The organism is Streptomyces collinus (assembly GCF_031348265.1).
In the GTDB taxonomy this organism is placed as follows: Bacteria; Actinomycetota; Actinomycetes; order Streptomycetales; family Streptomycetaceae; genus Streptomyces; species Streptomyces collinus.
This window is the reverse complement of record NZ_CP133771.1, coordinates 1,037,676-1,095,346: the sequence shown is the minus strand read 5'-3', so window position 1 is coordinate 1,095,346 and position 57,671 is coordinate 1,037,676. Positions and strand designations below refer to the sequence as shown.

Annotated in this window: 44 protein-coding genes and 1 pseudogene (2 of these 45 cut by a window edge); 31 read left to right on the top strand and 14 right to left on the bottom strand. The window is 71.6% G+C overall.

Annotation, left to right across the window (positions count from 1 at the left end; genetic code table 11):
* From RFN52_RS04850 to RFN52_RS04810, 9 genes are all read left to right on the top strand, one after another.
* Positions 1-1,658, top strand: the 3' portion of a protein-coding gene (locus RFN52_RS04850) for an amino acid adenylation domain-containing protein (protein ID WP_184842816.1). Its footprint begins 1,573 nt before the window's first position; 1,658 of the gene's 3,231 nt are visible here — the last part of the coding sequence; the start codon falls outside the window, past its left edge; the stop codon is at positions 1,656-1,658.
* Positions 1,659-1,687: 29 nt separating this feature from the next.
* Positions 1,688-2,443, top strand: a complete 756-nt coding sequence (locus RFN52_RS04845; protein WP_311240893.1) for a leucyl/phenylalanyl-tRNA--protein transferase — start codon at positions 1,688-1,690, stop codon at positions 2,441-2,443.
* Between the two features lie 170 nt (positions 2,444-2,613).
* Positions 2,614-3,018 (top strand): response regulator, encoded by a 405-nt coding sequence (locus tag RFN52_RS04840; RefSeq protein ID WP_184842810.1) that lies wholly within the window; start codon positions 2,614-2,616, stop codon positions 3,016-3,018.
* The gene (locus tag RFN52_RS04835; protein WP_102909533.1) at positions 3,018-3,392 is read left to right on the top strand and encodes a response regulator transcription factor; all 375 of its coding nucleotides are present in this window, start codon (positions 3,018-3,020) and stop codon (positions 3,390-3,392) included. Before RFN52_RS04840 ends, RFN52_RS04835 begins: the two co-directional genes overlap by 1 nt.
* A complete protein-coding gene (locus tag RFN52_RS04830) occupies positions 3,389-4,489 on the top strand; it encodes a HEAT repeat domain-containing protein (RefSeq protein ID WP_184842807.1) in 1,101 nt (366 codons plus the stop codon). The genes RFN52_RS04835 and RFN52_RS04830 overlap by 4 nt, the downstream gene beginning before the upstream one ends.
* A complete protein-coding gene (locus tag RFN52_RS04825) occupies positions 4,486-5,973 on the top strand; it encodes a glycosyltransferase family 2 protein (protein WP_229856861.1) in 1,488 nt (495 codons plus the stop codon). The genes RFN52_RS04830 and RFN52_RS04825 overlap by 4 nt, the downstream gene beginning before the upstream one ends.
* Positions 5,970-8,069, top strand: coding sequence for an ATP-binding protein (locus tag RFN52_RS04820; protein ID WP_184842804.1), 2,100 nt, complete (start codon positions 5,970-5,972; stop codon positions 8,067-8,069). Before RFN52_RS04825 ends, RFN52_RS04820 begins: the two co-directional genes overlap by 4 nt.
* 425 nt (positions 8,070-8,494) lie before the next feature.
* On the top strand, positions 8,495-11,305 hold the full coding sequence (locus tag RFN52_RS04815) for a response regulator (RefSeq protein ID WP_184842800.1): 2,811 nt from the start codon (positions 8,495-8,497) through the stop codon (positions 11,303-11,305).
* 67 nt (positions 11,306-11,372) lie between these two features.
* Positions 11,373-12,905, top strand: a complete 1,533-nt coding sequence (locus RFN52_RS04810; RefSeq protein WP_311241210.1) for a diguanylate cyclase domain-containing protein — start codon at positions 11,373-11,375, stop codon at positions 12,903-12,905.
* A gap of 231 nt (positions 12,906-13,136) precedes the next feature.
* Here the strand turns inward: RFN52_RS04810 and RFN52_RS04805 are convergent, their stop codons facing one another.
* The 5 genes and pseudogenes from RFN52_RS04805 to RFN52_RS04785 all read right to left on the bottom strand — a co-directional run bounded on the left by RFN52_RS04805 (position 13,137) and on the right by RFN52_RS04785 (position 18,097).
* Positions 13,137-13,580 (bottom strand): hypothetical protein, encoded by a 444-nt coding sequence (locus RFN52_RS04805; protein ID WP_229856864.1) that lies wholly within the window; start codon positions 13,578-13,580, stop codon positions 13,137-13,139.
* Positions 13,581-13,846: 266 nt separating this feature from the next.
* The gene (locus tag RFN52_RS04800; RefSeq protein WP_184842791.1) at positions 13,847-14,344 is read right to left on the bottom strand and encodes a lactococcin 972 family bacteriocin; all 498 of its coding nucleotides are present in this window, start codon (positions 14,342-14,344) and stop codon (positions 13,847-13,849) included.
* Positions 14,345-14,791: 447 nt separating this feature from the next.
* Positions 14,792-15,207: pseudogene (locus tag RFN52_RS04795) on the bottom strand (transposase); the annotation flags it as partial.
* Between the two features lie 49 nt (positions 15,208-15,256).
* Positions 15,257-16,774, bottom strand: a complete 1,518-nt coding sequence (gene adh, locus RFN52_RS04790; RefSeq protein WP_184842788.1) for an aldehyde dehydrogenase — start codon at positions 16,772-16,774, stop codon at positions 15,257-15,259.
* A 99-nt stretch (positions 16,775-16,873) separates the two neighbouring features.
* Positions 16,874-18,097 (bottom strand): sigma-54-dependent transcriptional regulator family protein, encoded by a 1,224-nt coding sequence (locus tag RFN52_RS04785; RefSeq protein WP_184842785.1) that lies wholly within the window; start codon positions 18,095-18,097, stop codon positions 16,874-16,876.
* Positions 18,098-18,327: 230 nt separating this feature from the next.
* Here RFN52_RS04785 and RFN52_RS04780 point away from each other — a divergent pair, with 230 nt between their 5' ends.
* Positions 18,328-18,729, top strand: coding sequence for a hypothetical protein (locus tag RFN52_RS04780; RefSeq protein ID WP_184842782.1), 402 nt, complete (start codon positions 18,328-18,330; stop codon positions 18,727-18,729).
* On the opposite strand, the gene RFN52_RS04775 is transcribed toward RFN52_RS04780, so the two are convergent.
* Positions 18,695-19,183: a hypothetical protein gene (locus tag RFN52_RS04775; protein WP_062925428.1), complete on the bottom strand. Its 489-nt coding sequence runs from the start codon at positions 19,181-19,183 to the stop codon at positions 18,695-18,697. The genes RFN52_RS04780 and RFN52_RS04775 overlap by 35 nt on opposite strands.
* Before the next feature lie 686 nt (positions 19,184-19,869).
* Between RFN52_RS04775 and RFN52_RS04770 the strand changes: the two genes are divergently transcribed.
* From RFN52_RS04770 to RFN52_RS04675, 20 genes are all read left to right on the top strand, one after another.
* Positions 19,870-21,735, top strand: a complete 1,866-nt coding sequence (locus RFN52_RS04770; protein ID WP_184842777.1) for a phage tail sheath subtilisin-like domain-containing protein — start codon at positions 19,870-19,872, stop codon at positions 21,733-21,735.
* 33 nt (positions 21,736-21,768) lie between these two features.
* On the top strand, positions 21,769-22,293 hold the full coding sequence (locus RFN52_RS04765; protein ID WP_004003113.1) for a phage tail protein: 525 nt from the start codon (positions 21,769-21,771) through the stop codon (positions 22,291-22,293).
* A gap of 105 nt (positions 22,294-22,398) precedes the next feature.
* Complete coding sequence (locus tag RFN52_RS04760; RefSeq protein WP_184842774.1) at positions 22,399-23,133, top strand: T4 family baseplate hub assembly chaperone; 735 nt, start codon at positions 22,399-22,401, stop codon at positions 23,131-23,133.
* Positions 23,126-23,872, top strand: a complete 747-nt coding sequence (locus tag RFN52_RS04755; protein WP_184842771.1) for a hypothetical protein — start codon at positions 23,126-23,128, stop codon at positions 23,870-23,872. The genes RFN52_RS04760 and RFN52_RS04755 overlap by 8 nt, the downstream gene beginning before the upstream one ends.
* 69 nt (positions 23,873-23,941) lie before the next feature.
* On the top strand, positions 23,942-24,802 hold the full coding sequence (locus RFN52_RS04750; RefSeq protein ID WP_184842768.1) for a Pvc16 family protein: 861 nt from the start codon (positions 23,942-23,944) through the stop codon (positions 24,800-24,802).
* 32 nt (positions 24,803-24,834) lie between these two features.
* Entirely contained in the window at positions 24,835-26,808 is a 1,974-nt protein-coding gene (locus RFN52_RS04745; RefSeq protein WP_184842765.1) for an ATP-binding protein, read from the top strand.
* Positions 26,809-26,843: 35 nt separating this feature from the next.
* Complete coding sequence (locus tag RFN52_RS04740; RefSeq protein ID WP_311240891.1) at positions 26,844-27,107, top strand: hypothetical protein; 264 nt, start codon at positions 26,844-26,846, stop codon at positions 27,105-27,107.
* A complete protein-coding gene (locus RFN52_RS04735; protein ID WP_184842758.1) occupies positions 27,104-33,982 on the top strand; it encodes an eCIS core domain-containing protein in 6,879 nt (2,292 codons plus the stop codon). Before RFN52_RS04740 ends, RFN52_RS04735 begins: the two co-directional genes overlap by 4 nt.
* 12 nt (positions 33,983-33,994) lie before the next feature.
* Entirely contained in the window at positions 33,995-34,687 is a 693-nt protein-coding gene (locus RFN52_RS04730) for a hypothetical protein (protein WP_184842756.1), read from the top strand.
* Entirely contained in the window at positions 34,684-35,385 is a 702-nt protein-coding gene (locus RFN52_RS04725; RefSeq protein WP_184842754.1) for a hypothetical protein, read from the top strand. Before RFN52_RS04730 ends, RFN52_RS04725 begins: the two co-directional genes overlap by 4 nt.
* An 8-nt stretch (positions 35,386-35,393) precedes the next feature.
* Positions 35,394-35,765, top strand: coding sequence for a LysM peptidoglycan-binding domain-containing protein (locus RFN52_RS04720; RefSeq protein WP_184842751.1), 372 nt, complete (start codon positions 35,394-35,396; stop codon positions 35,763-35,765).
* Positions 35,758-36,897, top strand: a complete 1,140-nt coding sequence (locus tag RFN52_RS04715) for a hypothetical protein (RefSeq protein WP_184842748.1) — start codon at positions 35,758-35,760, stop codon at positions 36,895-36,897. The genes RFN52_RS04720 and RFN52_RS04715 overlap by 8 nt, the downstream gene beginning before the upstream one ends.
* Before the next feature lie 31 nt (positions 36,898-36,928).
* Positions 36,929-37,465 (top strand): phage baseplate assembly protein V, encoded by a 537-nt coding sequence (locus RFN52_RS04710; RefSeq protein ID WP_184842745.1) that lies wholly within the window; start codon positions 36,929-36,931, stop codon positions 37,463-37,465.
* A 15-nt stretch (positions 37,466-37,480) separates the two neighbouring features.
* Positions 37,481-37,816: a hypothetical protein gene (locus tag RFN52_RS04705; protein ID WP_184842742.1), complete on the top strand. Its 336-nt coding sequence runs from the start codon at positions 37,481-37,483 to the stop codon at positions 37,814-37,816.
* On the top strand, positions 37,813-38,208 hold the full coding sequence (locus RFN52_RS04700; RefSeq protein WP_184842739.1) for a GPW/gp25 family protein: 396 nt from the start codon (positions 37,813-37,815) through the stop codon (positions 38,206-38,208). Before RFN52_RS04705 ends, RFN52_RS04700 begins: the two co-directional genes overlap by 4 nt.
* A complete protein-coding gene (locus RFN52_RS04695; RefSeq protein WP_184842736.1) occupies positions 38,205-41,315 on the top strand; it encodes a putative baseplate assembly protein in 3,111 nt (1,036 codons plus the stop codon). The genes RFN52_RS04700 and RFN52_RS04695 overlap by 4 nt, the downstream gene beginning before the upstream one ends.
* Entirely contained in the window at positions 41,312-45,136 is a 3,825-nt protein-coding gene (locus tag RFN52_RS04690) for a putative baseplate assembly protein (RefSeq protein WP_184842733.1), read from the top strand. Before RFN52_RS04695 ends, RFN52_RS04690 begins: the two co-directional genes overlap by 4 nt.
* Positions 45,136-47,283 carry a hypothetical protein gene (locus tag RFN52_RS04685; RefSeq protein ID WP_184842729.1) on the top strand — a complete coding sequence of 716 codons (2,148 nt, stop codon included), beginning with the start codon at positions 45,136-45,138 and terminating at the stop codon, positions 47,281-47,283. The genes RFN52_RS04690 and RFN52_RS04685 overlap by 1 nt, the downstream gene beginning before the upstream one ends.
* A gap of 107 nt (positions 47,284-47,390) precedes the next feature.
* Positions 47,391-48,938 carry a DUF6519 domain-containing protein gene (locus RFN52_RS04680; protein WP_184842726.1) on the top strand — a complete coding sequence of 516 codons (1,548 nt, stop codon included), beginning with the start codon at positions 47,391-47,393 and terminating at the stop codon, positions 48,936-48,938.
* On the top strand, positions 48,938-49,828 hold the full coding sequence (locus tag RFN52_RS04675; RefSeq protein WP_184842723.1) for a peptidoglycan-binding protein: 891 nt from the start codon (positions 48,938-48,940) through the stop codon (positions 49,826-49,828). Before RFN52_RS04680 ends, RFN52_RS04675 begins: the two co-directional genes overlap by 1 nt.
* Before the next feature lie 47 nt (positions 49,829-49,875).
* Here the strand turns inward: RFN52_RS04675 and RFN52_RS04670 are convergent, their stop codons facing one another.
* From RFN52_RS04670 to RFN52_RS04645, 6 genes are all read right to left on the bottom strand, one after another.
* Positions 49,876-51,126 carry a glucarate dehydratase family protein gene (locus RFN52_RS04670; RefSeq protein WP_184842720.1) on the bottom strand — a complete coding sequence of 417 codons (1,251 nt, stop codon included), beginning with the start codon at positions 51,124-51,126 and terminating at the stop codon, positions 49,876-49,878.
* Positions 51,123-52,031, bottom strand: a complete 909-nt coding sequence (locus tag RFN52_RS04665; protein WP_184842717.1) for a 5-dehydro-4-deoxyglucarate dehydratase — start codon at positions 52,029-52,031, stop codon at positions 51,123-51,125. Before RFN52_RS04665 ends, RFN52_RS04670 begins: the two co-directional genes overlap by 4 nt.
* 24 nt (positions 52,032-52,055) lie before the next feature.
* On the bottom strand, positions 52,056-53,000 hold the full coding sequence (locus RFN52_RS04660) for a carbohydrate ABC transporter permease (RefSeq protein ID WP_184842714.1): 945 nt from the start codon (positions 52,998-53,000) through the stop codon (positions 52,056-52,058).
* The gene (locus tag RFN52_RS04655) at positions 52,997-53,908 is read right to left on the bottom strand and encodes a carbohydrate ABC transporter permease (protein WP_184842711.1); all 912 of its coding nucleotides are present in this window, start codon (positions 53,906-53,908) and stop codon (positions 52,997-52,999) included. The genes RFN52_RS04660 and RFN52_RS04655 overlap by 4 nt, the downstream gene beginning before the upstream one ends.
* Positions 53,905-55,257: an ABC transporter substrate-binding protein gene (locus RFN52_RS04650; RefSeq protein ID WP_311240890.1), complete on the bottom strand. Its 1,353-nt coding sequence runs from the start codon at positions 55,255-55,257 to the stop codon at positions 53,905-53,907. The genes RFN52_RS04655 and RFN52_RS04650 overlap by 4 nt, the downstream gene beginning before the upstream one ends.
* 200 nt (positions 55,258-55,457) lie before the next feature.
* A complete protein-coding gene (locus tag RFN52_RS04645; RefSeq protein ID WP_229856869.1) occupies positions 55,458-55,841 on the bottom strand; it encodes a DUF5997 family protein in 384 nt (127 codons plus the stop codon).
* A gap of 58 nt (positions 55,842-55,899) precedes the next feature.
* On the opposite strand from RFN52_RS04645, the gene RFN52_RS04640 reads away from it, so the two are divergent.
* The gene (locus tag RFN52_RS04640; protein WP_184842707.1) at positions 55,900-56,682 is read left to right on the top strand and encodes a LysR family transcriptional regulator substrate-binding protein; all 783 of its coding nucleotides are present in this window, start codon (positions 55,900-55,902) and stop codon (positions 56,680-56,682) included.
* A gap of 49 nt (positions 56,683-56,731) precedes the next feature.
* Here RFN52_RS04640 and RFN52_RS04635 read toward each other — a convergent pair whose 3' ends face one another.
* Both RFN52_RS04635 and RFN52_RS04630 read right to left on the bottom strand, forming a co-directional pair.
* Positions 56,732-57,496, bottom strand: coding sequence for a DUF4142 domain-containing protein (locus tag RFN52_RS04635; protein WP_184842704.1), 765 nt, complete (start codon positions 57,494-57,496; stop codon positions 56,732-56,734).
* 137 nt (positions 57,497-57,633) lie between these two features.
* Positions 57,634-57,671: the 3' portion of a beta-L-arabinofuranosidase domain-containing protein gene (locus tag RFN52_RS04630; protein WP_184842701.1), read on the bottom strand. The gene runs 2,785 nt beyond the window's last position; the window shows 38 of its 2,823 coding nt (coding positions 2,786-2,823); the start codon falls outside the window, past its right edge; it ends in the stop codon at positions 57,634-57,636.

Sequence of the window (57,671 nt, the reverse complement as noted above, 5' to 3'; positions counted from 1 at the left end):
AGCCCGTACGGCTGCGGTCGGCACTCAGCGAGGTCCTGCCGGGCTACATGATCCCGGCGGCCTTCCACGCGGTGGAACGGCTGCCCGTCGCGCCCAGCGGAAAGCTCGACCGCAAGGCCGTACCGGAATCCGGGGCCGCACCGCCGACGGCCGACGCCGACGACCGTCCGGTGGTGCAGGGGATGGCACAGCTGTGGGGCCAGATCCTGGGTGTGGACTACGTCCGTCCGCACGACGACTTCTTCGAACTGGGCGGCAATTCGCTGCTGGCCATGGAGATGCTCGCCCGGACCCGCGTCATATTCGGCATCGGCGTCACACAGATCCGCGACCTGACCCGTTCACTGCTGCGTCAGCCGATGCTCGCCGCGTTCGCCGAGTCCGTGCGCCAGGCACGTGCCGGCACATTGACCCGCCCGGGCGGTTTGAGTGTCGACTTCGCCTCGGAGACCGCTCGGCGCGTTCCGGAGGTGGGCCGGGACGGGCCGGCTCCGGATCACCACCGCTCCGGCGACGTCCTGCTCACCGGGGCGACGGGATTCTGCGGCGCCCACATGATCGACGAGTTGCTGCGCAGCACGACGGGCCGGATTCTCTGCCTGGTCAGAGCCTCGGACGAGCAGCACGGCATGGAGATGATCCGCGCGAGCCACCAGCGGTACGTCCTCAAGGATCTGTCCAGCACGCGCGTCCAGCCGGTCGTCGGCGACCTGGGCAAGGCCGGACTGAGTCTGGCTCCCGGCCGGTTCGAGGAACTGGCATCGACCATCGACGCGGTCTACCACTTCGGCGCCCAGGTCAACTTCATCTACCCGTATCACGAGTTGCGCTCGGTCAACGTCGACGGAACATACGAGATCATCCGCCTCGCCGCCGGCAGGGCCGTCCCCGTCCACTTCGCCTCCAGCATGGCGGTGCTCGCCGGATTCGGGCCGGCCGGGGTGCGCGAGGTGACCGAGAGTACGCCGCTGGGCTTCCCGGAACATCTGTCGGTGGGATACGTGGAGACCAAGTGGGTCGCCGAGGCGCTGCTGAAGAAGGCATCCGACGCGGGATTGCCGGTCGCCGTCTACCGTCTGATGGACATCGCGGGCAGCACTGGAACCGGCGTGATGAACACCAACAGCGAGATGGCCGCCCTCTTCGGCTTCATCGCGCGGACCGGTCTGTGCCCGGACATCCGGCTGCCGCTGGACTTCCTGCCGGCCGATCACCTCGTCCGCGCGATCGGACACATCTCCACCCGCCGTCGCCCGCGCGGCGAGGTCTATCACCTCACCAACCCCCGTCCCGCACTGCTCGGTTCGCTGGCCGAGCGCATGCGCCAACGGGGGTATCCGGTCCAGGAGATCCCGTACGCGGAGTGGATCGCCGCTCTGGTGAAGTATGCGGCCGGGCACCCCACCGACGCGATAACACCGTTCGTGCCGCTGTTCGTCGACCTGTGCCACGGCGCCGACATCACCGTGAGCGAGATGTACTTCCAGGGCGTCTTCCCGGAGTTCACCCGCGACAACGCGGAGCGGGCACTGGTGGACGCCGGGATCGGCATTCCGCCTGTGGACGCGCAGATGATGGACCGCTTCATCGACTTCCTGCAACAGGCCGAGCACGCAGGGCCGGTGGTGAACCGGGGGCAGGGAGCGCCACGGTGGTGAGCCGATGCCCTCGATGGGAGGCGCTGGACGTGCTGAAAGCGGCGCCCGACGGTCCGGTGGCCTTCTCCGCCGACCTCAGTCCCGCCTCCCTCCTGGCGGCGTACCACGCCGGGGTCTATCCGTTCCCGGCATCCGACGAGTACACCCGTGCCCTCAACGAGGTGGTCTTCGCCGATCAGGTCCAGGAGGGCCGCATCCCGCTCGTGGGGGAGGAGCCGGCCGATCCCTTCACCGTCTCCTGGTGGTCTCCCGACCCCAGGCCGGTGCTGCCCGTCTCGGCCGCGCATCTCAGCCGCAGCCTCGCCCGGCGGCTGCGCAACGGGCTGTCGTGGTCGACCAGCCTGAACCAGGAGTTCGAGCGGGTCGTCCGCGAATGCCGCGGTGACCGTGTCCCGCTGTGGCTCACCGAGGAGCTGATCGCAACCCTGGTCCACCTGCACGAGCTGGGTCATGCTCACAGCGTCGAGGTGTGGGAGGACGGCAATCTGGTCGGCGGCGTCTTCGGCCTCCGGATCGGATCGGTCTTCAGCATGGACTCGATGTTCTTTCAGCGACCCGGCGCCTCGAAGGTGGCGGTGAGCGATCTCGCCGCGCGTTTCGCACAGGCCGGCGGCGAGTTGCTCGACGCGCAGCGGGACAGCCCGCACGTCCGCGACCTCGGCGGTACCCCCATGCCGCGGGAGCAGTACGTGCGATGCCTCCGCCGCACCGCGCGTGACAGCCTCCCGATGCCCACCGCCACCTTGCCCGCCCGACGCCTCGCCGAGCCCACGGGATCGCGCTGACCGTGTCCGTCGCGCTGCCGCCCGGCACCCCGGGGGGCTGCTCATCCGCGGCCCTCTGCTGGAGCTTCCCGTCACAGTCTGTGATGATCTAGATGCCGCGATGGGGCTTATGGTGCATATGTGGTGAAAGTTCACCAACAGTTCTAATGTGTGACTGACAGTCCGACTTCGTGGACAGGACGGTGATGTTCCCACCGCGCGTACTCGTGATCGAGGACGACCAGGATGTGAGCGCCCTGCTGGAGCGTCACTTCCGCGAGCGAGGATGCCCCGTGGCCGTCGCGCACTCGGGGGAGGAGGGGCTCGGCTTCGCCTTTGCCGACCCGCCGGACATCGCGGTCGTCGACGTGATGCTGCCGGGCATCGACGGACGGGAGGTCGTCCGCAGGCTGCGGGCGGACGACCGTACGAGGAAATGCCGTCTCGTCGTCACCTCGGTGCTCGACCCGGATGATCTGATCGGCCTCGCGGACGAGGTGCTGGCCAAGCCGTTCCGCCAGTCGGCCGTGGCGCGGCTCGTTGACTCCTACCGGAGCTCTGTGGCCCAGGAGTCCCAGGAGTCTCAGGAGGAGTAATGGCTCATGTCCTGATCGCTGACGACGACGCGGACATCCGGGATCTGGTGGCGTTCAAGCTGACCCAGAGCGGTCACCAGGTCACGGCCGTGGAAGACGGCATGGCGGCGCTCCGGGCAGCGCGTGAGAACACCGTGGACCTGGCACTGCTCGACATCCGGATGCCGGGCATGTCGGGTCTGGACGTGTGCCGGGAACTGCGCGCCACGGCCCAGACCGCGACACTCCCCGTCATCATGATCACCGCCCGGTCCCAGGAAGCGGACGTCGAGGTCGGCTTCGCGGCAGGAGCCGACGACTACATCATCAAGCCGTTCAGCCCGCGAGAGCTCTCCAGCAGGGTCACGGCGGTGCTCAACCGGGTGGAACGGTGATTTCCCCCGGCATCGTCCGTGGCGCGCTGCTGGGCCTGCTGGCCGTCGTCCTGGCTCTGAGCCTGCTCATCGTCGCCAACCGTTTCGTCCGCAGGCACCGAGAGCGCAGACGCGAGCGGATCTCGGCACCGGTGCGCGGCTCCCTGATGGAGCTTCTGTGCGCGGAGGGGGATGAGCAGACCGAGTTGCTGAACCGGCTCGCGGAGATCGACAGAAGGACCTGGACCGCCCTGGAGCCGACTCTTACCGCGCTGCTGGGCAAGGTCGCCGGTGGGGCCGGCGCGGCGCTGGTGCGCCTGTACGAGCTGCGCGGGGCCGCCGTGGACGCCGTCGCCGACCTGTCGAGCCGCAGCGCGGTCCGGCGGGGGCGCGCCGCGCAGGTGCTCGGTCAGCTCAGCCACCGTCCCGCCGCCCCGTCACTGTGCCGTCTGCTGGCCGATCGCGACCCCGAGGTACGCCTGGCCGCCACACGGGCGCTGGGCCGGTGCGGGGGACCGGAAATCGTGCCGTACCTGCTGGAGTCCCTCAACGGACCGCGGGCCGTGCCACCCGCCGCGGTCATCAGGGCGCTGGTCTCCCTGGGGCCGCAGGCACAGCGGAGTGTGGCCGCGGGGCTGGAACACCCGCAACCTCTCGCCAGAGCCGTGGCCATCGAGGTCCTCGGCGCGACCGGTGTGGTCTCCCATACATCAGAGATCGCTCGTGCACTGCGCGAGGATCCCCAGATCGAAGTCCGCGTCAAAGCGGCACGCGCGCTGGGCAGACTGGGCATGCCCGAGGGCCTGGAGCCGCTGCTGGCGGCCGTCCGGCCCGGTCGGCCGGTCGCCCTGCGCATGGTGGGCGCCGGAGCCCTCGGCACTCTGGGAGCCGTCGCCGCGACGGGCCCGCTGGCGGAGCTGCTCGGCGACCCCGACCGGCATGTGGCAGCCGCCGCAGCCCGCGCGCTGTTGCAACTCGGCCCGGAAGGACGGGCCGAGCTGCACGCGGCGGCCGACGACATCTCCCGCGGACCGGCCGCCGCCCAGGCCAGAGCCGTGCTCGCCGAATCGGCGGTCGGCGCCGCCCGCCACGACGTTCGCGCCGAGGTGGCACTGTGAGCGTGGCAACCGGCGAACCGTGGGCGTCGCTGCTGGGTGCGCTGCACACGCTGATCACCGTGTGCGACAGCGTGGTGATCGTGTACTTCCTGGCCATCAACACCAGTTATCTGGTGCTGATCCTCATCGCCCTCGGGGAGTTCGTCAGAACGCTGCGCAGGGCTCCCTTCGCGGGCCATGACGAGGCCGCCACCAGTCCTCTCACCCCACCCGTCTCCGTGATCATGCCCGCGCACAACGAAGCGGCCGGCATCGCCGAAGCGGTACGGGCCATGTTGCTGCTGCGCTACCCGGAGTTCGAGGTCGTCGTCGTCGACGACGGCTCCACCGACGGCACGCTGGACGCCCTGCGGGAAGCCTTCGACCTGGCCGAGGTGGAGTACGTGGTGCCCGACGACATCCCCGTACGCGGCAGGGTCACCTCAGTCCATCTGCCCAGAGGCGGCCCGGTACGCCTTGTGGTGGCCCGCAAGGACAACGGCGGCAAGGCCGACGCGCTCAACGTCGGAATCAACCTGGCCCGCTACCCGCTGGTGTGCATGGTGGACGCCGACTCGATCCTCGACTCCGAGGCGCTGCTCGCGGTGGCCAAACCGTTCTGTGACGATCCGCAGCGGGTGGTCGCCTCCGGCGGCGTGGTCGGCCTCGCCAACGGCTGCACCGTCGTGGCGGGACGCGTGGTCGAGGCGCGTGTGCCCCCGGACCTGCTCGGACGCGTTCAGGTCGTCGAGTATCTGCGCGCCTTCCTGCTCGGCCGCACCGGATGGTCCAAGCTCGGCAGCCTGCTCATCATCGCCGGGGCCTTCGGTCTCTTCCGCAAGGACGCGGTCGTGGCGGTCGGCGGGATGGACCCGGACTGCATCGGCGAGGATGCCGAACTGGTCATCCGCCTGCACAAGCACATGCGCGAGCAGGGCCGCGACTACCGCATCGTCTTCGTCTCCGAGCCGATCTCCTGGAGCGAGGCGCCCTCCAAGCTGAAGGTCCTGGCCCACCAACGGCGGCGCTGGCACCGCGGCCTGACGGAGATCCTGCTCAAGCACCGCCGCATGGTCGGTAATCCCCGCTACGGCCGGATCGGCCTGGTGGCACTGCCCTTCTACGTCGTCTTCGAACTGCTGGCCCCGCTGGTGGAGCTCGCGGGGCTGATTCTCGTGCCCCTGGGCGTCCTGATGGGCGCGGTGAACGCGGACTTCCTGTGGCGCTTCCTGGTCGTCGCCTACGTCTACGCCGTCGTCGTCGGCATGGTGTCGGTCGCGGTGGAGGAGTACGCCTTCCACCGGTTCACGCGGTGGCGGGACGTATGGGGAGGCCTCGTCGGGGTGGTGGCCGAGAACATCGGATACCGCCAGCTGACAGCGTGGTGGCGGCTGCGCGGCATGTGGGACGGGTTGCGCAAGTCCCCCCAGGTGTGGGGTGCCATGACCCGGGCCGGATTCGAATCTCCCGGCCAGGTGACGGAGAAGGGAGGTGATCGTGTATGAGCCGTGCCTTCAGGCAGGGCGGCGGCCGGGTGGCGCACCGACTCGGCCTCGCATTCGGGCTGTTGACCCTCCTGATCGCGCTGTGCGGGGCCAGCACACTGATCGGCGCGCTGGTGCTGGAAGGCCACCGCGACCGGATCACCGGCCACGTGCACCCTGCCCAGGACGACAACGTTCGCCTGCTCAACGCGGGTATCAGCGCGCAGCGTTCGATGCGAGGCTACCTGGTCACGGGCGACCGGAGTGAGCTCGCTGCCTTCCGTGCGGCCCGGGAGAGCATTGCGTCGATCAGCGGCGACATCCGTGCGCACGAGGTCGCGGACGAAGGCGATGTCGCGACGCAGCAACGGCAGATCGAGGCGTATCTGCGCGTAGCCGACGACCAGGCGAACACCACTCCGGGAAGCGAGCGGGCCGTCGAGCTCACCCGTGAGGCCACCCGGCGGTTCAACGCGTTCGAGGTGACCAACGCCCGCCTGAACGACCAGATGAGCCAAGAAGAGCAGCGTCTGGAGGACCGCGCCGATACGGCGATCCGGGCGGGCTTCGCCGGGTTCGGCGCCGCACTGGTCGCTGCCCTCGCCCTGGCCGTGTACACGTCGGTGCACACCACGCGCGCCCTGACCGGGCCGTTGCGGAGAACCGAGCGGACACTCGGACGGCTCACCGCCGGAGACCATGCGGCCCGGGCCGAGGTGACGGGGCCGGAGGAGATCCGGGCGGTGGCGCGGTCCGTCAACCTGCTCGCGGACGAGAGGGACCGGCTGCGCGCGGTCGAGCAGGAACGGCAGCGCCTGTCGACGGCCGCGAAGGAGACCGGCATCCGGATCAGGGACCGCCTCGAGGTCGGCTATGTCCTCGACGTGGCGTGCAACGGCATCGGCGAGGTCCTGGCCGCCGACTACGTCTTCATCCTGCTCGCCGAGGACGACGGTTCCGGGTTTCCCGTGGCCCGGGTGTGGTCCGCGGAGCGGGGCCTGTTGTCCGACGAGGAGCGAAGGCGCATACCGACGTTCCCGGCCGAGGTGGTCCGCGACCACTACCGGCGGGGAACGCCCTGGCTGGTCACCGACCTGCCCCGGTACGTGCCCGACGCCACACCCATGCCAGGTGCCCCCGGCTCCTTCGGGAAGACCGGTATGCCGGCCGAGAACCGCGCCGCCGCGGCGGCGCTGGGCCTGGACTCGGCGGTGATCATCCCCATAGGGGTGGGGGAGGAACCGATCGGTGCCGTGTCCGTGGCCCGTACCAGCGCCGACCACCCCTGGCGTCCGGTGGACATCGAAATCGCCGAGTCCATGGCCGGCGGCGTCGGCCGGGCGCTGCACACCGCACTTCTGTACGAGAAGGAGTCGAGCCTGGTGCACAAGCTGCGCGCCCTGGACCAGGCCAAGAGCGACTTCCTGTCCACCGTCTCGCATGAGCTGCGCACCCCGTTGACCAGCATCGTGGGATACATCGAGCTGCTGAAGGACGAGGACACCGGTCCGCTCTCCCCGCCCCAGGTGCGCATGCTGGACGTCGTCGACCGCAACGCCAACCGGCTGCGGGCATTGATCGAGGACCTGCTCACGCTCTCCAGGATCGAGTCGGGAGCGTTCACCTCCTACAAGACACCGATCGACCTGCGACAGCTGGTGACTTCGGCGGCCGACGCGATGAGACCGGCCGCCGAGGCCGCCTCGGTCGGACTGGAGACGTACTGCCCCGAGCAGCCGCTGGTGCTGGAGGCGGACGGCGAACAACTCGACCGGGTTCTGATGAACCTGCTGTCCAACGCGGTGAAGTTCACCCGCGGCGGCGGGACGGTCAGCGTACGGGCCGACGCGCAGGACGGGGAGGCGGTCCTGAGCGTGAGCGACACCGGCATCGGCATCCCCGCGGCCGAACAGGAGAAGCTCTTCCAGCGGTTCTTCCGCGCCTCGAACGCCACCGAGCAGGCCATCCCGGGAACCGGTCTGGGGCTGACCATCGTGCACACGATCGTGGCGAACCACGGCGGCCGGACGCAGGTGCGCTCCGAAGAGGGCCGGGGTACCACGATCACCACCTGGCTGCCGCTCAGCGGTACGAACGGTGCGGCGGACTCCGCCTGAACGGCGCTGTCGCAGCCTGAGTGTTCGGCGGTGTCGTCCTGGAGGTGGTACGCCTTCCGGTCCGGGCACGTCTGAAGCGGCCGCGGGCGGCGTGTGCCGCGGGGGAGTCACGGCGGTGGTGACGGTCCGTTGTCACGACTTGGCGTCGTATTCGAAGGTTGAAGGGCAGTCAGAGGGCTGTCACCAAAGCCATGAAATGCGGGTGCCCGGCAACCGGGCTCCCCGAACGCCGCAGCCCGGTCGCAACCCGTTCAACCTCCGCTTCCTCGATTTGCGATCTTCAGTGGTTCATTCTTTGCTTGATGTGTCCGACGAGCGGATCGCTTGATCGCCGTCATCGCACGCCGCACCCAAACCGTCGCGACCGGTCTGTTCGGTGGTCCCGGCCGCGCCTCGTGGTCGCGCCCGAAATGTGGAGGCGGACGATGGAACCGGAATCGACACCCACACCCAGGCAGTACGCGGCCGACGACGAGGAGCGGTTTCGGCTGCTGCTCAAGAATTCCCCGGACATGGTCTTCCGCCGGACGTTGGAGGGAAATTACCGGGAGGTGTCCTCCGCAGGGCAGGAATTGCTGGGCCGTCCGGCCGAGGACATCGTGGGGACTTCGGTGAAGTCCTGGGTCCATCCGGCCGATGTGGAGGAATTCGAGTGGGCCGAGCGCGATCTGCTCCGCGACGGCCGGGTGGCGGTGTGTCTGCGTCTGCGGCATGCCGACAGGCACTCGATGTGGACGGAGATGACGTGCTGGGTGGTGCGGGACCCCGCAGGCGAGCCGCTCGAAGTGCGCGGGTTCATCCGTGAGGCGGAGGGGCAGCGGCGCAGGGAGGAAGCGCTGCGGCTGTTGCAGGATCAGGCACGTTCGGTCATCGAGACCGCCCGGGACGCCTTCGTCTCCATCGACGAGGACGGCCTGGTCATCGACTGGAACCTGAGCGCTGAGAAGCTGTTCGGATTCAGCCACCACGAGGCGATGGGCCGTCCGCTGACGGAGACGATCATTCCTGAGCGGTACCACGCCGCGCACAAGGCCGGTCTGCAACGGGTGCTGGCCGGCGGAGAGTCTCATGTGCTGGGCGGTCAGGTCGAGCTCACCGCCCGTCATCACGACGGTCATGAGATCCCGGTCGAACTGGCGGTGTGGCGGCTGAAGTCGGCGAAGGCCCGCTGCTTCAACGCCTTCATCCGGGACATCAGCGAGCGCAAGCAGGCCGAAGCCGCTCTGGCGGAGGCGCGTGACCAGGCGATCGCCGCGTCCCAGGCGAAGTCGCAGTTCGTCGCCTCGATGAGCCACGAGATCCGCACCCCCATGAACGGCGTCATCGGACTGAGCGAGCTGCTGCTGGGCACCGAACAGGATGCCGAGCAGCGGCGTTACGCCGAGGGCATTCATGCCGCCGGCACGGCACTGCTGACGCTGATCAACGACATCCTCGACTTCTCCAAGCTGGAGGCGGGCAAGCTCGAACTGGACGAGGTCGCCTTCAGCCCGCAGGTGCTGGTGGAGGAGGTCGTCTCGCTGGTGGCGCAGACCGCGCAGGCCGAGGGCCTCGAACTGCTCAGCGACTGCCATCCCGACCTGCCCGCGATGGTGCTCGGGGACTCCGGCCGGCTACGGCAGATCCTGCTCAATCTGGCGTCCAACGCTGTGAAGTTCACCGAAGCGGGCGAGGTCGTGCTCCGTGCCCGCCCGGCCCCGGCCCGGCCCCCCGCGGAGCAGGCGCCATGGCTGCGGTTCGAGGTGGCCGACACCGGCATCGGCATCGCCACGGCCGATCAGGAGCGGATGTTCGACGCCTTCTCCCAGGCCGATGCCTCCACCACCCGCCGCTACGGAGGCACCGGTCTGGGTCTGGCGATCTGCCGCAGGATCACCGAGGCCATGGGAGGCTCCATCGGCGTCACCAGCCGGCCCGGCCAGGGCAGCACCTTCTCCTTCTGCGTACCGGTGCGCGCCCCCGACGCCCCCGAACAGCCCCCGGGCCCACCGCACCCCGACATCCTTCGTGGGACGCGGGTCCTGGTCGTCGACGACAACGACACCAACCGGCTGATCCTCGACGCGCAGCTGCGCAGGTGGCACATCGGGCCGACCATGGTCGCCGGCGGCCCCCAGGCCCTGGTGGCCCTGCACGAGGCGGAGGCGGCGGGCCGTCCCTTCACCCTGGCCATTGTCGACATGTATATGCCCGACATGGACGGCCTGGAACTCGCCCGCCGGATCACCACCGACCAGAACCTCGCCCGGGTACAGCTGCTGCTTCTCACCTCCGGCACTCAGCCGCCCGCCGCCGAGCTGCACGCTGCCGGCATCGCTCGCAGCCTGTCCAAGCCCGTCCACCAGTCCCAGCTCCTGGACGCCCTGGTCGAACTCGCCACCCGGACATCGCCGGTGGCCGCGTCGGCTCCGGCAGCGCCGGCTCCCACCGCGCCCGACCCAGCCCACCGGGGCCATCTCCTGCTGGTCGAGGACAACGAGATCAACCAGATGGTCGCCCAGGGCTTGCTCACCCGGCTCGGCTACAGCACGGACATCGCCGCCGACGGCGCCCAAGCCCTGCTCATGACCCAGGAGCACAGTTATCAGGCTGTGCTCATGGACTGCCAGATGCCCCAGATGGACGGCTACACCGCCACCCGTGAACTGCGCCGCCGGGAAGGCGACCACGGCCACCTGCCGGTGATCGCCATGACCGCCGGTGCCCTCGCCGAGGACCGGGAAAAGTGCTTGGCCGCGGGCATGGACGACTACATCTCCAAACCTGTCAGCGCCGACGAGCTGGAACAAGCCCTCGCGCGCTGGGTCCACACCGCCCCACCACAGGCAGGCAATGCCGCCCCACCACAGGCGGGCAACGAGGACCTGCGCGTCTCCATCGAGCAGCGGCTGGACGAACTGCGCGGCGCCGGCTCCCCGGCCGAGCACGAACTGGTGGACCGGCTGGTGGACCACTTCCTCGTCCGGGCCCCCGAGATGACCAGCGCGCTCTTCCACGCGCTCGACCGCCACGACTCGCAGGAGATCGCAGACCAGGCACACAGCCTCAGAGGCGCTGCCGGGAACATCGGCGCCGTGAGCCTCGCCGCCCGTTGCCAGGAGCTGGAAGAGCACGCGAGGGCCGGAGAGCCGACCTCACTGGCCGAGGCCGCTCCCCGCCTCCAGGACGAACTCGACCGGACCTGTCGCACCCTCGAGACGGTCCGCTCTCACCCTCCAGGCCGCGACCCCGGCTGACGAGCCGCCCGGATATCGCCTCCTGGGCGCGCGTACTGGCCGGAGGGAAGGAGAGCCTGTGGGCAAGATGCAAGTCTTGTTGCCCGCCCGCCGTGATGCGACGGCCTGGGTGTATGCCGCAGCAGGGGCCATGATGATCGTCATCTATCTGGTCACCGCCTCCGCGGCGCGTTACATGCTGCCCGTACTGATAGCCGCCTCGGTCGTCTTCGCTATCGCGGGCGGAGTGATCAGGAACAGGCCGCCCTCGTTCCTTCCGTGGCTCCTCTTCGCGGCGGCAATGGCACCGTACACGGTGGCGGACGCCATCTGGGGCCTGTACCAGGTCCGCGACGCAGAGGTCCCGTTCCCGGGTGCGGCCGACATCCTCTACGTGGGTAGTTACCTGCTGTTCGCCGCGGGGCTGGTGACGTTGGCCCGGCAGCATTCAGGCCGCCTGCACTGGGCGGGGTGGCTGGACGCTGGAATCGTCACGCTGGGGTTCGGCATCCTGTCGTGGGCGTTCATCATCGCCCCCTACCTGCGCAGCGAGCTGTCCGCGTGGCCGCTCGCGGTGTCCATCGCCTACCCCGTCGCCGACCTGGTGCTGTTGTCCGTAGCCGCCCGTTTGCTGCTCACCACCGGCAAGCGCACCCCCTCGATTCTTCTGTGCAGCGGATGGCTGCTGGTCCTTCTCACCGCCGACGGCCTCTACTACGGAACGATGGCCACGACCGGGACCGCGATCGCGGAGGATGTGTCCGAAGTGGGGTGGATGGTCTCGTCCCTCCTTCTGGGGGCCGCGGCGCTGCACCCGTCCGTCGGCTGGCCGACACAACTGTCGGACGGCAAGGAGAGGATGCCCCGGAAGCGACTGTCGATCCTGATCGCCCTCATCATGGTGGGGCCGTTGATCGTGCTGGCCAATGTCGGGGGCATCCGGGGCCAGCCCGTGAACATCACGGTGATCGTCGGCATGCTGGCGGCTCTTTCGCTGCTGCTGGTGCTGCGCATCGCGTTCCTCGCCCAGTACGCCCAGAGCAGGGCCATCGAAGCGCGGACAAAGGCGCGCTACCTCGCGGCATCACTGCGAGAGCAAGAAGAGCTCCAGAAGCAGCTGAGCCATCAGGCGACCCACGACCCGTTGACGGGGCTGGCCAACAGAGCGCTGTTGGACCAGCGCCTGGAGTCTGCTCTCAGCCGGTGCTCCGCCTCTTTCCCCGCCGCGCTGCTGATGCTCGATCTCGACGGCTTCAAGGAAGTCAACGACACCCTGGGCCACCCGTCCGGCGACGAACTGCTCGTCGACGTCGCCCGGCGGCTGACGTCCAGGGTCCGCGAGCAGGACATGGTGGCCAGGCTCGGCGGGGACGAGTTCGCACTCCTCGCGGAAGGCGTGGACGCCGGCACACTCTTCGACTACACCAGGCGGATCCTCGACTCCTTCATGGACAGCTTCATCCTCGACCGTGGCCATGCGGTCCACGTGACAACGAGCATCGGAGCACGGAGCATCACCAGGCCGACCACGCCGGCAGAAGCGCTGCGGGACGCCGACATCGCCCTGTACCGAGCCAAAACCGCGGGCAAGAACCAGGCCGTGTTCTTCGAAACCCCGTGACGGTCGCAGCGATGCGCGCCGCGACCACGCCAAGTTCCTCGCCCAGGACGTGCCGCGAAGGGCGCCCGGGGTGTCTGCCCGGTCAGGCGCCCTTCCCCGTGATGTCTAGAAGAAGCCCGGCTTCTTCGGCGAGTACGACACCAGCAGGTTCTTCGTCTGCTTGTGGTACGGACTCGGCACCCCGCTCCTCCGCCTCACCACATAGAACACGGTCTCAGGGGCGGTTGGACGCTAGCCGACGCCCACCCCGGCGGAGCGAATTCGGCGAGACCTCCACCAACCCCAGACCGTGTGGCTCACCATCGCGATCGCAACGGCAACAGCCGTGAACCGAACGGTGGTCCAGGTGCCCAGAACAACCTGACTCGGCCCGCGCGCCTCTGTCTCCAGACGCATGGAAGTCTCATAAAAGGCCACCAGGGGAACAAGCAGCCGGAAGAACAGGCCCCCGATGCCCGGCGCCTGTGCGAGGTTCCCCAGGAGCCCAAGGGGTGCTCCGAGGAAGAAGGCCAGCACACCCCAGAGCGCAATTCCGGATGAATTCGCGCCTGAGGAATCCAGTCCGCCCAGGGAGGTCAGGATTTCCTTAGTCAGGTAGTAGGCCACGACACCGATAGCCAGCCCTAGAGACGCGAGGACAACTGATTCGATTTTGGACCGACGGTAATAACCCACCAGGAATGCGTAACAGGCCCACGGCCACCCGCCTGTGAAAACGGCGCCCACGGCCGTACCTGGACGACCACCCCAATGCTCAGCGACAGGCCCTGTCAGACCAAGCAACAGGCCAAGCCCGAGTGGCACCGCAAAGGACGCGACCCGAGCACCCGAAAAGTTCACTCTCTCCTCGTTCCGGTCCTGACGTGGCATGGCTCCGGGCCGTGTGTGCCCGGAGCCATGGCCCATCCGAGGGAGATCAACCCTCATCGTGGCGGACTTGCTTATTCGTTGCTGTAAAAGGCGTGGCAGGTCCACGCCGCACCTTGTGTCGAGTTGGCGTAGGAAGTCTTCCCCTTCGCCACCCAGCCACTCGAATGATCGACGTTCCGCACCCTGACCGTTGACTTGTGCTTCACATCAGCGATGTAGTTCGAGTAGCACTTCTTTCCGGCCGACACCAGATCGTACCCATAGCACCATTTGCCATGAGTCACATTCTGGCAGGTATTCTCCTTGATCTGAACGGCCGATTTGTTGATTTCCAGCTTTACCACGCCCCACTCGGAGGGGTTACCCAGTTCTTTCGGCGGGGCGACGCCGTCACCTCTCTTGTGGATGACGGGCTTCCCGGGTATGAGGCCGCCACCGGCCTGAACCGCGGAATTGCCGGTACCGGTTCCGCTCTGAGGGTCGTAGGCCGCCACAGGGGTGGCTACGCTGGAAACCGCAAGTGCGGCGCCCGAAATGGCGAACAGTACTGACTTTCCAAGCCTTTTCACGTTACTCCTCCTCCGCTCCCCGTTAGCGGGGTTTCGGAAGGATCTTCTACGAGGGTGCTGTGACGGTCAAGGCGTGGCCGATTTACGGCCCCGGCACGGCCTGAAATCATTGCCCGGTAGGTGGTATTCACGGGCGGCGACCTGAACGCGCGGCCACGGCACGCGACTTGTCAGGACCCAGGCCACCCCCGTCGTCCCGCCCACCGTCCGCGACCTGATCCGGAGGCCCCGCTGCCGTCTTCGGTCGCCTCCGCCTTGCGGCGGCACAGAGTGAGCGCGCCCGCCGAGCCCTGCACGGGTGTCATTGGCGCGACCCTAGAGCCCTGACGACCCAGCGCGCATACGACGGCCCCCTACTCCCTGCGGACCGGTGATCTGCTGTACCAAGGAGAGTCGGGCGGTAGCCTCGGCGGTCCAGTCATCCGTCGGGCGTGGCGGAGCGTGCGTAAGGGGCAGTCCGTTCGCGTCCGGCAGGATGTGCATCTCGGAACCCGGCTTGCCCCGGTCCACGGGGCTCGGACCTGTCTGTTCATCCCCCCTTTTAGCCCTGACGTGGGCGGTGTCGAGGACGACGCGGGTGACGTCGATGAGGCCGGCGTCGTCGAGCCGGTGCAGCACGGCTTCGTGCAGGCGGCCCCAGACACCGGCTCTCGACCAGGTCAGGAACGGCGGTGGGCAGTCGACTTCGATATCCCGAAGCAAGGCGGCAGTTGGCGCCAGGCGCAACCGCTGACCAGGACGTAGCCGACGGCGGCAAACAGCGTCTCATCAGGCGTGTCCTGCGTTCCGCCGCCCTGCGGCCGCACCTTGGGCGGCGGGATCAGCTCCTTCGCGATCTCCCACAGCCCGTCCGGTACATGCAGATGGGCGCCTGACGGGCATCTGCCCAGGTCAGGCACCCGTTTTCTGTGCCTAGAAGAAGCCCAGCTTCTTCGGCGAGTACGACACCAGCAGGTTCTTCGTCTGCTGATAGTGATCGAGCATCATCTTGTGCGTCTCACGTCCCATGCCCGACTTCTTGTAGCCGCCGAACGCCGCGTGCGCCGGGTATGCGTGGTAGCAGTTGGTCCATACCCGGCCCGCCTTGATCTCGCGGCCCAGGCGGTACGCCGTGTTGCCGTCGCGGGTCCAGACGCCCGCGCCGAGGCCGTACAGCGTGTCGTTGGCGATCTTCAGGGCCTCGTCGACCGAGTCGTACGTCGTGACCGAGACGACCGGGCCGAAGATCTCCTCCTGGAAGATGCGCATGTCGTTGGTGCCGCGGAAGATGGTCGGCTCGATGTAGTAGCCGCCCTCCAGACCGGGCACCGCGCGGGGGTTGCCGCCCGTGACGAGCTCCGCGCCCTCCTTCCTGCCGATGTCGAGGTAGGAGAGGATCTTCTCGTACTGGTCGTTGCTCGCCTGCGCGCCGATCATCGTGGCCGGGTCCAGCGGGTCGCCGCCGACGATGGCCCGGGTGCGTTCGACGCAGCGGGCCATGAAGTCGTCATAGATGGAGGAGGGGATGAGGGCGCGGGACGGGCAGGTGCAGACCTCGCCCTGGTTGAGGGCGAACATCACGAAGCCCTCGACCGCCTTGTCCAGGAAGTCGTCGTCGGCCGCCATGACGTCGGGCAGGAAGATGTTGGGGCTCTTGCCGCCCAGTTCCAGGGTGACGGGGATGATGTTCTCGCTCGCGTACTGCATGATCAGGCGGCCGGTCGTGGTCTCGCCGGTGAATGCCACCTTGGCCACCCGCGGGCTCGACGCCAGGGGCTTGCCCGCCTCCACGCCGAAGCCGTTGACGACGTTGACCACGCCCGGCGGGAGCAGGTCGGCGATCAGGTCGATGACGTAGAGCAGACTGACCGGGGTCTGCTCGGCCGGTTTGATGACGACGCAGTTGCCCGCGGCCAGGGCCGGGGCGAGCTTCCAAGTGGCCATGAGAATGGGGAAGTTCCAGGGGATGATCTGCCCGACCACGCCCAGCGGCTCGTGGAAGTGGTACGCGACCGTGTCGGCGTCGATCTCCGCGATGCTGCCCTCCTGCGCGCGGACGACTCCGGCGAAGTACCGGAAGTGGTCCACGGCCAGCGGGATGTCGGCGGCCAGGGTCTCGCGGACCGGCTTGCCGTTCTCCCACGTCTCGGCGACCGCGATCTTCTCCAGGTTCTGCTCGATGCGGTCCGCGATCCTGTTGAGGATGTTCGCGCGTTCCGTCGTGGACGTGCGGCCCCACCGGTCGGCCGCCCGGTGCGCGGCGTCCAGGGCCAGGTCGACGTCGGCCGCGGTGGAACGGGCGACCTCGCAGAAGACCTTGCCGGTCACGGGCGTCGGGTTCTCGAAGTAGCGGCCCTCGACGGGCGCTGTCCAGTCGCCGTCGATGAAGTTGTCGTAGCGGCGGGCGAAGGTGACGATGCTGCCTTCGGTTCCTGGCTGCGCGTACACCATGGCGGCTCTCCTCGGTGAAGGGCGGTGCGGGACGGTTGCGACGTCCCTCACTGTGCTCCCGGGAGGTTGGCGCAAGGTTGGTGCCGCGGGGCGCGGACGTCAGTCGCGCAGGGACGCCGTCAGCCGGCCCCTCGCGATCGCGCGGCGCGTGTCGTCCGGGCCGAGCAGCCGCAGCGCGTGCTCGTGGACCTCGGTGTCGTACGGGGCCCGTTCGCCGTAGCGCAGGGCGTGTTCGGCGCGCGTGCTCGCCAGCACGGCCTCGCGTACCGCCACTTCGAGGCGCGTGCGCCACTCCTCGATGCCGGGAGCCTCGGAGCGGGGCAGGAGCGGTCCGCCCCAGCGGCGCAGCGCGGTGTCCGTGTCGCCCTGCTCCAGGGCGCGCAGGACATCGGCGGCGTCGCAGGACACCGGCGCGGTGAGGGCGTAGTGGCGGGGGGATATCGCACCGCCCAGCGCCCGGCGCAGGTGGGAGATCTCCGCCTTGAAGGTGGAGGACGTGACCGGCCGGTCGCCGTACAGGGCCGCCCGCAGCCGCTCCGGTGAGAAGCCCTCGGGTTCGAGGGCGAGGAGGGTGAGGATCTCCAGTTGGCGGGGGCGCAGGGGGAGCGGCCGCCCCTCGTGCACGGCCTGTTCGGAGCCCAGGCACGTGAGCCGCAGCCGGCCCGGGCGGGGCGCCTCCGTGGTCAGTCGGGCCTCGATCGTCGACACCAGCGTGCGGACGGTGGACATGGCCAGGGGGTGCGAGCGGTCCCAGGTCGTGGACAGGTCCAGCACGCCGAGGACGCGGCCGTCGCGGCCGTGCACGGGGGCGCAGTAGCAGACCCAGCCGTGCAGGGCGGACACCAGATGCTCGGCCGAGAAGACGGAGCTGGGGCGGCCGGTGCGCAGGGCGAGGGAGAGCGCGTTGGTGCCCATGGCCTGCTCGTCCCAGCGGCCGCCCGGCGCGAAGTTGACCTGCTCGGCACGGCGGCGCATGGTCGGGCCGCCGCAGGTCCACAGGATGGTGCCGGCCTCGTCGGTGACCGCGGTGACGAACCCGGCGTCCTCGGCGATGCTGTGCAGCTCCCCGGCGAGGGCGGACACCGGCCGGTACAGCGGTGAGGACGTCCAGCGCTCGTGCACCTCGCCGCCGTCGGTGACCGGGGCGCTGTCCCGGCCCGGGTCCACACTGCCCAGCGAACGCGCCCAGGACTCGGTCACCTCGTGGCGCAGCGTCGCGGTGCCGCCCGGCCGCGCGCCCGGGACGCTCAGCCGCGGCACCCAGCGGGACCACTCGTGCTCCAGCACGGCCCTGCGCTGCTTGAGGTCAGGGCGCTGTGACATGGCCTCTCCCTGCCGTCGTACCGGTTTCTCGGCGTGAGGTCAGTGTTACCGGATGCGCCCGCCCCGGTCGAGAATTCCGCCGGACCGGGTCAGCTGTTCTGAACGTGCGACCGCCTGACTGGATGTTTGTCCGGTGCCCCCGTGCCGCCGAACGGGTGACGGGTTCACTCGACCCGACGGACGGGGCCCGGCCCGCGTACCACCGGTGTGCGGCGCCGCGTTCCCCTGGCATGGACAGCACGGAGACGGCGCGGCGGCTTCCCGGGAACGACGCCGCGCCCCGCTCGTACGCCGAACTCACCGCCGGATACACGGGACACCCGCCGATCTACGCGGCCCTGGTCGCCGAGTGGGAGGCGCGCGGCCACACGGTCCCGGAGCACCGCGACGGCCAGTGGGTCTCCTTCGCCGCACCGGCCGAGAGCGAGACCTGGACCGCCGTCACCTCCTGGCCCGCCGGCCGGCACATGGGCCCGGTCGTCGCCGCGGCTCCTCACCCCGCTGCCGGCCGGAACCCGGCGGGGGCCGCCCCCGGTGGCACCCGCCCTGCCTCCGGCCGCCGCCCGGGGATCGCTGGGCTCTCTGCCGGAGCCCGTCTCACCAGCCGTCCGGCACCGCCGGCTCCGCGCTGACCGGCGCGAGCACCGCGAGGGTTCCACTGGCCTCCCGCAGCGCCGATTCGAGCGTGCCCGGGGTGTGCAGCGCGCCGGTTCCGTCCGGCGGGACGAGCCACTCCAGACGGCCGGCGGGCCGGTACGGCGGCGGCACGGCGACCCAGGAGCCCCGGCCGACGTGCCGTACGCCGAAGCCGATCCATTCGCTGACCGGGTCGGGCGGCAGGAAGAACCCCACTCTGCGGGCCGCGCAGTCCACCAGGGTGGGGCCGGGCACCTTCAGCGGATCGCGCCACAGGATGTCCAGTGCGAGGAGGCCGAGCCGGTCGGGGACGCTGAGCACGTCCCAGTACCGCCCGGCCTCCACGAGCACCGTTCCCGCGCCGTAGTCCCACTCCCGCTTGCACTCCTGGGGGTCCGTGGCGGCCGCGGCGAGCCACTCGACGGCTTGCTTCCACATGACGCTCTGCATGGCCACCCCAGCACAGTCGGCGGCGCCGCGGTCGGGCGCGCACGGGACACGGGCCGGTGACCCGCGGGTTCCGCGTGCCGCCCGGCCGTAGCCATGCTCGTAGATATTTCTACGGCCCGGAAGGGGTGGCGTGGTCTGGCGTTTGGGTCGGGCATGTCCCGGTCGAAAGGGGGCACCCGTGGGTGCGTCCCGTAAGTCCGCGATCAACTTCGTGCGCGTCCATACCGCCCCGACGGATTCGGCCACCGAACGGTGTGTGCGACTCGGGGAGAAGTCGAGGAGCGCCGGACGCCGCCGCCGCGGACGCGGGTCCATCAGGCATGCCGTCCGCCCCTCCGGCCCACCGGTGTGCGGGAGGTGTGGACCGGTTCACGAGGGCGCGCGGGCGCGATGTGCGGATCCGGGAAGTTTGCCTTCACAAAACCTTCCGCCGTGCTGGCCAGAACCCGTCTTGTTCGGCCAACTCCGAACCCAGCAGGGTGGGTTGAGCACTTGAGCATCAGGAGTCACAAGCGATGCGCTTGGCCCGTGCGACCGACAGCACGGGCACCGACGGGGGAACTGATGACGTGCGCGTGACCACTGCCGACGGGGTGAGTGGCACCTTCGCGCACCACCCGGAACGTCCCTCCCTCACCGCCTCTTGGTGCCTTCATCGGGTGCCCGATACAGGGACAGGAGGGGGAATGCCGATGAGTGCAGTGAGCGCCGCCAAGCCGACGTATCCCGGTGTCTACGTCGAAGAGCTTCCCAGCAGCACCCGCACCATCTCGACCCTGACCACTTCGGTGACCGCCTTCGTGGGCCACACCCGGCGTGGTCCGCTGAACGAGCCGGTGCGGGTCACCAGCTTCACCGAATTCGAGCGCCGCTTCGGGGGCCTGAGCGCCCGGAGCGCCGTCGGCTACGCCGTCCACCAGTTCTTCGGCAACGGCGGCACCGTCGCGGTGATCGTCCGGGTCGCCAAGGCCGGCAGCGGCAAGGCCGCCTGCGTCACGCTGGAATCCACCGAGGGCCACAGCGAGAGCCGCGCCCTCGCCGTGCACGCCAAGGAGCCCGGCGTGTGGGGCAACGGCCTGCGCGTCGCCGTCGACCACGACACGCCCTGCCCCGACGAGACCTTCAACCTGCGCGTCTTCGACGCCAAGGGCGAGGCCCGTGAGAGCTTCACCGGCCTGTCCACCGACCCCGCCAACGGCCGGTACGTGCAGACCGTCGTCAACGCCGGCTCCCGGCTGATCCGCGTCGAGGTCGTCGGCGAGGGCCGGCCCGACCCGTCCGGCACCGTCTCCAAGCCGTTCGGGCACGAGCTGCCCGACCTCGCCGTCGACCTCACCGTCAAGATCGGCGACGTGGAGCGGGAGTTCACCCTCTTCGACCCCGACTGTGACGGCGAGGCCCCGTCCTCCGTCGCCGAGCTGGCGCTGCTGCTGGAGCGCAAGCTGCGTGCCCTGCCCGACGCGCCCGGCAAGCACGCCTTTGCCGGCGCCGAGGTCACCGCCTTCGGCCGCCGCGTCCAGGTCGTCGCCGGCTCCACCGACCCCGACGACGTCGTCCGCTTCCTCGGCGAGTGCGCCAACGACCTGGGCCTGGAGGCCTCCGTCAACCCGCCCGTCTTCCCGCTGGAGGGCGGCGAGGACGGCGAGGCGCCCGGGCCGCGCGACCTCATCGGCTCCGAGGCCGACAAGTCCGGCATCCAGGCGCTGCGCGGCGTCGCCGACGTCAACCTGCTCGCGCTGCCCGAACTCGCCGCCTACGAGAAGACCGAGGACGCCCTCACCGTCGTCTCCGCAGCGCAGCGCCTGTGCCAGGAGCGGCGGATCTTCCTGCTCGTCGACGCGCCCGGCACCTGGGTCAGCGTCGACACGGCCCGCGCCGGACTCGCAGCCTTCGACGCCGTGCGCGGCAACCACGCGGGCCTGTACTTCCCGCACCTGCAGCTCACCGACCCGCTCACGGGCCGGCTGCGATCCTTCCCGCCGTCCGGCGCCGTCGCGGGCGTCATCGCCCGTACGGACTCCGAGCGCGGCGTGTGGAAGGCCCCGGCCGGCACCGAGGCCCGGCTCGCCGGCGTGCACTCGCTCACGGTCGACCTGACCGACCGCGAGACCGGCCTGCTCAACCCGCTGGGCGTCAACTGCCTGCGCACCTTCCCGGTGACCGGCCCCGTGGTCTGGGGCGCCCGCACCCTGGAAGGCTCCGACGCCCTCGACAGCGAGTGGAAGTACGTCCCCGTCCGGCGGCTCGCGCTGCACGTCGAGGAGAGCCTGCAACGGGGCCTGCAGTGGGTGGTGTTCGAGCCCAACGACGAGAACCTGTGGCAGCAGATCAGGCTCGCCGCCTCCTCGTACCTGCACACGCTGTTCCGCCAGGGCGCCTTCAAGGGCGGCACGCCCCGCGAGGCCTACTTCGTCAAGTGCGACGCCGACACCACGACCGCCGAGGACATCGAGAACGGTGTCGTCAACGTCCTGGTCGGCATCGCGCCGGTCCGCCCGGCCGAGTTCGTGGTCGTCAGGATCCAGCAGACGTCCGGGCAGTTCGCGCTCTAAGGAAAGCTCCAAGGAACCCCTGAGGACATTTCGATGGCAGAGTTCACGGTCAACGCCCATCGCTTCGACCCGTACAAGAACTTCAAGTTCCTGGTCCTGTGGGACGGTCGGACGGTCGCCGGCATCAGCAAGATCAGTCCGCTGAAGCGGACCACCGAGGTCGTCAAGCACCGGCACGGCGGCGACCCCTCCTCCCCGCGCAAGTCGCCGGGCCGCTCCGAGTTCGAGGGCATCACCCTGGAACGCGGCGTCACCCACGACCCCGAGTTCGACCGCTGGGCCAACAAGGTCTGGCAGGTCGGCGCGGGCCTCGGCTCGGAGGTGTCCCTGGCGGATTTCCGCAAGGACATCGTGATCCAGGTCCTCAACGAGGCCGGGCAGGTCGCCGTCTCGCACAAGCTGTACCGGACCTGGCCGAGCGAGTACCAGGTCCTCGGCGAACTGGACGCCAACGCCAACGCGGTCGCCATCCAGTCGCTGAAGCTCGAATGCGAGGGCTGGGAACGGGACTACGAGGTGCCCGAGCCGGAGGAGCCCTCGTTCCTGAACCCGGCGTAGCGCTCCGCTGGTCGGCGCCGCGGTGGGGTTGTTGTTCGTCTGCGGGTTCGTGGGGGCTGGTCGCGCAGTTCCCCGCGCCCCTATGGGGCACGTACTGGGGGAGGCATGGCCATCACACAGGCGGCCGACGTTCTGGCCACCTGGGAGAGCGGGCTGGCCCAGGACCCGGCCGGGCGCGCCCTGCTGCTGCACCTCGCCGCCCGGCCGGACCTGGGCGGTGATCAGCAGGCACTGCTGGCGCTGCCGGTCGGGGAGCGGGAAGCCGACTTGTTCGCCCTGCGCCGGGCGCTGTTCGGCGAGCGGATGCAGGTGCGCCTGGACTGCTCGGCGTGCGGCGCGGACATGGAGTTCGAGCTGGACGCCGGGGACTTCGCCCGCGGCCTGGCCGGCCGGGGCGAACCGCTGGTGCGGATCGCCGAGGACGGCTGGGAGGTCCGGTTCCGGGTGCCCGGCGTCGCCGACCTGACGGCGGCGGCCCGGGCGGCCGACCCGCGCCGGGCCCTGCTGGCGCGGTGCGTGGCCGACGCCGTACACGACGGGCAGCCCGTCGCGGCGGACGCGCTGCCCGCCGCCGTGCAGCGCCGGATCGCCGAGGCCGCCCAGGCCGCCGACCCGGGCGGCGACGTCACGCTCACCGTCGCCTGCCCCGACTGCGGGAAGGGCACCCGGGCCGAGCTGGACATCGCCTCCTACCTGTGGACCGAACTGGACGCCTGGGCCCGGGACCTCCTGCTCGACGTCCATCTGCTCGCCACCGCGTACGGCTGGAGCGAGCCGGAGATCCTGGCGCTCAGCCCGCTGCGGCGCCGCTACTACCTGGAGCTGTGTGCGGATGTCTGAGTCCACCCCGGACGGGCGGCCGGAGCCCGACTTCCTCGACCGGCTGCTCGCCCGGCACGCGTCACCCGCCGCGCGGCGACCCGGCGTGGTGCTGGTACGGCCGCGGCTGGCCGGACCGTTCGAACGGACCGAAGCGGTCCGGGCGACCGCACCGGCCCCGGACGGCGCCGAGCCGCTGTGGCCGGCCGCCGCCCCCACCGCCGAGACCCGGCCGGCCCCGGCACCCCCGGCGGCCCGCGAGGTCGTCCGTACCGAACGGGAGCGGACGGTCGTACGGACCGAGCAGACCCCCGCGCCCGGCGAACCCACGGCCCGCCCCGTCCGGCCCGCCGAGCCCGGGGAACCGCTGCCGCGTCCCGCCCCGCCCGTGCGCCCCGCGCTGCGGCCGGTCCCCGGCACCGCGCGCCGCGCGGCGGGCCGGGACCGTCCCGAGGGCACGGCCCCCACGAGCGCGGCGCCCGCACCGACCCCCCCTGGTGCGGACGCCGCTCCCCCCGCCGTGTCCGCCCCGCTGCTCCCCAGCGCGGCGGACACGGCGGCCGCACGGGACGCCGTCCGGCAGGCCGCGGCCCGGCGCCCGGGGAGACCGGCCGAGCAGGTCGTGCGGGTGCAGATCGGACGGCTGGAGGTCACGGCCGGCGGCACGCCGCAGGGCGGCGGCCGGGCCCGGCCCCGGGAGGCGGAGCGCCCGCGGACCACCGTCAGCCTGGCGGACTACCTGGCCAGGGGGCGCGAGTGAGCGGCCACCCGCACGCACACGTACGACGAGAAGCGACACGACGAGGAGAGGGACCGAGGAACTGACGCCATGAGCAACGCACTTGCCCTCGCCCACGTCACCCAGGCCCTCGCCCTGCTGATCGAGGACAACCTGCCCCCGGACATCGACATCGCGGTCAAGGTCGAGCCGCGCAAGCCGCCCGCGGACCCGCCGGCCGAGCCGACCATCACCGTGTTCCTGTACCAGGTCACGCCCAACACCTCGCAGCGCAACAACGACCTGCCCGCCCGGGCCTCCGACGGCACGCTGGTCCGCAGGCCCGCCGCCGCGCTCGACCTGCACTACCTCATCAGTGCCTACGGCGAGGAAGCCGAACTGGTCGGGCAGCGCCTGATCGGCTCGGTGGTGCGCACGCTGCACGAGACGCCCGTGCTGCCCCGGGACATCATCGAACTCGCGGGCCGGCGACCGCACCTGGGCGGCAGCGACCTCGCCGACGCGGTGCAGCGGGTGCGGTTCACCCCGACCGTGATGGACGTCGACGAGACGTCCAAGCTCTGGGGGATGCTCCACCAGACGCCCTACACGCTGTCGGTCGTCTACCAGGCCGTGCTGGTCCTCATCGACGGCCGCGAGACGCCGGTGCCGGCGAAGCCGGTGGAACGGCCCGAGGTGCGGGTGCTGCCGTTCGGGGCGCCCGGCGCACCGGCCCCGGGCACCGTGCCGGAGGCACCGCTCACGCCGGAGCCTCAGGCCCCGGAACCCGCCGGCGCCGCCACCAAGGCCGTGGCCGTCACCGAGCCCAGGGCGCCCGCCAGGACGGCCCGGGGCCGCAAGGCGGCGCAGCCGGCCAGGACCGCGAAGAAGACGGCCGCCCAACCCGCGAAGTCCGCACGGTCCCAGCCGGCGGCCAAGGACGCGGACGGCAGCGAGGACACGGAGAACTGAGGCACATGGGAGCGACGGGGGCGGGTGAGGACATGGGAGCAGGAGCGACGGCGGCAGCGGTCGCCGGCACGCCGGCCGACGGTACGACGCTGACGGCGGAGATCCGGCGTGTCCTGGCGTGCGTCGACGCCCACGCGCTGCGCGGCACCAAGGGCGAGAAGCACCAGGCGCAGGCCCCCGTGCCCGAGTCCGGCGACGGCCCCGGCACCGCCCCCCTCGACGCCCTGGTCGCCTGCTTCGGGCTCACGGCGTTCGAGCGGGACCTCGTCCTCCTCACGGCGGCCCAGGAACTGGAGCCCACCACCGGTGCCCGCTGCGCCGCCGCCTGCGGTGACCCGGAGCGCACGCATCCGACCTTCTCGCTGGCCCTCGCCGCCCTCGACGAACCGCACTGGAGCGCGCTGCCGCCCGTGTCGCCGCTGCGGCGCTGGCGGATCGTGGAGCCGGACGACGAGTCACGGCTGACGACCTCCCGGCTGCGGCTCGACGAGCGCATCCTGCACTTCCTGCTCGGCTCTCCCTACCTGGACGCCCGGCTGCACGGCCGACTGCGCCGCACCGACGTGCCCGACCGGCTGCCCGCGTCGTACGACCTCGCGGCGAGCGGCGTCGCTGCGGGCTGGACCGACGGGGCCCGGCCCGACGCGCCGCTGCTCGTCGAACTGGTGGGCGGCGACCTGCGCAGCCGCGCCGACATCGCCGCCGCGGCCGCCGCCCGCGCCGGGCTCGGGCTCTACACGATCGGCGCCGAGGACATCCCCGTCGACCCCGCCGAGCGCGACCGGTTCGCCCGGCTGTGGCAGCGCGAGGCGATCCTGCTGCCCGCCGCCCTGCTCGTGGAGTTCGGCGAGCCCGACCGGGACCAGCAGGCGGCCACCGAGGCGTTCCTGGCCGGGGCCGCCGTGCCGGTCGTCGTCTCCAGCGCCGACCCGCGCCGCACGGATCACCCGCACGGCACCCGGGTGACCGTGCCGAGCCTCGGCGACGAGGAGCAACTGGCGCTGTGGGTCGACGCGTTCAGCGACGTCGCCGACCTGGAGGAGGGCGAACTGCGGTCACTGATCGCCCAGTTCCAGCTGCCGCCCCACGTCGTGCGGTCCGCCGCCGCGACCGTACGGCGTGAACTGCCCCACGAGGACGAGCTCGACGCCGCCGGTCTCGCCTGGCGGGCCGGTATGGACGAGGCCCGCGTCGGCATGGACGAACTCGGCCGCCGCATCGAACCGCAGGCCGGCTGGAAGGACCTCGTGCTGCACGAGCGGCAGACGAGCGTGCTGCGCGAGATCGTCGCCCACGTACGGCAGAGGTCGGTGGTGCACCAGGAGTGGGGCTTCGGCGCCACCCTGCGCCGGGGCCTCGGCGTCACCGCGCTCTTCGCGGGCGGCTCCGGCACCGGCAAGACCCTGGCCGCCGAGGTGATGGCGAAGGAGCTGGGCCTCGACTTGTTCGTCGTCGACCTCTCCCAGGTCGTCAGCAAGTACATCGGCGAGACCGAGAAGAACCTCCGCCGGGTCTTCGACGCCGCCGAACGCGGCGGTGCACTCCTCCTCTTCGACGAGGCCGACGCACTGTTCGGCAAGCGCAGCGAGGTCAAGGACAGCCACGACCGGTACGCCAACCTGGAGGTCAGCTACCTGCTGATGCGGATGGAGGCCTACCGCGGCCTCGCCATCCTCACCACCAACATGAAGAAGGCCCTGGACAACGCCTTCCTGCGGCGCATCCGCTTCGTCGTCGACTTCCCCTTCCCGGCCGAGCACGAGCGCGCCGAGATCTGGCGTCGGGTGCTGCCGCCGCAGGCCCCGGTGAAGGACATCGACCCGGAGCTGCTCGCGCGGCTGACGGTTGCGGGCGGCTCGATCCGCAACATCGCCCTGTCCGGTGCGTTCCTCGCCGCGGAGGAGGGCGAGGCGCTGCAGATGCGGCACATGCTCGCCGCCGCCCGCACCGAATACCTCAAGCTGGAACGCTCCTTGACGCCGACGGAGGTCCGCGGATGGGTGTGACGCAGAGCGGCGGAACGGCGGGGGGCCCTGCCCCGGTGCCGCGAGAGATCCGCGTGGACATCGGCGAACTGGCCCTTGACGGCTTCCGCGCCGACCCCGGCCGAGTGGCGGCCGCCTTCGAACACGAGCTGACCCGGCTGGTCCGCGAGCGCGGCGTGCCCGCCGACGGCCCGTGGACGGCCGACGTCCTGTCCGGCCTGCCGCCGCTGCCCGCCGGGCTGTCCGCGAGCCGGCTCGGCCAGGAACTGGCGCGGGCCGTGCACGAGGGCCTGAGTGGCCGCGGGGAGGTGACCTCGTGAGCAACTCCCATACGCAGGACGGACGTTCGGAGCAGTCCGCCGAGCAGCGCCGTCGCAAGCGCAAGGAGCGGGCGGCCAGGTCCCGCGCCCCCGAGCCCAGGGACATCGTCAGCGGCGCGGGCCAGCCGCTCGACCCGGGCGTACGGCGGGAGCTGGAGGAGCGCCTCGGGCACGACCTGAGCCGCGTACGCCTGCACACCGGGCGGGACGCCGGCCGGCTGGCGGACCTGCTCGGGGCGGACGCGGTCGCCGTCGGCCAGGACATCCTCTTCCGCGAGGGGGCGTACCGGCCCGGCACGGACGAGGGCCGCCGGCTGCTCGCCCACGAGCTCCTGCACACCGTGCAGAACCCGCACGGCCTCGGTGCGTTGCGGGCGGGACGTGACCTGGGCGCGGTGAGCCTGCCGCAGCAGGCCATCGAGCGGGAGGCGGAGACGACGGCGCAGGACCTGGTGCGCGACACGGGTCCCGGCGCGGCCGCAGCGGCTCCGGACGTCGAGGAGGGGCAGGCCACCCCCGGCTGGCTCCGCTACGCGACCGTCGACGCCGACCGCCGCCGCATGGAGCAGCTGGACCCGGCCACCCTCGTCGACCGCATCGCCAACGGCCTGCTGCGTTCGCTGCGCGGCGACCCGGAGGACCGGTCGGGCCGCGTGCGCGTCCAACTCGCCCGCATGGCGCCCGAGGTGCAGGACAGCGTCCTGGACCGGCTGGAACTGCGGCTGCCCGCGACGGTCGTGGACCGGCTGCTGGACAGTGTGGAGGAGACCCAGGACGCGGGCCCGCTGCCGCTGGACGCCGCGGCGGCCCCCCACGCGCTGCCCGGCGCGACGGAGGAGATCGAGGCGGAGCGCGCTCGCGAGGACTCCGAGGCGGACGGGGGTCCCGAGCAGGACGTACGGACGCGGGAGCCGGGCAGGCAGGGCGGCAGGCCCGAGGACACCCGGGGCGAGGAGCCCGGTCAGACCGCCGACCGGGAGCAGGGCGCGAAGGACTCGGCCCGGCAAGAGCAGGGTGCCGAGGGCTCGGCCGGGCAGCATCAGGGCGCTGACGGATCTGCCGCGCGGCAGCAGGCCGGTGTCGAGGACGAGCAGGAGCGCTCGTCGGGCCGGCAGGAGGAGAAGGACGCCTCCGGCCGGGACGCGCGGCAGGACGCCGACGACGAACGCAGGGACGCGTCGGACACCGAGCGCGACCAGCGGGACCAGGACCGGCAGGACGAGCGCGACGCGGGCGAGGAGCAGGGCGGGGCCCAGGACGAGGCCGCCCCGGAGCCGGAGCGGCAGGCCGTCGAGCAGGAGCGGCGCCCGGACGCCGGTGAGACCGCGGGCCGGCAGGCCACCGCCCCCGGCAGCGTCGACCGCAGCGGTGCCGAGCCCGGGGAGAAGTCCCGTACCGGCGGTGACGGGCCGGCGGTCCGCACGCCGGGCGATCCGGAGAACGAACAGGACGCCGGCGACGAGCCGTTGGGGCTGGACGCCGAGCCCGTCCAGGACGACTCAGGCCGGGAGACAGGGGACGACACGGCCTCGGCAGCCGGTCAGGGGCCCGTGCCCGAAGCCGACCTCGTCGGATACACCGAAGCGGCGAAGAACCCCGGTCTCGTCGAGGAACGGCGCAAGGGCACGGCCCCGCACCCCGGCCTGCCGGCCGCCTCCGATGCTCCGGTGCCGGACACGGCGACTCAGGAGCCCCGGCCCGACCAGGACACCGCGTCCCGTTCCGAGGAGAAGGACAGCGGCGGCGACTCCTTCGAGAGCCTCCTGAGCGATGTGTCCGACGGGCAGCAGGCCGCCGATCCGAACGGCCTGACCGGTGCTCTCGCCACGGCGTCCTCGGGAACCCCGCCGGCGGAGGGGGCCGGGGCGGACCCGGAGCGGAAGCAGTCCGACGAACGCAAGGAGGACTCCGAGGCCGCGCGGCGCGACGCGGAGGCCCGGAACGCGGACGGGGCGGCGGCCGGGACGGTCACGGGGCCCGGGGAGACCGCGGCGCCGGACCAGTTGGCCAAAGCGGGGGAGGACGCCCGTACCCAGGGCTCCGGCGCACCGTCCGGCACCGGAACGGACACGGGCGGGGAGAGCCGGGCCCAGAGTGCCCAGAGCGCGCAGAAGCCGGAAGCCGGAGCTCCCGACCGCAGCGGCGCGAAGCAGGAGGGTTCCGGGAGTTCGGGGAGCGCCGGGGCGGACAAGGGGCAGGACAAGCAGGCCGGCAAGCCCGAAGGCGGCCCGGCGAACGGTCAGCGCGAGCCCGCCGGTGACCAGGGGCAGGAGACGGCGCCGCCCGCACCCGAGACGTCACCCGGGGGCGCCCAGGACGCCACGGAAGGCAAGGGGCCGGCCACCACCCCCGGCCCGCAGTCCGGCCCGGACAAGGTCTCCACCCCGGGGCCCGCGAGCGCGCCGAAACTGGCACCGGGCAACGGGCCTTCGCCCATGGCCGCGGGCCCGGAACCGAAGACCAACACACCCAGGGCCACCGAGTCACCGGGCCCCGGCGGGGGTTCCGGCGGCGGCTCCACCGGCTCCCGCTCCCGCCCGGCGGGCGGCAAGCGCCAGGCGGCACGGCAGGCGGCGAAGACCGTGTCACGCCGAGGCCGCGGCGCGGGCGGCGGCCGCACGTCCCCGGCTCCGGCCTCTGTCCGGTCCGGCGGCCGCCCCTCCGCATCCGGCGGATCCAAGGCGAGCCCCAAGGCCAAGAAGGAGGCCCCGGCCCCGGACGTCTCCAACGCCACCCCCGAGTCCGGCCTGTCGACGGCCGCCGGGCTGAAGCCGCACCAGGCCCTGGAAACCCTCAAGGGCGTCGACAGCGCGGTCGGCCGTTCGGTCGACAAGGAGCGCACGGCCCTGCGCAAGGCACCGCCCAGGACGCAGCGCCCCGTCGGCTCCCCGCGCACGGTCCCCGGCGGCCCGAAGGCGGCGGCCCCGGGCACGTACACGAACGCCAAGGTCGCCCGTACCGAGGCGGCCCCGGGCAAGACGCCCGAGATCTCCGGCGAGCAGAAGCCGCAGGGCGAGGTCCCGGGGGCGAACGTGCCCGAGCCGAGCTGGTGGGACATCGCCGTCACCATCGGCGCCCAGCTGTTCGGCAAGCTCCTCAAGGAGATCCTGCCGCTCGACGACCTGATCGACTCCATCCTGGGCCTGCCGACCACGGACGAGGGCCTGCGGAACGCACGCGTGGGCGACGCCCCGCGGCTGCCGCTGGAGAACGACTCCGACCCGCAGCGCACCGACGAACAGGGCAGGAAGCTCGACGAGCGGAAGGACGAACTGCACCGGTCGGGACGCGAGGACGCCGCCCGCCCGATGGGCGAGGACCAGATCTACCCCGACGTGCCCAAGGAGACCCTGACCGGCAAGGTGGCCGGCGGGAAGAAGGGCGCGAAGGGCGGCGGCACGCGGTCGGTGTCCGGCGGCGGCGTGCCGATCGAGTCGGCCTCCGCGGTCGCCGAGCACGACCGGGGCCCGCAGATCCAGGCGGGCTTCTCGCAGGGCCGCCAGAAGATGGGCCAGGAGCGGCAGTCCAAGGACAAGAAGGCGGCCGACGACCGCGAGCAGCACGACCGGGATCTCCAGAAGGAGGTCACCGCCAGCGGCAAGAAGCAGTCCGACACCCGTGACAAGGGCCGCTCCGACATCGCCGACTCCCGGGACCGGTGGCGGCGGGAGCAGGACGACAAGGTCTCGGAGATCGACGGCAAGAAGGGCAAGAAGTACGACAAGGTCCGCGACGACATCAAGAAGAAGGAGGAGGACACCGACAAGGACGTCGACAAGCGGACCGAGGACGACAACAAGAAGATCGACGACGAGCAGACGAACGCCGAGAAGGAGGCGGAGAAGAAGCAGGAGGAGGGCAAGGACGACGCCGACAACTGGCTCGAAGAGGCCATCGAGAAGCTGAAGGAGTTCTTCGAGACCCTCAAGAACGCCATCAAGAGCGTCTTCGAGAAGGCCCGCCAGGTCGTCACCGACCTCATCGACACGTTCAAGCAGCAGGTCTTCAAGCTCATCGACGACGCCCGCAACTGGGTCGTCGACCAGATCAACACCTTCGCCGACGCGCTGATCGCCCTCGGCGACGAACTCCTCGCCGACTACCCGGCGATGCGCGACAAGTGGCGCAACACCATCGACGGTGCCCGCGACTGGGCCGTGCAGAAGGTCAACGAGGCCGCGGACGCGCTGAAGGAGGTCGCGGGCAAGCTCTTGGACGGCCTGTGCGGGGCGCTGCTGGCCGGGCTCGACGCCCTGGAGGGAGGCCTGCTGGCGGCGGTCGACCTCGCCGAGACGGTCACCGTCGGCGCGCTGGAGTTCGGTGCTGCCGCGGTCGCCGCGCTCGGCGAGTGGGCGGCCATCTTCAACGACATCGTCTCCGACCCGGGCGACTGGATCAGCAAGGCCGGTGCCGCAGCGGAGACGGGTGCGAAGGAGCACCTCTTCGAGGAGGTCAAGACCGCTGTCCGGGCCTGGTTCAACCAGAAGGTCCAGGAGATCATCGGCATCCCCCTGGAGGACTTCCAGGAACTGATCTCCGGGGGCGTCTCCGTCGAGCAGATGGCGCAGATGGCCTGGGACGAGGCGTTGCCCCAACTGCCGGTCATCATCGGCGTGATGGTCGTCGAGAAGGTCGTCGCCAAGCTCATCCCCGGCGCCGGCTGGGTGATGGCCGTCATCGACGCCCTCCAGACCGCGTGGGGCGCGCTGAGCGAGATCCTCGCCGCGTTCGGCCTGTTCATGGACTTCCTGAAGTCGGTCAAGAGCGGCAGCGGGGCGCTGCCCTTCGCGAAGGCGGTCGCGGCCGGGGTCGTCGCGCTCCTGGAACTGATCTACGAGTTCCTCGTCGAGGGCGTCAGCCGCTTCATGGGCAAGGTCGCCGAACGCCTCGGCACCATGCTCAAGAACCTCCGCACGAAGAGGAAGCCGGGCCGTTCCGACGCCCCTTCCCCGCCGGACGCCCCCACCAAGCCCCGGGACGAGAGCCAGGGCCGCTCCGACGACCGCACCCCGTCGTCGCCGTCGTCTTCGCCGGACCGCCCCGCGGACCGCACGGACGGCAGGCCCCCGGCCCGGCCTCGCACACCCTCCGCCGACAAGACCTCACGCCCGCCGTCGAGGCCCCGCCCCGGCAAGCGCTCCACCCCGGAGAGGAAGCCCCGCGCCGCCGCCCACGGCACCCGCCCGAAGAAGCGCCGCGACGACGACGAACGCCGCGACGAGGGCCGCGAGGTGAACGCGGCGAGGCGCCGCATGCGGGACGCGGAACGCCGTCTGAAGGACGACGACCGCCCCGACACCCGCCCCGACGCCCCCACCCGCCGCGGCCCGGCCCGCGACACACTCCGCCCCGAGCGCCGCCGCCCCGCGAACGACCGCGACCGTGACCGCGACGGCAAGGACACGCGCCCGACGGACCGCCGAGGAGACGACTACGGCACCCCGGGCAACCGCCTTCGCGACGAGGACCGCAGGCCGGACCGCCGTGACGACGACCGCCGCCGCGACACCGAAAAGGACCGCCCCCGTCGCCGACCGCTGCGCCGCGCCCGCCAGACCATCAAGTCGGCGGTCAACCGCGCCCGCCGCGCTGCCGCCAAGCTCTTCGGCAAGGCCCGCCGCAGGATCGGCAACCGGCTGAACGACCGGTTGCGGAAGCTGCGGGAGCAGTGGCGGCGCCGGAACGACCGGACAGGCGACAGGACACCGCACCGCGACCGGCGGCGTCGCGACCGCCGAGACCGCCGCGACCGCAAGCCCGAGGAGACGACCTGGGAACAGACCATGCCCAGGGTCTCCTTCCGCAACCTGGACGGGGAAGCCCATACGTTGATGTTCCGGGGCCGGGGCCCCACCGCCGACATGGTGGTGCGGAGCCAGACCGACCCCGTGACCCAGTACCTGGACGAATGGGCGGCGGAAGCAGGGCAGCTCACGGCATACCCTGACCGGCAGAGCCGCCAGTTGGAAGCCATCCGCTCCGCACGCGCCCAGCACGTCCGCGCCGAGCAGGTCAAGCGGAGGCTGCCGCCCCGGGGCACGACGACCCGGACGGGAGAGCTCGAGTACCGCGCCCTGCGCGGTGCGCTGGGCAGGCTGGCCCGTCTGCTGGAACTCCGCGAGATCGATCCGAGCCGGCCGCCGCTGCTCCCCATGGTTCTTCCGCCGTACACCGACGGTGTGCGCGGCCACGGGTTCCAGGCCACCGGCATCAACAAGTCCATCAAGAGCCACAAGGGCGAAAAGCCCAGCGGAAATCCCAAGATCCCCCTGGGCTGGGACCTGGTTCCGGCGCCTCTCAGGAAAGACACGGCATGGGTGCGCATGCATCTCTTCACGGAGAAATTCGGCGGGAAGGCCACGGGATCGAACCTCGTCCCCGCTCCCGGCACGCCGGTGAACAGCCGATTCGCCTACCGCGTCGAGTTGCCCGCTTTCAAGGCGATCACCAAGGACCCCAGTATCGCGATGATTTGGTACAACTACGACGTCAGTTTCTACACCGGCGCGGACGAGTACTTCCCCAAGAAGATCTCCATGGCGTGGGGGAAGTACGCCCCCGCGGGCAACACGTGGCGCAAGCAGCCGTCCGAGGGCCAGTACACCCGGGACAACATCCAGCGCCCGAACGCCCTTGATTCCAGGTTCGACATCAACGGCAAGGGTCCCGACTCCATCAGGACCAAGTTCGGTGTCAGCCGGGCCTTCGCGCAGGCGCTGCGTGACCAGTCTCCCTATCGAGACATCTACCAGTTGATCGTGCGGATGAAGGCCTACAAGAAGCGCCTGGCCGCCGCGTCACCCGGCAAGCTCAGGAACTTCGACAGCGAGCTCAAGGCCGTCGTCGCCAAGAAGAACGACATTCGCTTCACCTAGGAATCAGGGACCATGGCGCGCTATACGGAACAGGAACTCAGGTACCTCCGGCTCCTGGACGAACTGCAGGACACCGACGGGGTGGACGTCCGCTACGAGGAGAGGGGGGAGATCGAGGAAGCCACGGGGGAGGCGCCGGAAGCCTTCGCCCTCATGGAGGAGTGGCAGGGCGTTCGCCTCGCTCCTCAACTCCAGCGGGCATTCCTGCGGTTCGACGGGATCTCGGCCCACTGGACGCTCACCGAGGACGGGGCGGCGCTCGGCGGTGAATTCTCGCTGCGCCACCTTCCCGCGGCCCTGTTCGCCACCGGCGAGACACTCGTCCACGACGATCTCCCCTCCGACGTGCGCGCCCTCTACGAAGAATTCCGGGTGTTCGACGAACAGCCGAGAACGGGAGCGGGAACACTCGCCGCGCTGCGGATCCCGACCGTGGTGACCGGGACCCTCTCACCGGAGATCTGGTACTACGACAGTTCCGACGGGGCGTTCCGGCTGGACGTCGACTACGCCCAGTACCTGGACGCGCTGCTCGTCACCAAGGGGACGTTCGGCTGGCAGTACCTGTACGCCGACGTGAACCTGGGCGAGAGCGGGCTGGGCAGCGTCGCGGACGACCTGCGGACCATGCTGGACGTCTTCCCCCGCCTCTTCCCCGGCCACGACTACGCGGACCTCCGCACCCGTCTGGAGGCCCGCACGTGACCCGCTACGCCGACATCCCCAAACCCATCCGCTCCGGCATCGTCGTCGTCGACCCCGACACCGGCACCCCCCAGCGCATCATCGTCCTCCAGTTCAACCCGGACACCCTCGAACGCAGTGTCAGCCCCCAGTCGGCCGGTGACAGCGGGGACGCCGGGGGCGGCGGTACCGGCAGCGGGGACCGCAACGAGGCACTCCGGCTCAAGGGGCCCGCGCAGGAGACCTGGAAGTTCACCGCCGAGATCGACGCCACCGACCAGTTCGACATCGCCGCGCCCGACGGGATCCACCCCCAGCTGGCCACGCTGGAGATGCTCGTGCAGCCGACCACCGCGCAACTGCGCGCCGCGAGCAGGCTGTCGCAGAAGGGCGCCATCGAGATCAGCCCGATCGAGATGCCGCTGACGCTGTTCACGTGGGGCAGCAAGCGGGTCATGCCCGTACGGCTGACGGAACTGTCCGTCAACGAGTCCGCCTTCGACGTGAACCTCAACCCGATCCGCGCCTCGCTCGGCATCGGGATGAAGATCCTCACCGTCAGCGATCTGCCCGCAGGGCACCGCGGCGCCGACCTGTACATGGCGCACCTCGCGCAGAAGGAGCGGCTGGCCGCGGCGGCACGGGGCGGCAGCCTCGGCGCGCTCGGCCTCGGCGGCGGCATCGGGACGGCAACGAGCGCACCGATCAGGAGGGGCTGAGCCACACCATGGCCGACATCGAACCGTACGAGAGCGCCCTGGACGCCATACCCGGCGCCCACCCTTACCCGCGCACCAGCCGCTACCACGACGCCGAGATCGGGATCCACCGCCGTCCCGACGGCACCGAGGTGCGGTACACCAAGCGCCGGCTGCTGCCGCCGCTCGACGACAGCGCTCAGGACGCCGCGCCCCACGTCGTCGGCGCCGGGGAGCGGCCCGACCTGCTCGCCCAGCGGTACTTCGGCGACCCCGGGCAGTGGTGGCAGATCGCCGACGCCAACCCCGTACTCGATCCGCGTGAGCTGACCGACGAGGCAGGACGCGTCATCTCCATCCCCCTCGCCGGCGGCTTCCCGCAAGGGGACCGGCGTGTTTGACCTGCCCGTGGGGCAGGGCCCCGTCCACATCACCCTCCTGATGGGGCCCAAGCTCGCCCGCCCCGTGCCCGCCGAGGTCACCGAGGCCCTGCTCTCCGCCCAGATCACCGCCACCGCGGGCGAACGCAGCGGCTTCCAGCTCGCCTTCGACCTCACCAAGAACGGCATCATCAGCCGCCGGCTGCTGCCCGAGGGGTTCTTCGACCCGAAGACCCGGCTGATCGTGACCGTCACCGTGCGGGGCACGCCCGCCGTCCTCTTCGACGGGCTCGTCGTACGGCAGGAGGTCGGCGCCAGCAACCGCCCCGGCCACTCCACCCTCACCGTCACCGGCGAGGACCTCACCCTGCTCATGGACCTGGAGGAGCGCACCGCGCGCTACCCCAACCTGCCGCCGTCCGCACGCGTCCTCACCATCCTGCGCCGCTACTCCGACTACGGCATCCGGCCCGACGTCTACACCGAGAAGGTCGCCCAGCCCCCGCACCAGGACCTGCGGGTGCACTGCCAGACCGGCACCGACCTCCAGTACGTCACCGAGCTGGCCCGCGCCAACGGCTACACCTTCTACCTGGAGCCGGGCCCCAACCCCGGCCAGTCGTCCGCCCGTTGGGGACCGGAGGTCCGGCTCGGCATCCGCCAGCACGCCCTCAACGTCAACCTGGACGCCCACTCCACCGTCGACCAGATGACGTTCGCCTACGACGGGACGGCCCGCGAGGAACCGCAGGCCCGCTGGCAGGACCCGGGCACCCGGCAGTCCACGCTGCTGCCGCAGCCGCCGATCAGCCCGCTGCGCCCGCCCCTCGGCCGCCGTCCCACCCCGGCCCTGAAGCGCAGGACGCTGTCCGGCACCGCCAAGCAGCAGCGCGAGCAGGCCGAGGCCGAACTGCTCGCCCGCGCGGCCGTCTCCGCCGACGTCGTCTCCGGCTCCGGCTCCCTCGACGTCAACCGGCACGGCTACATCCTCCAGCCGCGCCAGCTCGTCGGCGTACGGGGTGCCGGACGCGCCTACGACGGCGACTACTACGTCAAGTCCGTCACGCACAACCTGCGGCCCGGCTCGTTCCAGCAGAACTTCACCCTCTCCCGCGAGGGCCTCGAAGCCCGCAGCGACTACGTACGGCCCTAGCCAACACAACGAAAACCAGGAGCAGTTCAGCATGGCGGCACCCAGTAATCGCTACCTCGGCAAGTTCCGCGGCCGGGTCGTCGACGACAACGACCCGCTGCGCATCGGCCGTGTCACCGTCGAGGTCCCCGACGTGCTCGGCGACGAGCCGTCGACCTGGGCGCTGCCCTGCCTGCCCTTCACCGGGCCGCAGTCGGGACAGTTCGTGGTGCCGCCGCCCGGCGCGGGCGTGTGGGTGGAGTTCGAGCAGGGGGATCCCAGCTTCCCGGTGTGGACGGGCTGCTGGTACGGGGCCGCCGACGAGCTGCCGCCCGACGCCCGCCGCGAACTCCAGGCCGGCTCGCCGAACAAGCCGGTCGTCGTGCAGACACCGGGGGCGCACAAGGTCGTCATGAACGACACGCCCGGCACCGAGCAGGGGATCCTCCTCCAGGCCCAGGGCGGCGCATCCATCCGCATCACCAAGGAGGCCGTGGTCATCGCGACCGGCGCGGGCGCCGAGATCGTGCTGCGCGGGCGTGAAGTGACGATCAACGAGGGCCAGTTGACCGTGCTCTCGAAGCGATAGACGGGGAGACAGAACGTGTCCGGGAATCTGCTCGACACGGGCGCCGTGATCGGCTGCCCGCACGGCGGCCGCGTCACCGCCGCCACACCGCCCGCCGGGGGCCTGCGCGTCGCCGGCGCCGCCGTCGCCACGGCCGCCCACCACTACGTGGTCACGGGCTGCCCGCACACCGTCGACCGGGTGCCCACGCCGTGCGTCACGGTTCGCTGGACCGCCGGCCGCACCGGCATCACCGCCGACGGTGTTCCCGTGCTGCTCGACACCTCCGCGGCCCAGTGCTTCAGCGCGGCCCTCGTCCCGCAGGGACCGCCCGTGGTCCAGGCCGCGCAGCGAAAGGTCACCGTCCGATGAGCCCCGACGGCCGGGCCACCGGGCCCCGCTCCGACATCGCGTTCCCGTTCCGCGCCGACCGCCGCGGACGCACCGCGCACGCCCGCCACGGCGAGCACGTCCACGACCTGATCGAACAGCTGCTGTTCACCAGCCCCGGCGAGCGCGTGATGCGCCCCGACTTCGGCTGCGGGCTGCTCGACCTGGTGTTCGCGCCCAGCAGCCCCGAGCTGATCAGCACGCTCGAACTGTCCGTGCAGGCCGCGCTGCAACGCTGGCTCGGCGACCTCATCGAGGTGACGGCCCTGGACATCGTCAGCGAGGACCACTCCGTCCGTGTGTACCTGTCGTACGCCGTCCGGGCCACCGGCGCCCGGCGCGACGACGTCTTCGAAGGGAGGGCCGCCGCATGACCACCGGCACCACCGCGTCCCGCCGCACCAAGGTGCGCGCCGCCCGGCTGAACGGCGTCGACACCGTCGAGGCCGACGACACCGGGCTGCTGCTCACCGTCACGTTCCTCGGCAAGGCCCCGCACGGCCTCGGCCCCGAGAACATCCGCATCGACGGCGGCCGCCGCGTCACCGGCGTCACCGCCGTCGACGTCGGCGTCGAGCGCGAGGAGGACCCGGAGCTCGACGACCGGCTCTACGTGACGCTCGACCGGGCCGGCGACACCTCCCGCTACCGGCTCTCGCTCGTCGAGACCGACCCCTACGGGCGGCCCGGCACCGAGCCGTACCGCGGCTTCGACCAGCGCTACCACAGCGCCGCGTTCGCCTTCCGGGCCGACTGCCCGACCCCCTTCGACTGCAAGGACGAACCGGACGAGGAGCCGTCCTTCCCGGCCGCGCCCGTCATCGACTACACGGCCCGCGACTACGACACCATCCGCAAGCTCCTGCTGGACCGGCTCGCGCTCACCACCCCCGACTGGGCCGAGCGCAACCCCGCCGACCTGGGCGTGACCCTCGTCGAACTGCTCGCCTACACCGGCGACCGGATCAGCTACCAGCAGGACGCCGTCGCCACCGAGGCCTACCTCGACACCGCTCGCCGCCGCGTCTCCGTACGCCGCCACGTGCGGCTCATCGACTACGCGATGCACGACGGCTGCAACGCCCGCGCGTACGTCACCGTCCGGACGGCCGACGACCGGACGCTCGCCCCGGGCACGTTCCGCTTCGCCTCCGTCGACCTGCGCAGCCTGGACCCGCACGACCGGCCCGAGCCCGGCACGGTGATCGACGAGACCGAGCTCGGAGACCTCGACGAGCGCGGTTCGGTGGAGGTCTTCGAACCGGTCGTCGCCGCCGACCCGCTGGAGCTGCGGGTCGCGCACAACGCGATCCGGCTGTGGACCTGGGGCGGCGAGGTGTGCTCGCTGCCCCGGGGCGCCACGGCGGCCACCCTGCGGGACGCCTGGACGGACCCGGAGACGTGCCGCGAGCGCCGGCTCGCGCTGCGACCGGGTGACGTGCTCGTCCTGGAGGAGGTGAAGGGCCCGCGCACCGGCACTCCGGGCGACGCCGACCCCGCGCACCGCCAGGCCGTCCGCCTCACCTCCGTCACCCCCGGCCTCGACCGGATCGAGGACCAGCCGGTCCTGGAGGTCACCTGGGCCGCCGAGGACGCGCTGCGCTTCCCGCTCCGCCTCACCACCCTTGGGGGCCGCGACTGCCTGCCCGTGGAGGACGTCACCCTCGGCCGCGGCAATGTCGTCCTCGTCGACCACGGCCGCACCCTGACCGGCCTGCCCGAGACGGTCACCGTGCCGCCCGTGCCCGCCGTGACCGCCCTTTGCGACCCTCCTGCCTTCGGCTGCCCCGACCGCGAGGAGGGCAATGCGCCCGCCCGTCTCATCAACACCCTGACGGACCGGACCGAGTCGGGCCGGGCCCTCGTACCCGACGACGTCCGCGAACTCTTCGACGTCGTCGGCGAGGCCGCGACCGACCGTGCCGGCCTCGGCCTGGAAAGCGCCGGGCAGCGCCACGAACAGGTCGTGCCCGGCACCGCGTACGCCCAGGCCGCCGCACTGCGCACCCTGCTCGCCCAGTCCGTCCACCCGGGCATCGCGCCCCGCTTCCGCCCGGTCCTCGGCCGCACGCCCGTCACCCAGGCGGTGCCCTTCCCCGACCCCGGCACCGTCGCCGCCGGGCAGGCCGAGCAGATCGCGGCCATACCGGGACGGGTGCGGCAGCGGCTCGTGGAACTGTGGCGCAGCGCCCGCGACCGGGACGGACTCGGCCAGGAGGAGATCGCCGAACTCGCCGTGGTCTACGGCCTGAACGTGCTGGAGCGGTTCGAACTGCACCGCCATCCGGTCCGTGCCCTGCGCGAACTGCTCCATCGCAGCGACCAGTTGCTCGACGCCAAGCTGCGCCGCGTCGAGGTCCTCGCGGCCCGGGCCCGGGCGGGAACCGTCCTCGACGGGCACATCGCCTGGGAGATCGCCCACGCCTGGGGCCCGGCCTACGCGACCGGACTCCACCCCGAGGAGACGGTGCTGCGCGGCCCCGCGACCGCCGCCCTCGCCCAGGACCCGCGCCGGGCGCTGCCCGCCGTACGCCTGGACGGCGACGGTGAGACCTGGATCCCGCGTCGCGACCTGCTCGACAGCGGGCCGCGCAAGCGGCACTTCGTCGGCGAACTGGAGGACGACGGCCGCCTCGCACTGCGCTTCGGGGACGGCCGGCACGGGGCGAAGCCCACGCCCGGCTCCCGACTGGAGCTGCGCTACCGGCTCGGCGGCGGCACCGCCGGCAACGTCGGCGCCGAGGCCATCAATCACCTGGTCCTACAGGACGAGTGCGAGGCACCGGACGCCGTCGTGCGCAACCCGCTGCCCGCCACCGGCGGCACCCGGCCCGAACCCATCGAGCAGGTACGCCAGTTGGCTCCGCTCGACCTGCGCCGCACCCGGCTGCGCGCGGTCACCGCCGAGGACTACGCCGCCCTCGCGGGCGCCCTGCCCGGCGTACAGCGGGCGGCGGCCGAGCTCCGCTGGACGGGCAGCGTCCAGGAGGCACACGTCGCGATCGACGCGTACGGCACCGCCTCCCCGTCAACCGGGCTGCTCGACTCGGTCGCCCAGGCGCTGGAGGCGTACCGGCGCATCGGCCACGACCTCGTCGTGGGCCCCGCGCGCCTGGTGCCGCTGGACATCGGGCTCACCGTGTGCGCGAAGCCCGGCCACCAGCAGGGGCAGATCCTCGCCGAGCTGTACCGCGTGCTGGGCAGCGGACGGCTGCCGGACGGACGGCTCGGCTTCTTCCACCCCGACGCGCTGACCTTCGGCGGGCCGGTCCGGCTCAGCCGCCTGGTCGCCGCCGCGGCGGCCGTGCCCGGAGTGGAGAGCGTCGAGGTCACCCGGTTGCGGCGGCTGTCCGGACAGGACCGGGGAGAGAGGGAGGACGGCGTGCTGCGGCTCGGCCCACTGGAGATCGCCACCTGCGACAACGACCCCGACCGGCCGGAGAACGGCCTGCTGGCGATATCCCTGGGAGGTGCCCGATGACGGACACACACCCGGTCCCCGCGACCGACGAGTGCGGCTGTGGCGGCCCCTGCCGCGACGGCCACGACGAGCGCCTCGCACCCGCACCGCCGCACAACGCGCCCGGACGCACCGCGCTCGACTACCGCGTCGGCGCGTACGGCTCCTTCCGGGCCGCCCTGCTCGACCGACTCGCGTCGCCCGCCCACCCGGCGCTCGATGGCCTCACCGTCCGCACCCCGGACGACCCCGCGATCGGCCTGCTCGACGCCACCGCGGTCCTCGGCGACCTGCTCACCTTCCACTCCGAGCGGATCGCCGACGAGGCCTACATCCGCACCGCCAACGAGCACCGCTCCCTGGTGCTGCTCGGCCGGCTCGTCGGGCACCGCCCGCGTCCCGGCGTCGCCGCCGCCACGCACCTGGCGTACACCCTCGAACGCGACCCGCGTGCCGAGGCCCAGAACGTGCTGATCCCGCGCGGGGCGCGCAGCCACAGCGTGCCCGCGTCGGCCGACGAGGAGTCGCTGACCTTCGAGACCAGCCGGGACCTGACGGCCCGCTGGGACTTCAACGAGCTGAAGGTCCGGCGTCGTCGTCCCTCGCTCCTCACCCCACAGGACCTGGAGAAGCGCTCCGAGCTGTTCGTCGCGGGCACCGGGCTCTCCCTGCAGACCGGCGACCAGTTGCTGTTCGTCTTCGGGGAAGGCGCGGGCGGCGAGCGCAAGCTGCTGCCGGTCGCGAGGACGCGGGTCGACCGGGACGACGATGTCACGGCGATCTCCCTGCCGCGGTCGGCGCCGCCGACCCTGAAGGAACTCGTCGACGAGGTGCGGCGCTGGACCGCGCTGCCCGCGCAGCCCGGTGAGCCGGGGGAGGAGCCGCCCACGCCGGAGGTGCCCAACCCGCGGCCGGTCAGCCGGCTGATCGAGGACTTCGAGGACCAGGTCCTGGAGCCCTTGCGTGACGACCTGGACGGCGTCAAGACGCCCGAGCGGCTCGCGGGCCGTCTCGCGGAGCCTCTTGCGCGTCTGGGTGAGGCGCAGGTGCTGGCTACTCCGTACGAGGACGTGGCGGCGTGGTTCGGGCAGTTGGAGGCGGTGCTCGCCGGACTCGCCGAGCGGGCTCTGGGGCTGGCGCCGGCGCAAACGGCGGAGGAGGGTGCCTCGATGGGTTCCCGGCCGTCCGCGGCGCCGTCGGGGCCGGTCGCGCAGTTCCCCGCGCCCCCGGAGGGCGACCCGCGCGCCGCCGCGTTGACAGCCCTGGGCGCCGTGCTTCCCGCCCTGCGCGGCACTACCCCCGCCCCCGCACATCCCACCGGTCGGCAGCTCCCCGGTACCGACACCGCGCGCCTGCTGTCCGCCCTCAACCCTGGCCTCGGCAGCCTCTACCCGGCCTGGCGCACGGCCGCCGTCCCCGGAACCCCGCGGCTCCTGCGCGAGCTGCTCGCCCTGCGTGTCACCGCGGCCCCCTTCGGTGCCACGGCCCCGCTGAAGCCGGTCCAGGACGACCGCGGCCGGGTCATCCGCACCGCCGACTGGCCGCTGACCGGCGCGGTGCTGGCGACCCTGCGGGTCGTCTTCGACACGGCGGGCAGGTCACCGGTCCGGGCCGAGTTCCAGTACGTCGAGGGCAGCAGCTCCGACCAGCGCGCCGAGAACCTGCCCGTCACCCAGCCGGTCACCTTCACCCTCGGCCCCGGCCGGGTCGAGCTGTCCGTGCGTTCCGGCCAGGACCGCGACCTGAACTGGCTCAACCGGCGGCCCGCAGACTCCCAGGAACCCGGCGTCACCGCCCGTCTCTCCGCCGGCCTGCCCGAGCGCACGCTGTTCGTGTCCCGGCCCGACGACGAGGGCCTGGTCCACGTCGGTGTGCACAACGGCACCTCCGAGCAGATCGCGCTCCGCCCGGGCGACGGGGAGCAGTTCACGCACGGCGAGTACGAGGTCGGCCTCAAGTACACCGTGGGCAGCGCCGAGCCGGGCGTCGAGGTCGTCATCGCCGGCAAGCCGGAGCCGGTCAACCGCCGCACGCTCCAGCTGGACACCGTGCACGAGGGCATCACCGTCGGCAGCTGGGTGGCGATCCAGCGGCCGGCCAAGGGAGCCGAGGGCGGTGTGCCGGGCGATCCGAAGCTGAGGTTCGTCACCACGCAGGTGGTGGCAGCCCGTACGGCCGCGTACACCAACTACGGCATCACCGGCCGCGGCACCGAACTCACCCTCGCCGACCCCTGGCTGGACGGGTTCGACGTCCTGCTGTCGCACATCCGCGACACCACCGTGCACGTGGCGGGAGAGCCCCTGCGTCTCGCCGACGAACCGCTCGGCGAGGACGTGCACGGCAACGAGATCGAACTGGCCGAGCTGTACGAGGGCTTGCGGCCCGGCCGCACCCTCATGGTGACGGGTGAACGCGGCGACATCCCGGGCACGGCCGGCGTCAGGGCCACCGAGGTGGTCACCGTCGCCTCCGCCGATCCGGCCGTCGACCCCCGCCTGCCCGGCGACCACGTCCACACCCGGCTCGTGCTCACCGGGGACCTGGCCCACCGCTACCGCCGCGAGACCGTCCGCATCCTCGGCAACGTCGTCGAGGCCACCCACGGCGAGAGCCGCGAGGAGGCCATCGGCAGCGGCGACTCGGACCGGGTCAACCAGACCTTCGCGCTCTGGCAGTCCCCGCTGACCTGGCTCGCCGACGACAACCCCCTCGGCGCCACCCCGGTCCTGGAGATCCGCGTCGACGGACTGCTGTGGCACGAGGTCGACAGCCTCGCCGGACGCGGCCCGGCCGAGCGGGTCTACATCACCGGCGCCACTGCGGACGGCCGCACGACGGTGACCTTCGGCGACGGCGTGCACGGCGCCCGGCTGCCCTCCGGCCACGAGAACATCCGTGCCCGCTACCGCTTCGGCACCGGCAAGGCCGCCAACATGCCGGCGGACCGCGTCACCCAGCCCCTCACCCGGCCGCTCGGCGTCACCGCCGTCACCAACCCGCGCCCGGTCACCGGCGGTGCGGACGCCGACGGCCCGGGCCTGACCCGCCGTACCGTCCCGCTGGCCGTCTCGGCGCTGGACCGGCTGGTGTCCGAGGCCGACTACGAGGACTTCGCCCGCTCCCGGGCCGGCATCGGCCGGGCCGCGGCACGCGAGCTCTTCGACGGGCGGCGGCGGGTGCTGCACGTGACGGTCGCGGGTACGGACGACGTGCCCATCGCCCCCGACTCGGACACGCTGACCGCGTTGCGCGCCGCCCTCACCGAGTACGGCGACCCGGGCCTCCCGGTCCGGGTGGACGGCCGGGAACCGGTACTGCTGCTGATCGCCGCGAAGGTGAAGACCGCCCCCGACCACTCCTGGCAGTACGTCGAACCCCGGCTGCGGCAGGCCCTGCTGCACCGGCTCGGCTTCGAGGGCCGGGAGCTGGGACGGCCCGCCCGTCTCTCCGAGGTGCTGGCCACCGCCCACACCGTGCCCGGCGTCGACTACGTGGACGTCGACGTCTTCACCGGCGTACCCGCCTCCGCCACCCCGGCGGAACTCACCGAGGTGCTCACCCGGCCCGGACCGCCCAGGACGTCCGTTCCGGCGCACCCGGCGGCGTACGACGAGAAGATCCACACCGTCCGCGCCGACGACGGCGAGACGCTGTCGGAGATCTGCGCGCAGTACGGCATCACACTCGCCGAACTCCTGCGCCTCAACCCCGGCATCACCGACACCCGGCGCCTGGCCAAGGGCCGGTCGGTGTACGTCTTCCGCGGCATCCGCCCGGCCCAGCTCGCACTGCTGTCGCCCCGGGCCGCGGACACCCTGATTCTGACGGAGGTCAAGTGATGTCCCCGGAAACCCAGTTGGAGACGCCGGTCCCGGTGGCGTCCAGGGAGCCGGACGGGCTCGCCGACCTGCTGCCCCGCCGGCACCGGCTGCGCGACGCCGAGGAGGGCGAGCCGCTGCGCGCGCTGCTCGCCGTGATCGCCGAGCAGATCGACCGCGTCCGCGACGGCGTCCAGCAGGGCTACGAGGACCTGTTCGTGGAGACGGCGGCCCCCTGGGTGCTGCCGTACCTCGGCGACCTGGTCGGCTACCGCACCCTGCCCGGCTACGAACGCGTCCTGACCACCGGCCTGCACGACGGCGGCCGGGCCGCCCTCGCCGAGGCCGTCGCCCCGCGCCGGGACGTGGCCGCCACGGTCGCGAGCCGCCGCCGCAAGGGCACCCTGCACCTCCTGGAGGAACTCTCCGGGCAGGTCGCCGCCTGGCCCGCCCGGGCCGTCGAACTGTCCCGGCAGGTCGCCCACACCCAGCCGGTGAAGCTGTACGGCACCGGCACCCACCGGGGCGAGCGCGGCCGGCTGACCGACCTGCGCGACGGCGCCGAACTCGCCCTCGGGGGAGGCCCCTTCGCCAACGCGGCCCGTACGGCGGATGTCCGCCGCGCCGACTCACGGCACCGGCAGGGCGGCTGGACCCCGGCCGGCGTCGCCCTGTTCGTGTGGCGGCTGAAGGCGTACGCCCTGACCCGGACCCCGGCCTACTGCATCGACCGGGCCCGCAACCTCTACACCTTCTCGATCCTCGGCAACGACACCCCGCTGGTCACCAAGCCCTTCCCGGAGCCCTCACCGACGCACATCGCCACCGCCGACAACGTCCCGGCGTTCATCACCCGCCGCCTCCTGCACGACCGGCTGCTCGACTACTACGGCCCCGGCAAGAGCTTCGTCATCCGGCGCGACGGCGAGGACAACCCCGTACCGCCCTCGGACATCGTGGTCGCCGACCTGTCGGACTGGCGCTACCGGCCCAGGCGCGGGCAGGTGGCCGTCGACCCGGAGCTGGGCCGGATCGCCTTCGGCTCACGGTCGGCGCCCCGGCAGGGCGTGTGGGCGGACTACCACCACGCGTTCGCGGCCGACCTGGGCGGCGGCGAGTACGAGCGCGACCGTGAGCCCCGCCCCGACGCGGAGTTCTACCGGGTCGGGCCCGCGCAGCCCTACCGGCAGATCATGGACGCCTACCGGGCCTGGCAGCACGACCGCCGGGCCGGCCGGACCGGGTCGGCCGGCATCATCGAGATCACCCACAGCGGCGCCTACCAGGAGCAGCTGGACTTCGACCTCGACCCGGGCGACCGGCTCGAACTGCGGGCCGCTGAGGGCACCCGCCCCGTGATCCGCCTGCTCGACTGGTACAGCAACCGCCCCGACGCCCTCAACATCCGCGCGGTGTCGGACGACTGCGCCCCGCACGAGCGGCCCCGGGTGGTCCTCGACGGGCTGCTGGTCGCCGGCCGCGGCATCAACGTGACCGGCGCGATGGGCGCCGTCGTCGTACGGCACAGCACGCTCGTGCCCGGCTGGTCGCTGGAGCCCGAGTGCGCACCGCACTCGCCCGAGGAACCGAGCATCGTCCTGGACCGCACCACCGGCTGCCTTCAGATCGAGCACAGCATCCTCGGCACCATCGAGGTCATCGGCGACGAGGTGAGCGAGGACCCCCTCGACATCCACATCCGGGACAGCGTCCTCGACGCCACCGCCGACGACCGCGAGGCACTGTCCGCCCCGGACTGCCGGCACGCCCACGCCGTGCTCCATCTGCACCGCACGACGGTCATCGGCGAGATCCACACCCACGCGGTGCGGATCGCGGAGAACAGCGTTCTCACGGGCCGGCTCCATGTCGCCCGGCGCGGCGTCGGCTGCCTGCGGTACTCCTACGTCCCCTCCGGCTCGCGCACCCCGCGCCGCCACCGCTGCCCGGACACCGAGCCGCTGTTCGCCTCCCAGCGCTACGGCACGCCCTGGTACGGCCTGCTCGCGGACCGCTGCCCCGAGGAGATCCGGCGCGGCGCCGACGACGGCGCCGAACTCGGCTCCTTCCACGACCTGTACCGGCCGCAGCGCGAGGACGGCCTCAGGGCCCGTCTCGCCGAGTACACCCCGGCCGGCACCGACGCCGGGATCTTCTTCGCGACGTGAGGCGCACACCGGCCGACGACGTGCTGAACGCACCGGCCGACGGCGCGCGGCGCGCACCCGCCACCGACCTCGTGAACCCGCACTTCTGAACCAGGGGGACACCCTTCATGCACGCAGATCTCTCCCGCTCCACCTTCCGCCCGGAGCGGCACTACTCCGCGGTCGTCGCCCAGCAGGGCCGCGTCCAGCTCGACGCCGACCTCAACGAGCAGACCGCGATCCAGCTCCACCAGGCCCGCACCCTCGCCGCCGACCTGATCGGCCCGCACGGCGGCCCGCGCGACGCCGTCGGCTTCCGTATCGAGTACGTGGGCGGCAAGCACGAGATCGACACCCTGCTCATCCACGGCGGCCGCTACTACGTCGACGGCATCCTGTGCGACGCCGACCGCCCGGAGGCCGGGGTGCCCGTCACCGACGAGGAGAGCGAGGACGCCGCGCCGGAGCCGCCCGCGACCTGGACCTACTGGGACCAGCCCGACGGCTTCCGCGACCCGGAGAAGCCCGGCGACCGGCTGCCCTCGCCCGCCCAGACGCCGTTCGTCGCCTACCTGAACGTGTGGGAGCGGTCGGTGAGCGCGGCGGAGGACCCGGCGCTGCGCGAGGTCGCCCTCGGCGCCGCCATGCCCGACACCGCCGCCCGTGTGAAGGTCGTCTGGCAGGTGCTGCCGCTGTCCCTCGCCGCGCTGGAGATCGAGGAGACCGACCCGTCCAAGGAGGTCGTCCGGGCCGCCTTCACCCGCTGGGCGCAGCGCCGGTCGGCTCCCTCCGCCCGGCTCGCCGCCCGCAGCGAGCGGCCCGACCACGCGGACGAGGACCCGTGCCTGGTCAAGCCGGACGCCCGCTACCGGGGCCCGGAGAACCAGCTGTACCGGGTGGAGGTCCACGAGGGCGGCGAGGCGAAGGACGCCACCTTCACATGGTCCCGGGAGAACGGCTCCGTGGTCTTCCCCGTCGACGAACTCGACGGAACCTGGGTGCAGTTGGCGTCCCTCGGCCATGACGACAAGCTGGACCTGGACGTCGGAGACCACGTGGAGTTCGTGGACACCGCCTACGCCTCCCGGCTGGAGCCCCTGCCCCTGCTGCGCGTCGAGGAACTCGACCTGCCCGGCCGCCGGGTCCGCCTGTCCGCCGAACCCGCTCCCGGCGTCGGACGCCTCGCGCACCTGAACCCGTACCTGCGCCGCTGGGACCACACCGGCGGCCCGAAGCGCAAGGGCCGCAGCACGGCGCTGAAGGGCGGCGCGATCCCTGTCACCGAGGGGGAGTGGCTGCACCTGGAGGACGGCGTCGAGGTGTACTTCGCCAAGGGCGGCGCCTACCGCACCGGCGACCACTGGATCGTGCCGGCCCGCACGGCCACCGGCAGCGTCGAATGGCCGACCGACCAGGCCCGCCGTCCGCTGCTCCAGGCACCCGCCGGCATCGCCCGGCACTTCGCCCCGCTGGCCCTGGTCAAGGGCGAGGGCAGCGCCGTCGACCTGCGCCTGGCCTTCGGCCCGCTGGCGAGCAGCGTGCCGGCCGCCGACGAGGCGACGCTCGCCGCCGAGGAACAGGCCCGCCGCGAGGAGCAGGCCGCCGAGGCCGACCCCTCCCGGGGACGGTCGCAGACCACAGCCGAGGCGGAAGCCGCCGCGGAGGGAGACAACTGATGGCCAGGCCCCTGAGCGCGTCCAAGCTGGTGGAGATCCTGAGGGCCGAGGGCTTGACCGTCCACGAGGTCCGCGGCTGGCGCACCCACAACCGCAACAGCAAGGGCCCCTGGGGCCCGGTGAACGGAGTGATGATCCACCACACCGTCACCTCCGGCACGGCCTCCTCCGTGGACCTCTGCTACGACGGCCACGCCAACCTCCCCGGCCCGCTGTGCCACGGCGTCATCGACAAGAAGGGCCATGTCCACCTGGTCGGCAACGGCCGGGCCAACCACGCCGGTCTCGGCGACGGCGACGTGCTGCGTGCAGTGATCAACGAGTCGAAGCCGCCGACGGACAACGAGGCCGACACCGACGGCAACCGGCACTTCTACGGCTTCGAGTGCATCAACCTCGGCAACGGCAAGGACCCGTGGCCCGAGGCGCAGAAGGAGGCCATCGAGCGGGTGTCCGCCGCGATCTGCCGCCACCACGGCTGGTCCGAACGCTCCGTCATCGGACACAAGGAGTGGCAGCCGGGCAAGGTCGACCCGCGCGGTTTCACCATGGACGGGATGCGGGGGCGCATACGCGACCGGCTCAAGGGTGCCGGGGGCGGCACCAAGCCGGCCCCCGGCCCGAAGCCGTCGCCCAAGCCGTCCCACGAGCCGTTCCCGGGCGCCGGGTTCTTCCACGTCGGGCAGCGCTCCCCGATCATCACGGCGATGGGCCGCCGCCTGGTCGCCGAGGGGTGCAGCCGCTACGAGGAGGGGCCCAGCCCCGACTGGAGCGAGGCCGACCGCCGGTCCTACGCGCTGTGGCAGCAGAAGCAGGGCTTCTCCGGCAAGGACGCCGACGGCATCCCCGGCAAGGTCACCTGGGACCGGCTGAAGGTGCCCAAGTCGTAGGGGGTGACAGCCGTGCGCCCCGCCCACCGAGGCGGGGCTCACGGCTGTCACCAGCGGGGGAGCTTCAGCTCGTACTCCGGCTGGAACCGCCGCATGTAGCCGGTGTCGTCCCGGCCGCGCATCCCGGAGTCGACGTACCGCCGGTGCAGGCGCTCCAGTCGGTCGTGGTCGAGCTCGACACCCAGCCCCGGGCCGGTGGGCACCCTGACCTCGCCGTCGCGCAGCTCCAGCACGCCGGGGACGATCACGTCGTCCGCCGAGTTCCAGGGGTAGTGCGTGTCGCAGGAGTGGTCGAGGTTGGGGATGGCCGCGGCGACATGGGTCATCGCGGCGAGGCTGATGCCCAGGTGCGAGTTGGAGTGCATCGACAGGGCGAGTCCGAACGCCTCGCACACGGCGGCCAGTTCACGGGTGCGGCGCAGCCCGCCCCAGTAGTGGTGGTCGGTGAGCAGCACCTGGACGGCGTTCTGCTCGACAGCCGGCTTCAGATGCTCCCAGGCGACCACGCACATGTTGGTCGCGAGCGGCACGGGGGAGCCCTTCGCGACCTCCGCCATGCCCTCGATGCTCCTGGTGGGGTCCTCCAAGTACTCCAGGACACCGTCGAGTTCACGGGCGACGTACGTCGACGTCTCCACCGTCCAGGCCACGTTCGGGTCCAGCCGCAGCGGCTGCCCGGGGAAGGCCTCCGCCAGCGCCCGCATCGCGGCGATCTCCTCGTCGGGCGGGAAGACACCGCCCTTGAGCTTGAACGACCGGAAGCCGTACCGCTCGTGCATCAGCCGGGCCTGCTCGACGATCCCGGCCGGGTCGAGGGCCTCGCCCCAGTCGTCGCCGATGGCCGCACGGCCGTCGAGCGCGGGATGCTCGGCCCACTTGTAGAAGAGGTACGCGGCGAACGGCACCGCGTCCCTGACCCTGCCGCCCAGCAGGTCGCTGACCGGGCGGCCGAGCAGCTTGCCCTGCGCGTCCAGGCAGGCCACCTCGACCGCCGAGGTGGTCCAGCCGCGCTCGTGGGAGCTGGGCACGGTCGGGAGCAGCGCCGCGTCGATGGCGGCGGTGACGGCGGTGGTGTCGAAGACGTCCATGCCGACGACGGCCTTCGCGGCGGCGTGCAGCCGCTCCAGGCGGACCGCGCCGCCCGTGGACTCGCCGAGCCCCACCGTGCCGTCCTCCAGCACCAGTTGGAGGATCACCCGCAAGGCGAGCGGCTCGTGCACGCCGTTGGAGTTGAGCAGCGGCGGGTCGCCGAACGCGATCGGGGTGACGATCAGCTCACGAATACGCGTGGAGCTCATGCGCCGACCACCTCCAGTCCGTGGTCGAGGAGTTTCGAGAGCCGGGCGACATGCTCCGGCGTCGGATCGAGCAGCGGCGCCCGTACGCCGCCGACGTCCAGGCCGCGCAGGGTCACCCCGGCCTTGACGAGCGACACGGCGTACCCGGGGACCTCGTCGCGCAGAGCGACCAGCGGGCCGTAGAACTCGTCGAGGAGCCGGGAGACCAGGGCGTCGTCGCCCTCGGCGAGCGCCCGGTGGAAGGCCAGGGCGATCTCCGGGGCGAAGGCGAACACCGCCGAGGAGTACAGCTCCACACCGACGCCCTGGTAGGCGGGCGCGGTCATCTCGGCGGTGGGCAGCCCGTTGAAGAACTGGAAGTCCTCCGTGCCCGGTACGGCACGCACCGCGCGGACGATGCGGTGCATCCGCTCGATGTCCCCGATGCCGTCCTTGAGTCCGACGACCCCGGGCAGGGCGGCGATCTCGGCGGCGGTCTCGGCGGTGAGCCGGGCGGTGCCGCGCTGGTAGAAGACGACGGGCAGGTCCGTGGCCGCGATGACCTCCTCGACGTAGCGCACGAGGCCCTGCTGCGGGGCGCTGACGAGGTAGGGCGGCAGCAGCAGGATGCCGTCGGCGCCCGCGCGTTCGACGCGGGCGGCCTGGTCGCGGGCGACCGGGGTGGGGCCGCCGGCCGCCGCGAGGACCGGCACCCGACCGGCCGTGGTCTCGACGGCGACCCGGGTGGCCCGCTCGATCTCCTCGGCCGACAACGCGTGGAACTCGCCGGTGCCGCAGGCGACGAACACACCTCCCGCGCCCGCGGCGACACCCGACTCGATGTGCCGGGCCATCCGCTCCTCGTCCAGTGAACCGTCCGCCGCGAACGGCGTGACCGGGAAGAACAGCACTCCGTGGAACTTCATGTCTCCCTCATACGTGGGGGTTTGTCAGCCCTTGGTGGCCCCGGCGGCGATGCCGGTGACCAGCGAGCGCTGGAGGAGCAGATAGACGATCAGGCTGGGCACCAGGGCGATGACCGCACCGGCCAGCACCACCCCGGAGCCGACCTCGGGGTCGGTGCGCAGGATGGACAGGGCGACGGTGACCGTGTAGTCGGTGGGGTCCTTGGCGGCGATCAGGGGCAGCAGGTACTGGTCCCAGATCATGATGAAACCGAGCACCCCGGCGACACCGAGCGCGGGCTTGCACAGCGGCAGGACGACCTGCCACAGCATCCGCAGCTCGCCGACGCCGTCGATGCGGGCGGCCTCCTCGATCTCGGTGGGGATGTCCTTCATGAACTCCGTCAGCAGCATCACGGAGAAGCCCCAGGCACCGAGCGGCAGGATCACACCCCAGACGGTGCCCTTCAGGTCGACGCCGACCACCGGCACATGCCCGAGGACCAGGGACAGCGGGATGGCGATGACCTCCTCCGGGAGCATCATCGTCAGCATGAACAGGGTCAGGACCAGCGCCTGCCCGCGGAACCTGTGCCGGGCCAGCGCGTACGCGGCCAGCGTGCACACGGCGAGCTGGAGCAGCAGCCCGCCGCCCGCTATCACCAGGGAGTTGCCGAAGTAGTCCCAGATGCCCCGCTCGCCCGCCACCTGGAAGTTCAGCAGGGTCGGGTGGTGAGGGAGGAACGACAGGGTCGAACCGCTGGCCTTCTCGCTGAAGGAACCGGAGAAGATCGTCAGGAAGGGGGCCGCGAAGACGCCGAGGGCGAGCAGGCAGAGCAGGACGCGCAGCGCCCAGGCGGGGCCCGGCCGGTCGCTCCAGCCGAGGGCGGTGTCGAAACGGGCGGGGGTGGTGCGCCCCTTCCCGGCGGACTTCCGCGCGGGAGTGGCGCTCACCGGAGTCCGGACGGGGTCGATGGCGGGGGCGCTCATCTCACGTCTCCCCTCTTGCGGAGGTAGTTGACCGTGACGGTGAGCAGCAGCGTCACGCAGAGCAGAACCACGGAGGCGGCCGAGGCGCCGCCGATGTCGTTACGGGTGAAGCCGAGGGTGTAGGCGCGGGTCATCCACACGTCGGTGGAGCCGGCCGGACCGCCGCCGGTGAGGACGTACACCTCGGTGAAGACGCGCAGTCCGCGGATGGCGGCGAGGGTGAGGACGATGCCGAGGGCGGGCCGGATCGCCGGCAGGGTGATGTGCCGCAGTCGCTGCCGGAGCGAGACGCCGTCCATCGCGGCGGCCTCGTACAGCGACCGGTCCACGCCCGCCAGCCCGGCGAGGATGATCACCATGTTGTACGGGGCGAGCATCCAGATGCCCATGGCCATCGTCGCCCACAGCGCGGTGTCGGGGTTGTCCAGGTAGGGCACGGGCCCCAGTCCCAGGAGCCCCAGACCGCTGTTGAGCAGGCCGTCGGAGGTCGGGTAGTACATCAGCCGCCACATCTCGCCGACCACCGCTGTGGCGGTGACGACGGGCAGGAACACGGCGGTACGGATGATCTTCAGCGAGCGGGCCTGGCCCTCCAGCAGCAGCGCCAGCGCGGAGCCGACGACGATCCCGCCGAGGGACATCCCGACGCCGAGGAGCAGGGTGTGGCCGATGGCGTCCTGGAAACGGTGGTCGGTGAGGACCCGCGTGTAGTTGTCGAGGCCGACCCACTTGTCACCGAGGAAGGGCCGCACGTCGAAGAAGCTGAGCCAGACGCCCTTGCCCATGGGCAGGAACTTGAAGACGAGGGCCAGCAGCAGCCCCGGGGCGAGGAACAGCCAGGGCAGTACGGCCTTCTTGCCGATGATCCGGGCTCTGCGCGGCCCGGGCGTCGTCGCGGTCGCGGTCATTTCAGCAGCTCCTGGTCCTTGAGGTCACCGGCGAGGGTGTCGTTGAGCTCCTTCAGGCCGGAGCGGACGTCGCTGCCGCAGTAGGTGAAGATCGCGTTGAGCGCGTCGGCGGTGTCCTGTTTGATCGGGGCGAAGTCCGGCGCGTTGGGGAACTGCACGGAGGCGGTCTCGTACGCCGTCTGCACCACGCTCCAGCGGGGGTCGTCGCGCACCTTCGCCGCGTCGAGCGTGGAGTTGACCGGGATGCGCACGACGGGCTGGTGGTCGCCGGTCATGGCGAGTTCCTGGCCCTCGGGGGAGACGAGGAACGCGGCGAGTGTCTGCTCCTGTTTCGCCTTGCCGGTCTTCGCGCCGAAGTAGATGTTCTCGCCGTCGGCCAGCACGTCGTTGTTGCCGGCCGGGCCCGAGGGGGCCGGCAGCACCTCGTACTTGTCCTTGCCGAGGGCTTTGTCGAACGTGGAGATGTTGTACGGGCCGGTGAGGTACATCCCGGCGTTGCCGTCCTGGAAGTTGGTGGTGTTCGCGGTGACGGAGGTCAGGGCGCTGGGCTGGATGACACCGTTGTCGCCGCAGAAGAGGTTCTTCTTCATCCAGGTGACGGTGCGCAGGGCCGCCGCGGAGTCCATGGCGGGCCGGTAGCCCGACCCCTCCTTCCGGAGGATCCGCACACCGCCCTGCCACAGATAGCTGGCGCCCCACCAGGCGACGTAGCCGTTCTGGGCGCTGCCCGGGACGACCATGCCGTAGGTGTCCTTCTTGCCGTCCCCGTCCGGGTCGCGGGTGGCGAAGGCCTTGGCCAGGGCGAGGGTGTCCTGCCAGGTCTTCGGCTGCGGCAGGCCGAGCTTCTCGCGCCAGTCCTTGCGGACGAACAGCGTCATGGCCTGCCGGGAGTACGGGATGCCGTAGTGCCTGCCGTCGAGGCCGGCCGTGGACGACCAGGACTTGGCGGTGATCTCGTCATGTCCGGATATCGAGGCCGGAGTGATCGGCTTGAGCAGGCCCTGGGCCTGGTAGCTGCCCATCAGGGCCGTGTCGTTGATCATGACGTCCGGCAGGTCCTTGACGGACGCGCGGCTCTGCAACTGCTGGTCGAAGTTCATGACCGGCTGGTAGTTGATCTTGATGCCGGTCTTCTTCGTGAAGGCGGCGAACACGCGGTCGTAGGTCTGGGCGGACTCCGGGTCGCTCCGGGTCCACACCTCCAGGGTGTTCGGGTCACCGGCCCGGGCGCTGCCGGAACCGGATCCGCAGGCGGCCGTTCCGAACAGGAGCCCCGAGACGGCACACGTGGCAGCCAGGCGGTGCACGCGGCGTAGCCGCATGGCGATACAGCGTCGGCGATCCCGCATGGATGGTTCTCCGTTCATATTCGTGAACCCGCTTCACGAATCTAAATGATCGGCCAAGCTACGGATCGCTTCAGCGCCATGTCAAGACATGGCCGAAGGATTTCACCGACACCACACGGCGCCCGGGAACACCGAGGAAACGGCGACGGCCCCCACCGGATCATCCGGTGGGGGCCGTCCGAAAAGGAGGGGTCCTCAGGTCAGGCCTGACGTTCGGCGTTCTTCTTCTTGATCCGTTCCGCTTCCTTGCGGACCTCCGCCTGAGTGGTGCGCTCCCGCTCCAGCCACTCGGGGCCTTCCTGCTTCAGCGCCTCGATCTGCTCCGTGGTGAGGGGCTCGGTGACGCCGGCGCGCGCGAGGCCCGCGATGGAGACACCGAGCTTCGCGGCGACCACCGGCCGGGGGTGCGGGCCGTTGCGCCGCAGCTCCTGCAGCCACTGCGGCGGGTTCGCCTGGAGCTCGTTCAGCTCGGCGCGTGAGACGACACCCTCCCGGAAATCGGCGGGGGTGGCCTCGAGGTACACACCCAGCTTCTTCGCCGCGGTCGCGGGCTTCATCGTCTGGGTGTTCTGGTGCGACGTCATGGACCCCAGGGTAACGAGCATGTGCACGACCTCTGACCACGGCCGGTAACCTGGCGAGGTGACAGGCTCGGATGCAACCCCCTCGTTCCGGCTCGCCTACGTTCCCGGGGTGATGCCCGACAAATGGGTGCGCATCTGGAACGAGCGGCACCCCGGCGTCCCGCTGACCCTCACGCAGGTGCCCGCCGGGGCGGCGGCCGGGCGGCTGCTGGGCGGGGACTCCGACGCGGGCCTCGTCCGCACACCCGTGGACCGCTCGGTCTTCAGCGCCATCCCCCTCTACACCGAGCAGACCGTCGTCGTGGTGCCCAAGGACCACCTGGTCACCGCCGTCGACGAGGTGGCTCCGGAGGACCTGGCCGACGACATCGTGCTGCACCCCCTCGACGACGTCCTCGACTGGGAGAGCCTGCCCGGGAGGCCCGCCCTGGAACGGCCCGCGACCACCGCCGACGCCGTCGAACTGGTCGCGGCGGGCATCGGCGTCCTGGTCGTCCCGCTGTCGCTCGCCCGCCTGCATCACCGCAAGGACCTCACCCACCGGCCCCTCAAGGACGCCCCCGAGTCGAGCGTGGCCCTGGCCTGGCCCGAGGACGCGAAGACGGACCAGGTCGAGGACTTCATCGGCATCGTCCGCGGCCGCACGGTCAACAGCACCCGGGGTCGTCAGCAGCCCCCGGCGCGGGGCGAGTCCGCGGACGCGGACCGGGGTGGCGCCCGACGGAAGCCGGCGGCCGGAAAGTCGGCGGCCGGGAAGTCCGCCGGGGCGAAGCGCACCGGGAAGAGCGGGCGCGGTGCCCCCAAGAGCGACCGACGCGGCAAGCCCCGCCGCCGTTCGTAGGACGGGGGCCGCTTACGGACCGCGACCCCCCGGGAACGTCGTACCCGGCTCAGCCGGCCGACGGAGACGGTGCCGGCGCCCCGTAGGAGGGATTGGGGGCGACCGTCTGGAAGTCCTTCAGTTCCTCGGGGATCGGCAGCACGCGGACCGGCGCACCCTGCTGGGGCGGCGGCGGTGTCGTCTGCTCCTGGGGCAGCTTGGGCGGGGCGGTGATCTGGAAGCTCACCTGTTCCTGGTTGATCAGGCCGGTCTTCTCCAGAACCGTGATGTGGTCGAGCACGGTGTCGTTGGTCGTGTCGGCGAGCTCCCGCACCAGGCTGTTGCGGGTGGTCGCCCGGATCTTGGCGATCGTCGGGAAGATGCCCCCGTGCGCGACGCGCATGATCGTCACGGCCGTGGACTCGAACTCCTTGCCGGTGCTGCCCTCGGCCGTCGCCACGAACTGCTGCTGCTGCGGCGACGCCTCGTTCGGCAGGGTGATGCCCAGGTCCGTGGAGACCTTGCGGCAGCCCGCGTCGAGCCGGCCGTGACCCACGAGCAGATGCTTGGAGACCTCCTGCATCTCCGGCGACGTGCTCCGCTCCTTGATCAGCTGCCCGAGCGGGTACTCCCACAGTCCGGCCGCGCGTACGCGCACCACGAAGTCGCGGTCCGCCTCGGTCAGCGGACCCCACTGGGTGTTGGCGATGATGCGGTCCTGGCCGGAAGCCGCGTTCTCTACGCCCAGCATGCTGGGATAGGCGAGCGCGGTCAGCGTAAGGACCAGCGCGCCGCCCACGAACGCGGTTCCTGCCGTGCTGCGCGAGATGCGCATCGTGCCTCCTGGGATATGAACGGCCCAACACCAAGAGGTACGGATGCCAGGGGCGAAACAATCATCCCTGCCGCAAAAAAGTTCGGCCGTGTGCGGCATCCGCTCGAACGCCGCACACGGCCCGGCCGGTCAGGCGCTCAGGGCCGGTACGAAGCCGCTTCCGCCGTCGCCACCA

Coding starts and splice junctions, on each gene's coding strand:
- RFN52_RS04685 (WP_184842729.1), top strand. CDS start 45,136: ATGTCCCCGGAAACCCAGTTGGAGACGCCGGTCCCGGTGGCGTCCAGG.
- RFN52_RS04700 (WP_184842739.1), top strand. CDS start 37,813: ATGAGCCCCGACGGCCGGGCCACCGGGCCCCGCTCCGACATCGCGTTC.
- RFN52_RS04750 (WP_184842768.1), top strand. CDS start 23,942: ATGAGCAACGCACTTGCCCTCGCCCACGTCACCCAGGCCCTCGCCCTG.
- RFN52_RS04785 (WP_184842785.1), bottom strand. CDS start 18,097: ATGTCACAGCGCCCTGACCTCAAGCAGCGCAGGGCCGTGCTGGAGCAC.
- RFN52_RS04665 (WP_184842717.1), bottom strand. CDS start 52,031: ATGAAGTTCCACGGAGTGCTGTTCTTCCCGGTCACGCCGTTCGCGGCG.
- RFN52_RS04765 (WP_004003113.1), top strand. CDS start 21,769: ATGGCAGAGTTCACGGTCAACGCCCATCGCTTCGACCCGTACAAGAAC.
- RFN52_RS04810 (WP_311241210.1), top strand. CDS start 11,373: ATGCAAGTCTTGTTGCCCGCCCGCCGTGATGCGACGGCCTGGGTGTAT.
- RFN52_RS04660 (WP_184842714.1), bottom strand. CDS start 53,000: ATGAGCGCCCCCGCCATCGACCCCGTCCGGACTCCGGTGAGCGCCACT.
- RFN52_RS04670 (WP_184842720.1), bottom strand. CDS start 51,126: ATGAGCTCCACGCGTATTCGTGAGCTGATCGTCACCCCGATCGCGTTC.
- RFN52_RS04645 (WP_229856869.1), bottom strand. CDS start 55,841: ATGACGTCGCACCAGAACACCCAGACGATGAAGCCCGCGACCGCGGCG.
- RFN52_RS04745 (WP_184842765.1), top strand. CDS start 24,835: ATGGGAGCAGGAGCGACGGCGGCAGCGGTCGCCGGCACGCCGGCCGAC.
- RFN52_RS04675 (WP_184842723.1), top strand. CDS start 48,938: ATGGCCAGGCCCCTGAGCGCGTCCAAGCTGGTGGAGATCCTGAGGGCC.
- RFN52_RS04820 (WP_184842804.1), top strand. CDS start 5,970: ATGAGCCGTGCCTTCAGGCAGGGCGGCGGCCGGGTGGCGCACCGACTC.
- RFN52_RS04650 (WP_311240890.1), bottom strand. CDS start 55,257: ATGCGGGATCGCCGACGCTGTATCGCCATGCGGCTACGCCGCGTGCAC.
- RFN52_RS04730 (WP_184842756.1), top strand. CDS start 33,995: ATGGCGCGCTATACGGAACAGGAACTCAGGTACCTCCGGCTCCTGGAC.
- RFN52_RS04710 (WP_184842745.1), top strand. CDS start 36,929: ATGGCGGCACCCAGTAATCGCTACCTCGGCAAGTTCCGCGGCCGGGTC.
- RFN52_RS04775 (WP_062925428.1), bottom strand. CDS start 19,183: ATGCAGAGCGTCATGTGGAAGCAAGCCGTCGAGTGGCTCGCCGCGGCC.
- RFN52_RS04690 (WP_184842733.1), top strand. CDS start 41,312: ATGACGGACACACACCCGGTCCCCGCGACCGACGAGTGCGGCTGTGGC.
- RFN52_RS04760 (WP_184842774.1), top strand. CDS start 22,399: ATGGCCATCACACAGGCGGCCGACGTTCTGGCCACCTGGGAGAGCGGG.
- RFN52_RS04780 (WP_184842782.1), top strand. CDS start 18,328: ATGGACAGCACGGAGACGGCGCGGCGGCTTCCCGGGAACGACGCCGCG.
- RFN52_RS04680 (WP_184842726.1), top strand. CDS start 47,391: ATGCACGCAGATCTCTCCCGCTCCACCTTCCGCCCGGAGCGGCACTAC.
- RFN52_RS04770 (WP_184842777.1), top strand. CDS start 19,870: ATGCCGATGAGTGCAGTGAGCGCCGCCAAGCCGACGTATCCCGGTGTC.
- RFN52_RS04835 (WP_102909533.1), top strand. CDS start 3,018: ATGGCTCATGTCCTGATCGCTGACGACGACGCGGACATCCGGGATCTG.
- RFN52_RS04720 (WP_184842751.1), top strand. CDS start 35,394: ATGGCCGACATCGAACCGTACGAGAGCGCCCTGGACGCCATACCCGGC.
- RFN52_RS04655 (WP_184842711.1), bottom strand. CDS start 53,908: ATGACCGCGACCGCGACGACGCCCGGGCCGCGCAGAGCCCGGATCATC.
- RFN52_RS04695 (WP_184842736.1), top strand. CDS start 38,205: ATGACCACCGGCACCACCGCGTCCCGCCGCACCAAGGTGCGCGCCGCC.
- RFN52_RS04755 (WP_184842771.1), top strand. CDS start 23,126: ATGTCTGAGTCCACCCCGGACGGGCGGCCGGAGCCCGACTTCCTCGAC.
- adh (WP_184842788.1), bottom strand. CDS start 16,774: ATGGTGTACGCGCAGCCAGGAACCGAAGGCAGCATCGTCACCTTCGCC.
- RFN52_RS04815 (WP_184842800.1), top strand. CDS start 8,495: ATGGAACCGGAATCGACACCCACACCCAGGCAGTACGCGGCCGACGAC.
- RFN52_RS04635 (WP_184842704.1), bottom strand. CDS start 57,496: ATGCGCATCTCGCGCAGCACGGCAGGAACCGCGTTCGTGGGCGGCGCG.